The organism is Ancylobacter sp. WKF20 (assembly GCF_029760895.1).
Lineage (GTDB): Bacteria > Pseudomonadota > Alphaproteobacteria > Rhizobiales > Xanthobacteraceae > Ancylobacter.
Genome location: NZ_CP121679.1, coordinates 2,625,393 through 2,672,500 on the forward strand (window position 1 = coordinate 2,625,393; position 47,108 = coordinate 2,672,500).

General features: G+C 67.0%; 51 protein-coding genes (2 of these 51 cut by a window edge). 28 read left to right on the forward strand and 23 right to left on the reverse strand.

Annotation, left to right across the window (positions count from 1 at the left end; genetic code table 11):
- The 17 genes from AncyloWKF20_RS12155 to AncyloWKF20_RS12235 form a co-directional block, all read right to left on the reverse strand.
- Positions 1 to 926, reverse strand: the 5' portion of a protein-coding gene (locus AncyloWKF20_RS12155) for a methyl-accepting chemotaxis protein (protein WP_279314321.1). Its footprint begins 748 nt before the window's first position; the window shows 926 of its 1,674 coding nt (coding positions 1-926); its start codon is at positions 924 to 926; its stop codon lies beyond the left edge, outside the window.
- A gap of 22 nt (positions 927 to 948) precedes the next feature.
- Positions 949 to 1,467, reverse strand: a complete 519-nt coding sequence (locus tag AncyloWKF20_RS12160) for a hypothetical protein (protein WP_279317956.1) — start codon at positions 1,465 to 1,467, stop codon at positions 949 to 951.
- On the reverse strand, positions 1,467 to 1,850 hold the full coding sequence (locus AncyloWKF20_RS12165; RefSeq protein WP_279314322.1) for a hypothetical protein: 384 nt from the start codon (positions 1,848 to 1,850) through the stop codon (positions 1,467 to 1,469). The genes AncyloWKF20_RS12160 and AncyloWKF20_RS12165 overlap by 1 nt, the downstream gene beginning before the upstream one ends.
- Positions 1,847 to 2,395 (reverse strand): rod-binding protein, encoded by a 549-nt coding sequence (locus tag AncyloWKF20_RS12170; protein ID WP_279314323.1) that lies wholly within the window; start codon positions 2,393 to 2,395, stop codon positions 1,847 to 1,849. Before AncyloWKF20_RS12170 ends, AncyloWKF20_RS12165 begins: the two co-directional genes overlap by 4 nt.
- A 41-nt stretch (positions 2,396 to 2,436) precedes the next feature.
- Complete coding sequence (locus AncyloWKF20_RS12175) at positions 2,437 to 2,838, reverse strand: hypothetical protein (RefSeq protein WP_279314324.1); 402 nt, start codon at positions 2,836 to 2,838, stop codon at positions 2,437 to 2,439.
- A 1-nt stretch (position 2,839) separates the two neighbouring features.
- Complete coding sequence (locus AncyloWKF20_RS12180; protein WP_279314325.1) at positions 2,840 to 3,592, reverse strand: flagellar biosynthetic protein FliR; 753 nt, start codon at positions 3,590 to 3,592, stop codon at positions 2,840 to 2,842.
- Positions 3,589 to 5,676: a flagellar biosynthesis protein FlhA gene (flhA, locus tag AncyloWKF20_RS12185; protein ID WP_279314326.1), complete on the reverse strand. Its 2,088-nt coding sequence runs from the start codon at positions 5,674 to 5,676 to the stop codon at positions 3,589 to 3,591. Before flhA ends, AncyloWKF20_RS12180 begins: the two co-directional genes overlap by 4 nt.
- 6 nt (positions 5,677 to 5,682) lie before the next feature.
- The gene (gene fliQ / locus AncyloWKF20_RS12190) at positions 5,683 to 5,949 is read right to left on the reverse strand and encodes a flagellar biosynthesis protein FliQ (protein ID WP_267585165.1); all 267 of its coding nucleotides are present in this window, start codon (positions 5,947 to 5,949) and stop codon (positions 5,683 to 5,685) included.
- A 2-nt stretch (positions 5,950 to 5,951) separates the two neighbouring features.
- A complete protein-coding gene (flgD, locus tag AncyloWKF20_RS12195; RefSeq protein ID WP_279314327.1) occupies positions 5,952 to 6,353 on the reverse strand; it encodes a flagellar hook assembly protein FlgD in 402 nt (133 codons plus the stop codon).
- Positions 6,354 to 6,363: 10 nt separating this feature from the next.
- Positions 6,364 to 6,762, reverse strand: coding sequence for a flagellar biosynthesis repressor FlbT (gene flbT / locus AncyloWKF20_RS12200; RefSeq protein ID WP_279314328.1), 399 nt, complete (start codon positions 6,760 to 6,762; stop codon positions 6,364 to 6,366).
- A gap of 10 nt (positions 6,763 to 6,772) precedes the next feature.
- The gene (gene flaF / locus AncyloWKF20_RS12205) at positions 6,773 to 7,120 is read right to left on the reverse strand and encodes a flagellar biosynthesis regulator FlaF (RefSeq protein ID WP_279314330.1); all 348 of its coding nucleotides are present in this window, start codon (positions 7,118 to 7,120) and stop codon (positions 6,773 to 6,775) included.
- Between the two features lie 16 nt (positions 7,121 to 7,136).
- Positions 7,137 to 8,174 carry a flagellar hook-associated family protein gene (locus AncyloWKF20_RS12210; protein WP_279314331.1) on the reverse strand — a complete coding sequence of 346 codons (1,038 nt, stop codon included), beginning with the start codon at positions 8,172 to 8,174 and terminating at the stop codon, positions 7,137 to 7,139.
- A complete protein-coding gene (gene flgK / locus AncyloWKF20_RS12215; RefSeq protein ID WP_279314332.1) occupies positions 8,174 to 9,628 on the reverse strand; it encodes a flagellar hook-associated protein FlgK in 1,455 nt (484 codons plus the stop codon). Before flgK ends, AncyloWKF20_RS12210 begins: the two co-directional genes overlap by 1 nt.
- A 7-nt stretch (positions 9,629 to 9,635) precedes the next feature.
- Entirely contained in the window at positions 9,636 to 10,892 is a 1,257-nt protein-coding gene (locus AncyloWKF20_RS12220) for a flagellar hook protein FlgE (RefSeq protein ID WP_279314333.1), read from the reverse strand.
- A gap of 127 nt (positions 10,893 to 11,019) precedes the next feature.
- A complete protein-coding gene (gene fliI, locus AncyloWKF20_RS12225) occupies positions 11,020 to 12,342 on the reverse strand; it encodes a flagellar protein export ATPase FliI (protein WP_279314334.1) in 1,323 nt (440 codons plus the stop codon).
- Position 12,343: 1 nt separating this feature from the next.
- A complete protein-coding gene (gene flgF, locus AncyloWKF20_RS12230) occupies positions 12,344 to 13,063 on the reverse strand; it encodes a flagellar basal-body rod protein FlgF (protein WP_279314335.1) in 720 nt (239 codons plus the stop codon).
- Between the two features lie 3 nt (positions 13,064 to 13,066).
- On the reverse strand, positions 13,067 to 13,834 hold the full coding sequence (locus AncyloWKF20_RS12235; RefSeq protein ID WP_279314336.1) for a DUF1217 domain-containing protein: 768 nt from the start codon (positions 13,832 to 13,834) through the stop codon (positions 13,067 to 13,069).
- Positions 13,835 to 14,002: 168 nt separating this feature from the next.
- Here AncyloWKF20_RS12235 and motA point away from each other — a divergent pair, with 168 nt between their 5' ends.
- The 24 genes from motA to AncyloWKF20_RS12355 all read left to right on the forward strand — a co-directional run bounded on the left by motA (position 14,003) and on the right by AncyloWKF20_RS12355 (position 35,656).
- Positions 14,003 to 14,893 (forward strand): flagellar motor stator protein MotA, encoded by an 891-nt coding sequence (motA, locus tag AncyloWKF20_RS12240; protein ID WP_279314337.1) that lies wholly within the window; start codon positions 14,003 to 14,005, stop codon positions 14,891 to 14,893.
- A gap of 3 nt (positions 14,894 to 14,896) precedes the next feature.
- Entirely contained in the window at positions 14,897 to 15,841 is a 945-nt protein-coding gene (locus tag AncyloWKF20_RS12245; protein WP_279314338.1) for a FliM/FliN family flagellar motor switch protein, read from the forward strand.
- A complete protein-coding gene (locus tag AncyloWKF20_RS12250; RefSeq protein WP_267585153.1) occupies positions 15,822 to 16,157 on the forward strand; it encodes a hypothetical protein in 336 nt (111 codons plus the stop codon). The genes AncyloWKF20_RS12245 and AncyloWKF20_RS12250 overlap by 20 nt, the downstream gene beginning before the upstream one ends.
- Positions 16,154 to 16,480, forward strand: coding sequence for a flagellar motor switch protein FliN (gene fliN / locus AncyloWKF20_RS12255; protein ID WP_279314340.1), 327 nt, complete (start codon positions 16,154 to 16,156; stop codon positions 16,478 to 16,480). Before AncyloWKF20_RS12250 ends, fliN begins: the two co-directional genes overlap by 4 nt.
- Before the next feature lie 15 nt (positions 16,481 to 16,495).
- A complete protein-coding gene (locus tag AncyloWKF20_RS12260; protein ID WP_279314341.1) occupies positions 16,496 to 17,524 on the forward strand; it encodes a flagellar motor switch protein FliG in 1,029 nt (342 codons plus the stop codon).
- Between the two features lie 8 nt (positions 17,525 to 17,532).
- Positions 17,533 to 18,609, forward strand: a complete 1,077-nt coding sequence (locus tag AncyloWKF20_RS12265) for an EscU/YscU/HrcU family type III secretion system export apparatus switch protein (protein ID WP_279314342.1) — start codon at positions 17,533 to 17,535, stop codon at positions 18,607 to 18,609.
- A complete protein-coding gene (locus AncyloWKF20_RS12270; RefSeq protein ID WP_279314343.1) occupies positions 18,596 to 19,048 on the forward strand; it encodes a hypothetical protein in 453 nt (150 codons plus the stop codon). The genes AncyloWKF20_RS12265 and AncyloWKF20_RS12270 overlap by 14 nt, the downstream gene beginning before the upstream one ends.
- A gap of 95 nt (positions 19,049 to 19,143) precedes the next feature.
- Complete coding sequence (gene flgB / locus AncyloWKF20_RS12275) at positions 19,144 to 19,527, forward strand: flagellar basal body rod protein FlgB (RefSeq protein ID WP_279314344.1); 384 nt, start codon at positions 19,144 to 19,146, stop codon at positions 19,525 to 19,527.
- A gap of 2 nt (positions 19,528 to 19,529) precedes the next feature.
- A complete protein-coding gene (flgC, locus tag AncyloWKF20_RS12280) occupies positions 19,530 to 19,949 on the forward strand; it encodes a flagellar basal body rod protein FlgC (protein ID WP_279317957.1) in 420 nt (139 codons plus the stop codon).
- Positions 19,949 to 20,272, forward strand: coding sequence for a flagellar hook-basal body complex protein FliE (locus AncyloWKF20_RS12285; protein ID WP_279317958.1), 324 nt, complete (start codon positions 19,949 to 19,951; stop codon positions 20,270 to 20,272). Before flgC ends, AncyloWKF20_RS12285 begins: the two co-directional genes overlap by 1 nt.
- A gap of 13 nt (positions 20,273 to 20,285) precedes the next feature.
- Positions 20,286 to 21,074 carry a flagellar basal-body rod protein FlgG gene (flgG, locus tag AncyloWKF20_RS12290; protein ID WP_279314345.1) on the forward strand — a complete coding sequence of 263 codons (789 nt, stop codon included), beginning with the start codon at positions 20,286 to 20,288 and terminating at the stop codon, positions 21,072 to 21,074.
- Between the two features lie 118 nt (positions 21,075 to 21,192).
- Entirely contained in the window at positions 21,193 to 21,801 is a 609-nt protein-coding gene (flgA, locus tag AncyloWKF20_RS12295; protein ID WP_279314346.1) for a flagellar basal body P-ring formation chaperone FlgA, read from the forward strand.
- A complete protein-coding gene (gene flgI / locus AncyloWKF20_RS12300) occupies positions 21,798 to 22,925 on the forward strand; it encodes a flagellar basal body P-ring protein FlgI (RefSeq protein ID WP_279314347.1) in 1,128 nt (375 codons plus the stop codon). Before flgA ends, flgI begins: the two co-directional genes overlap by 4 nt.
- Before the next feature lie 88 nt (positions 22,926 to 23,013).
- Entirely contained in the window at positions 23,014 to 23,787 is a 774-nt protein-coding gene (locus AncyloWKF20_RS12305) for a MotE family protein (protein ID WP_279314348.1), read from the forward strand.
- Positions 23,784 to 24,500 (forward strand): flagellar basal body L-ring protein FlgH, encoded by a 717-nt coding sequence (locus AncyloWKF20_RS12310; RefSeq protein WP_279314349.1) that lies wholly within the window; start codon positions 23,784 to 23,786, stop codon positions 24,498 to 24,500. Before AncyloWKF20_RS12305 ends, AncyloWKF20_RS12310 begins: the two co-directional genes overlap by 4 nt.
- Before the next feature lie 26 nt (positions 24,501 to 24,526).
- The gene (locus tag AncyloWKF20_RS12315) at positions 24,527 to 25,030 is read left to right on the forward strand and encodes a flagellar basal body-associated FliL family protein (protein ID WP_279314350.1); all 504 of its coding nucleotides are present in this window, start codon (positions 24,527 to 24,529) and stop codon (positions 25,028 to 25,030) included.
- A 53-nt stretch (positions 25,031 to 25,083) separates the two neighbouring features.
- Complete coding sequence (fliP, locus tag AncyloWKF20_RS12320; protein ID WP_279317959.1) at positions 25,084 to 25,788, forward strand: flagellar type III secretion system pore protein FliP; 705 nt, start codon at positions 25,084 to 25,086, stop codon at positions 25,786 to 25,788.
- Positions 25,789 to 26,086: 298 nt separating this feature from the next.
- Positions 26,087 to 27,340, forward strand: coding sequence for a flagellin (locus AncyloWKF20_RS12325; RefSeq protein WP_279314351.1), 1,254 nt, complete (start codon positions 26,087 to 26,089; stop codon positions 27,338 to 27,340).
- 363 nt (positions 27,341 to 27,703) lie between these two features.
- Positions 27,704 to 29,353 (forward strand): flagellar basal-body MS-ring/collar protein FliF, encoded by a 1,650-nt coding sequence (fliF, locus tag AncyloWKF20_RS12330; RefSeq protein WP_279314352.1) that lies wholly within the window; start codon positions 27,704 to 27,706, stop codon positions 29,351 to 29,353.
- A complete protein-coding gene (locus AncyloWKF20_RS12335; protein WP_279314353.1) occupies positions 29,353 to 30,021 on the forward strand; it encodes a hypothetical protein in 669 nt (222 codons plus the stop codon). Before fliF ends, AncyloWKF20_RS12335 begins: the two co-directional genes overlap by 1 nt.
- A gap of 2 nt (positions 30,022 to 30,023) precedes the next feature.
- Positions 30,024 to 31,343, forward strand: a complete 1,320-nt coding sequence (locus AncyloWKF20_RS12340; protein WP_279314354.1) for a MotB family protein — start codon at positions 30,024 to 30,026, stop codon at positions 31,341 to 31,343.
- Complete coding sequence (locus AncyloWKF20_RS12345) at positions 31,340 to 33,367, forward strand: hypothetical protein (RefSeq protein WP_279314355.1); 2,028 nt, start codon at positions 31,340 to 31,342, stop codon at positions 33,365 to 33,367. The genes AncyloWKF20_RS12340 and AncyloWKF20_RS12345 overlap by 4 nt, the downstream gene beginning before the upstream one ends.
- A complete protein-coding gene (locus AncyloWKF20_RS12350) occupies positions 33,364 to 35,136 on the forward strand; it encodes a flagellar hook-length control protein FliK (RefSeq protein ID WP_279314356.1) in 1,773 nt (590 codons plus the stop codon). Before AncyloWKF20_RS12345 ends, AncyloWKF20_RS12350 begins: the two co-directional genes overlap by 4 nt.
- On the forward strand, positions 35,126 to 35,656 hold the full coding sequence (locus AncyloWKF20_RS12355) for a lytic transglycosylase domain-containing protein (protein ID WP_279317960.1): 531 nt from the start codon (positions 35,126 to 35,128) through the stop codon (positions 35,654 to 35,656). Before AncyloWKF20_RS12350 ends, AncyloWKF20_RS12355 begins: the two co-directional genes overlap by 11 nt.
- 144 nt (positions 35,657 to 35,800) lie before the next feature.
- On the opposite strand, the gene AncyloWKF20_RS12360 is transcribed toward AncyloWKF20_RS12355, so the two are convergent.
- Positions 35,801 to 36,550, reverse strand: coding sequence for a protein phosphatase CheZ (locus tag AncyloWKF20_RS12360; RefSeq protein WP_279314357.1), 750 nt, complete (start codon positions 36,548 to 36,550; stop codon positions 35,801 to 35,803).
- A 185-nt stretch (positions 36,551 to 36,735) separates the two neighbouring features.
- Here AncyloWKF20_RS12360 and AncyloWKF20_RS12365 point away from each other — a divergent pair, with 185 nt between their 5' ends.
- Positions 36,736 to 37,119 carry a response regulator gene (locus tag AncyloWKF20_RS12365; protein WP_267585134.1) on the forward strand — a complete coding sequence of 128 codons (384 nt, stop codon included), beginning with the start codon at positions 36,736 to 36,738 and terminating at the stop codon, positions 37,117 to 37,119.
- Positions 37,120 to 37,386: 267 nt separating this feature from the next.
- Entirely contained in the window at positions 37,387 to 38,061 is a 675-nt protein-coding gene (locus AncyloWKF20_RS12370; RefSeq protein WP_279314358.1) for a response regulator transcription factor, read from the forward strand.
- A 39-nt stretch (positions 38,062 to 38,100) separates the two neighbouring features.
- Here AncyloWKF20_RS12370 and AncyloWKF20_RS12375 read toward each other — a convergent pair whose 3' ends face one another.
- The 5 genes from AncyloWKF20_RS12375 to AncyloWKF20_RS12395 are packed head-to-tail and all read right to left on the reverse strand — an operon-like array spanning position 38,101 to position 42,731.
- The gene (locus tag AncyloWKF20_RS12375) at positions 38,101 to 38,913 is read right to left on the reverse strand and encodes a response regulator (RefSeq protein ID WP_279314359.1); all 813 of its coding nucleotides are present in this window, start codon (positions 38,911 to 38,913) and stop codon (positions 38,101 to 38,103) included.
- Positions 38,913 to 40,130: an EAL domain-containing response regulator gene (locus AncyloWKF20_RS12380; protein WP_279314360.1), complete on the reverse strand. Its 1,218-nt coding sequence runs from the start codon at positions 40,128 to 40,130 to the stop codon at positions 38,913 to 38,915. The genes AncyloWKF20_RS12375 and AncyloWKF20_RS12380 overlap by 1 nt, the downstream gene beginning before the upstream one ends.
- Before the next feature lie 2 nt (positions 40,131 to 40,132).
- Positions 40,133 to 40,531, reverse strand: a complete 399-nt coding sequence (locus tag AncyloWKF20_RS12385) for a response regulator (protein ID WP_279314361.1) — start codon at positions 40,529 to 40,531, stop codon at positions 40,133 to 40,135.
- Positions 40,532 to 40,540: 9 nt separating this feature from the next.
- Positions 40,541 to 42,229 (reverse strand): ATP-binding protein, encoded by a 1,689-nt coding sequence (locus AncyloWKF20_RS12390; protein ID WP_279314362.1) that lies wholly within the window; start codon positions 42,227 to 42,229, stop codon positions 40,541 to 40,543.
- Between the two features lie 28 nt (positions 42,230 to 42,257).
- The gene (locus AncyloWKF20_RS12395) at positions 42,258 to 42,731 is read right to left on the reverse strand and encodes a hypothetical protein (protein WP_279314363.1); all 474 of its coding nucleotides are present in this window, start codon (positions 42,729 to 42,731) and stop codon (positions 42,258 to 42,260) included.
- Positions 42,732 to 43,136: 405 nt separating this feature from the next.
- On the opposite strand from AncyloWKF20_RS12395, the gene AncyloWKF20_RS12400 reads away from it, so the two are divergent.
- Both AncyloWKF20_RS12400 and AncyloWKF20_RS12405 read left to right on the forward strand, forming a co-directional pair.
- Entirely contained in the window at positions 43,137 to 45,266 is a 2,130-nt protein-coding gene (locus AncyloWKF20_RS12400) for an ATP-binding protein (RefSeq protein WP_279314364.1), read from the forward strand.
- A gap of 99 nt (positions 45,267 to 45,365) precedes the next feature.
- Positions 45,366 to 47,108, forward strand: the 5' portion of a protein-coding gene (locus AncyloWKF20_RS12405) for a chloride channel protein (protein ID WP_279314365.1). Its footprint extends 18 nt past the window's final position; only the first 1,743 of its 1,761 coding nucleotides appear in the window; it begins with the start codon at positions 45,366 to 45,368; the stop codon falls past the right edge of the window.

Here is a 47,108-nt window from a genome sequence, read left to right on the forward strand (position 1 = left end):
GCGGAGTGCTCGAGCTGGCTGACGGCGGCGGCCACCGAGCGCACGACGCCCGAAACCTCGCTGTCGAACTGCTCGGCAAGCTGGCGCATGGCGACGCGCTTCTCGACCTCGAGACGCTCGGCCTGCGCGGTCTGCTCGGCCCGCATGGCCTCGGCCTCGCGGATGGTGCCGAGAAGATCAGCCGTGGACCGCCAGAGATCGCCCACTTCGTCGGTGCCCGGATTGGTCTCGACCTCGACATTGAGCTTGCCGCTGGCGACCGCCTTCAGCGTCTCACTGACGCGGCGGATCGGGCGGCTCAGCGTGTAGACGCCGATGAAGAGAGCAGCGCCGATGCCGATCAGCAGGCCGAGGACGGTGGTGGTGATGATCATCTGCCGGGCCCACTGGCCGGTCTCGACGGCCTCCTGGCGCAGCGGCTCGAGGCGGGCGCGGACCTGCTCGACATGGGTGGCGAGCGAGGTCTGCAGCGCCTTGCGGTTGGCGCGGTTCGCCTCGTTGTTACCCTGCTCGTTGGCGGCCTTCGGACCTTCCTCGACGGCGAGGCGCGCGGTCTCCTTGCGGAAGGTGACGAACTTCGCGAGATCGGAGGCGACCTCCGAAAGGCCGAGATCGTCAGTGCCCTCGGTCACCGCCTTTGCATGGGTCAGCGTGGCATTGAGCTGATCGAGGGTCTTCAGCATGCCCGCGGAGAACGGCTTCGCCTTCTCCACCGTGTCGGCCATGTAGGTGCCGCGCGCGTCCATCACCACAGTGCTGATGAGGCCGTTCATCCGCTCGGCGAGGAAAGCCCGCTGCGAGTAACGGTCAAGCTCGTTGGCGAGCTTGGCTTCCGTGTTCAGCGCGTAGAGGGCGAGCCCACCGACAGCGAGGGTGGACAGGCCGAGCACCGCGACGATCGCATAGATTTTGCCGGTGATCTTCATTTGGGATATTCCAATTGATACGTCAGTGGGTCGCGGGTTCAGCTTTGCCGCGAGGTGGCGGATTTGGTTTGGCAGCGGATTTGTCGACGAGCGCACGTATTTCGCTCTTGTCGATGTAATTGACCGAGTCGACGAGCACTTCCTGAACGACATCGCCGTTCAGCTGCTTGTTGGCTCGCTTCTTGATACTGTCGAGAATTTCAGCAAGATTGTACTTTGACATCTTGCCGAACTCGACACGACCATTCATGTAGATCTCGTCGAAGGCGGCGTTGGTGACGAAGACCTGCGGATCGATCGAGATCTTGCGCAGCGTGCCGGCGTCAGCCGTGTAGACCAGCTTGGCGACGACATAGCCGCGCACGACGCCATCGATGATCATGGGCACGTTGATCGCGTCGAGCCGGCGATATTCGAGGCCGGCGAGGAAGGGTTCCTCTTCCGCCTTCACGGCATGGCCGGACGCCCAGTAGACCCCGCCATAGCTCGACAGCAGCGTCACCACGCAGACCCAGAGGCCGATGAGCAGCACCTTGACCATCACGCGCCATACCGTGTCGCGAGGGAGATCGAGTAAGTGCCGTCGGACTCCGCGTCACGCAGCGCGGTGCCGAGAATGGAGGCGACCTCCTGGGCGGCTGCCAGATGCAGCGCGAGCAGCTCCTGATTGCGCAGCAGCTTGCCGCGAAGATTGGCGAGGCGCTCCAGCGCGCTGCCGTCGAGCGCCGCCGGCAGCGCGCGCGCGGCGCGGCTGAGCTCCAGCAGGCTGCGGCTCTTGCGCCGGTTCATCTCGTCGAAATCGAGCGGCAGGCGATGGCGCAACGCCTCGCTCTCCTGCTCGATGGCGTCCTCGAGACGATCGAGCAGACCGAGCAGCAGCGTGGCCGGGGTCGGCGCCGGGGTGTTGAAGGACATCGCGGTCATGAGCGCACTCCGGTGGTCTCGCCGGCGAGCCCGGCGGACTGCGCGGCCGCATTGGCGGCGCCGCGGGTGGCCGAGCTAGCGATGCGCTCGGCCAGGCCGACGCCGCCATGCTTGGCCACCTCGTCGGCGATGCGCTCGGCCAGCATGGAACGCCACACCTGGCCGGCGGTGCCGGAGCCGAACAGCGAGGCCTTGGCCTCGGGCAGGATCGAGTCGACGAAACCGCTCAGCACCATCGACTCGAAGCGGCGATAGGCTGGGGGCGTCGCACCGGTCGGCTTGTCGGAGAGGGCGGTGGCGTTGCGCAGCGCCAGCGAGGAGGTGCCCGCCAGCGGGCTCAAGCCCTCCATCGGCAGGGCACGCGCCGGGGCGGGCGCCGCCGAGCTATTGGCCAGCGCCGCATCGAAGCTCATCGCGTCGGCCGGCAGCGTCGCCGGGTTCGCCGCGGAGGCCTGCCGCAGACGCGTGGCCATGGCCTGCGACTTCTGCGGATCGGCCGCCTTGACGACGTCGAGAATGAGGTCCGAAGGGAGTGAAATGCTCATGTGCCGCACCGTGTGGAATTCGACGGTTGCAGGCTCGCAAATCAGGCTGGTGGGAAGCTTGCGCCCGCCCGGAGAACGCTGGCTTCGAGCGCCTCGTCCAGCGCCAGGCGATCCTCATGCGCGCGCACATCCTCGCGCGCCGCGCCGGTCGAGCGCTCGGCGCGCTTCAGCCGCATCGCCTCGCGCAGGGCGATGGCCTTCTGCGCCTCGATGGCGGCGTTGAGCTGGTCGATCTCGCCGTCGATCACCTTCAGCCGGCGCGACACGAAGCTGACCACGATCGGCGCCAGCCATTCGTCATTCAGCACCGCCATGACCTCGCGCCGATTCGCCTCGGCCTCGGCAAGGCCGCGCTGGAGACGGATCAGCTCATGGTCCGCCCGCTGCTGCAGGCGGGTCTGCAACGCCTCGATGCGCTTCAGCTTGGCCAGCCGGTCCTTCATGTCAGCCGCCCTTCATCCACACGCCGAAGGCGTCGATGAACATGGCCAGCATGTCGTCGGCGATGGCGTAGAGCAGCAGCAGGCCACCCAGCGTCACGAAGGGCATGGCGATGAAATAGACGGGGATCTGCGGCGTCAGCTTGTTGGTGATGCCGACGGCGAGGTTCACGATGACCGAATAGATCAGGAAGGGGCTCGCGAGCCGCAGCGCCAGCACGAAGGTGGCGGACAGCTGATCCACCGCCTGGGTGAGCACGCCGCCGGCGTTCAGCGCCTGGGCCGGGGGGATGCGGCCATAGGAATCCACCAGCGCCCGGATGATCTCCCAGTGCTGGCCGGTGACGAAGATCAGCACCACGGCACCGACGCTGAGCAGAATGGTGATTTCCGGCATCTGCTCGTCTTCGATGGTCATGCCCGCGGGCATGGCGACGCCGATCGACTGGGCGGCCGCCGTGGTGAGCGTCTGGAAGGACAGCACGAAGATGCGCGCCAGCAGGCCGATGATGCCCCCGGTCGCCAGTTCGCTGGCGATGGCGAGCAGAAAGTCCGAAAGCCGCGCGCCCGACAGCGCGACGACGACGCGCTGTTCCAGCAGCGGCAGCAGGGCGAGCGAGACGCCGAGCGCGAGGAACAGCCGCACCTTCATCGGCAGGCGGGCACTGGCGAAGCCGGGCATCAGCATGAAGCAGGCGCCAATGCGGCAGAAGATCAGGAAGCCGGGGACGATCAGCGCGTCCGCCTGCGACATCATGAGATGGCTCCGAGCGAGCGTATCTCGGCGCCGCGGGCGATCTCGACATGGGAGAGCACCGGCAGCGAGGGGAACATGCGCTCGATGATCATGCGCACATAGGGCCGCGCATCCGGGGCGGTAACCAGGGCGAAGCTGCCCGCCGTCTTCATCCGCTCGCGGATCGCCGTGGAGGCTTCCGCGCCGAACTGCTCGACGAGGCGCGGGTCGATGTCGAACTCGGCGACCTCGCCCTTGGAATCGCGCTTCAGGCTCTCATGGAAGGTGAGATCCCATTTGCCGCCAAGGCGCAGCACATTGAGGTGACCGCCCTCGGAGAGATCGCCGCAGATCTGCTGCGCCATGCGCATGCGCACATGCTCGACCACCTGCTCCGAGCGCCGGGCATGCGGCACGATCTCGGCCACCGCTTCGAGGATGAGGTGCAGGTTGCGCACCGAGACGCGCTCGGCCAACAGCAGCTTCAGCACGGCCTGAAGGCCGGAATAGGAGATCTGCGCCGGGCAGATGTCCTCGATCAGCCGCTTGTATTCGGGGTCGAGCCGGTCGAGCAGCGCGCGCATGTCCTTGTAGGACAGAAGCTGCGCCAGATTGTTGGACACGACCTCGCTGGCATGGGTCAGCATGATCGACAGCGCGTCGATGGCGGCGAAGCCCTCGCGCTTCACCTCGGCCGTGTAGGCCTCGGAGACCCAGAGCGCCTTCATGCCGAAAGCCGGCTCGCGCACATCGTCGCCCGGCACGTCCGGGCGCGGGCCCTCGCCGACCACCACCAGCAATTCGCCGATGCGCATCTCGAAAGAGGAGACGACGGTGCCGTGCATGCGGATCTGGTAGGACTTGCCGGGAACGTTGAGCGCCTCGGTCACCTTGATGTCCGGCACCACGAAGCCATAGCGCTCGGCGAATTTGCGCCGCATCTTGCCGATGCGGTGGGCGAGCTCGCCGGGATTGCGCATGACGACGGTGGCGAGCTGCTTGCCGACGGCGATCTCGATCTCGGCCGTGCGCAGCGTCTCCTTGACCGAATCCTTGATATCGGCGGCGAGGGCCTTCTGCGCCTCAGCTTCCTGGGCGCGTGCCATCTCCTTCTGCCGGGCGAGGTGCAGCGGCACCTGGTAGCCGACAAAGGCCATCACGCCGCCCAGCGCCGCGAAGGGCAGGAAGGGCAGGCCCGGCACCAGCGCCAGGCCGAACATAAGGCTGGCGGCGACGTAGAGCGCGCGCGGATAGGCGCCGAGCTGGCCGAGCACCGCCTTGTCGGTCGAACCGCGCGTGCCGCCCTTCGACACCAGAAGGCCGGCGGCGAGCGAGACGATCAGGGCGGGGATCTGCGAGACGAGGCCGTCACCGACTGAAAGGCGGGTGAAGATGTCCGCCGCCTCGCCCAGCGGCAGGCCGTGGCGCGTCACGCCGATGATGATGCCGCCGAAGATGTTGACGGCGATGATGATGAGGCCGGCGACCGCCTCGCCGCGCACGAATTTCGAGGCGCCGTCCATCGAGCCGAAGAAGGAGCTTTCCTCTTCCAGCTCGGAGCGGCGCAGCTGCGCCTGCTTGTCGTCGATAAGGCCAGCATTGAGATCGGCGTCGATCGCCATCTGCTTGCCGGGGATGGCGTCGAGGGTGAAGCGCGCGCCCACTTCCGCGATACGCGTCGCGCCCTTGGTTATGACGAGGAAGTTGACCGTGATCAGGATCACGAACACCACGATGCCGATGACGAAGTCGCCGCCCATCACCAGCTGCGAGAAGCCGGAAATGATGTGACCGGCCGAATGCACCCCGTCCGCGCCATGGGCGAGGATGAGGCGCGTCGTGGCGATGCCGAGCGCGAGGCGCAGAAGCGTCGCGATCAGCAGTACGGTCGGGAAGGCGGAGAACTCAAGCGGCTTCTGGATCCACAGCGACACCATGAGGATCAGCACCGACACGGCGATCGACAGAGCGAGGCCGAAGTCGATCAGCGCCGGCGGGATCGGCAGGAACAGCACCGCGAGGATGGCGACGACGCCGACGGCGAAGCCGATATCGCGGCGTGACTTATGCTCAGTCCCGGCGGTGGTGGCGGTGAGATCGGTCATGACGCATCAGAATCCGGTGCCGATGCGGCCATAGACCTCCTCAGTGAAGGCGAGGATCTGCTGGCCGATGAAGGTGGCGGTGAGGGCGGAAACAACGAGAACGGCGATGATCTTCGGAATGAAGGTCAGCGTGACCTCCTGGATCTGCGTCAGCGCCTGGAACAGGGCGATGGCAACGCCCACCAGCATGGCGGCGGCCACCGCGGGCCCCGAGGCGACGATGATCGTCCAGATCGCCGACTGGACGACATCGAGCGCATCGACCTCGTTCATCCTCAGGACATCCGCACGCCGGAGGTGAGCGCGACTTCGCGCCCGTCGGCGAGCATGGCCATCGGCGCATCGGCCGCGATGCGCACCGAGGTGACCGTGCCGGAGACTGTACCGTCGGCGCTGGTCACCGTTCGGCCGATGGCGGCGTCGGCGATCTGCAGCGAGGAGGAGGTCAGCAGCGAGTCGAGCTTGGCGTTGGCCGACATGCTCTGCTCGACCTGCGAGAACGAGGCGAGCTGGCCCATATACTGCGCCGTGTCCATCGGCTCGGTCGGATCCTGGTACTTCATCTGGGCGATGAGGAGCTGGAGGAACGCCGTGTAGTCGAGCGTCTGCGGCTTGGCGGCGGACGCGGCCGAGGTCGAGGCCGCGCCTGTGGAGGCGAGCGGGTTAACCGATGTCATGGAGCTCTCCTCACGCCGCCTTGGGCGCGCCGGTGTCGAGAATGGCCGCCTCGATCATGAACAGGCGGCGGATCACCCGCAGCGCCTCGAAAAGTCGGCCGGATTCAACGAGTTCGCCGACCTGCGCGAGCGCGGTCACCATCGAGTCGTTGTTGAAGCTGGTCATCAGACCGGCGAGCTGCTGAGTGAACACGGCCTGCGCCGCCTCCATCTTGCGCGGCTCGATCAGCATGGTCTGCACCACGAAATAGAGCTGGCGCAGCGGGGTAGTGGTGTCCTCGACCTGCAGGACGTGGCTTTCCATCAGGAAAGCGACGTCGTTGAGCAGCTCGATCGTGACCTTGCGGTCGACGCGGATCACCGCTCCGTTGAGGAAAATGCGTTCACCGGGTTTCAGCGAAATCAGCATGGGCAGCGCCTCACATCAGGCCGTCACGGATGGAACGATTGACCTCGATGAGGCCGGAGAAGTTGGTGGAGCGTTCCTGCATGATCTGATCCGCCTCCTTGATGACCCAGAGCCCGATGGAGATCAGGTTGCCGCGCAGCGTCTCGGCCAGCTCATTATGCGGGTCGGAGAGGTCGCGGATGAGGAAACCCCAGAGCTTCTGGAGATAGAGCACCGCCTGGGTGGCTTCGGGCGAGGAAGGGCCGTTTTCCTGGGCCTTGGTCAGCAGGGCCAGCGCATGGTCGAGCGCAAGCCGCTCTTCCTCGCGCCCCTCGACACCGGAGTCTCCCAGGATCTCGGCATAGGTGAAGCGATACATGTTGCGACCCTTCCGATCAGACGTAGTTCATGATGGACATTTTCAGTATTCGCGCCGTCAGCGAGTAGGACATCTCGATCTGGGTAGATATCAGGTCCAGCTTCGTCTTGGCTTCCGCGGGGTCCACGGATTCCAGCTTGTCGATGCGCTTGCCGATGGTGTCGAGCCCGCGCTGCATCAGCGAATTCGCCGCCTCAATACGGTTCTGCGAGGTGCCGAGCCGCGTGCTGATCGAGATCAGCTCGCTCGTCCCCGTGCCGGTGAGCGAGCGCGCCTTGTCCATGACCATCGCAAGCGCGGAGCCCCTGAGATGTTCGGTCCCCAGCGCCGCCACCATCGTGTATGCCATCGCAAGCTTGCGCATGGCTGGTTCATTGGCGTTGGCGGAAGTCTCGATGCGCTCGAGCGGCGAGATGCTGCTGCGCAGATTGGTGCTCGACGCGTCCGACCAGGTGGCGCTCCAGCCCGGTTCCTCGAACATCGCGGCGAACTCGTTGTCGATGAAGTTCTCGAGGTCGGCCGCGGGAATGGTGCCGGTGGCCGGATCGGACGGGTCAAAGCCGAAGCGCGTGTTGAACGCGGTCACGATCGCCGCGCCGGGGCCCTCGTCCAGATTATTGATCGGCTTCTGCCCGCTATTGATACCGCCGAACAGATAGCGCCGGCCATCGGTCAGGTTCAGCGTCGAGGTCAGGGCATCGAGAAAGCCCCCCGCCTGCTGCTGCAAGACAGACGCGGCGCCGTCGGCATCGGAGATGCTCGACAGCATCTGCTGGAACTTGTCGGCCTGGGTGCGCATGTCGTCGAGCGTCGCCTGGGTGCGCTCAAGCTGCGCGGCCATGGCCGAGTTGCCGTCGAAATAGCGGCGAACCGAAGCGTCCTCGGCCCGCAGCCGCACGCTTTCCGCCGTGCCGACGCCGAGCGACAGGCCGAGATCGGCGCGCCGGCCGGTGGTCAGCTCCTTGCTCGCATCGGCGAGTTCGGATTGCAGGCGCGGCAGCGCGTTGCGCGGCGAATTCATCACGGTAAGGGTGGAGATGAAGGTCGTTCGCATCAGCGCACCGCCTGCAGCAAGGTGTCGTAGAGATCGTTGATGATCGCGATCAGCTTGGACGACGCCTGATAGCTGCGCTCCAGCTCGAGCTGGCGGGCATATTCGTCGTCCATGTTGATGCCGGTGGCGTTGGACAGCGCGTCGGAGGCGTGCGCCAGCAGCGCCTTCTCGCTCTCCGCCTTGGTGGAGGCCGCCTGGCGGGCGCCTTCCAGCCAGCCGACGGAGGCCTGGCCAAAATCGGCGAGGCTCGCCGAGCTGCCGATCTCGGCGGCCGGATCGAAGCTGCGCACCGCCGAGACGCTGGTGTGCAGCCGGCGGATTTCATCGGCGAAGCTGGCGGCACCGGTCGCGTTCGCCTCATAGGCCGCGCCGTTGATGCCGCCGTCGCGCAGCAGGGTCAGCGTGCCACCCTGCGCGCTGTCGACGGCCGGGTTGACCGCGATGCGGCTCGCCGCACCGGTGGAAGTGGCCGGCAGCGTGCCCGAACCGTCGGTGAACAGGCCCGGCATGTCGGGCGCGCCGCCGCCGGTGTGGTCGATCTCGGCGAAGGCGCTCATCAGCCCCTGCGCCATCTGGTCAAGCTGGTTCTCGAACACCACGCTCGTGCGGTCGCGCAGTTCGGCGAGGCCGACCAGCCGGCCCGAGCGCAGCGGCATGGTGGCGTCGTCGCCGGTGACGCTGACGCCATCGACCATCACCGCCCGGCCGGTCATGCCGGCGGTGAGGACGGGCGTGGTGGTGAAGCTCACCGTGCGCGGGCGTGTCTCGAAGAGGGTCGCGCCGCCATCGGTGTAGATCAGCATGTCGTTATTGCCGCGGCTGATCGCGGTGACGCCCATCTCCTCGGCGAGCGAGGCGAGCAGCGTGTCGCGCCGGTCCATCGCGTCGGTCACGTCCGCGCCGATCGCCGTGCCGCGCACGACGGTGGTGTTCTCCACCTCGAACTGCTTCAGCAGGTCGTTGACGCGGCTGACCGAGCGCGCCATCGCGGTGTCCGCATCGGTGCGCACCTTGTGCACGGCATCGGCCGCCGTGTTCAGCGAGGTCGCCAGATACTGTGCCTTGACCACCACCTCGCCGGCGATGGAAGGGTCGTCCGGCATATTGGCATATTGCGCCAGCGCATCGGACAAGGCGCCGAGGCGCGCCGCCGGGGAGGCGTCGGATTCGGGATCGCCCACGGTCGTCTGCAGCCGCTCCAGCCCATTGAGCAACGCCTGCTTGTCGGCAGTGTGCGAGGTGGCGGTGAGCATGCGCGTGAAGAGCGCGTTGTCGCTCGCGCGCGACACGCTGATCACGGTCGCCCCGCCATCGCCCATGGTGGTGGTGATGGCAAGCTTGCGCGATGTGCCAGCCTGACCGGCCCCCGAAATGTTCCGCGCCGTCGTCTCGATCTGCGAGGACGTGCTGAACAGCGAGGACCGGGCGGCGTTGAAGGCGACCGAGAGGCTCATTTACGCCTCACCGCTTGAGGTTCATCAAGACGTCGAGCAGTTCCGAACCGGTCTGGAACACCTTGGAATTGGCGGTGTAGTCGCGCTGGGCGGCGATCATCTCGGTGAGCTCGTTCGCCATGTCGACATTGGAGCGTTCGGTGGCGCCGGAGATCATCGAACCGAGGCCGCCATCATTGGCGAAGCCGACCTGGATGGCACCGGATTCGTTGGTGGTCTCGAACACATTGCCGGCCTTCGGGTTCAGCTTGTCCGGGCTGGTGACGAATGCGAGCGGGATCTTGTAGAGCGGCGACTTGCGCCCGTTCAGGTCGATGGCCGAAACCACGCCGTCCTTGGCGATTTCAACGCCCGACACCGAGCTCGGCGCGTTGCCGTCCACCGTCGCCGAAAGCGGGGTGTAGCCGTCGGCGAGCTGGGTCATCCCGGTGAGATCGAGCGTCAGCGTCTGGCCGTTCGGCACGTTGAGCGCGAAGCTCGGCGTCGAGGTCAGGTTGCCGAGATTGTCGAAGGTCAGCGCCTGCGAGGCGAGCGGGGCCGCCGTATAGGGGAAGTCGCCGGTCGCCGGCGCGTCAGCGCGGTCGAACACCGTCATTTCCCATTCGATGGGCGCGTTGCTGGTCTTGCTCAGGAAGAAGTCGAGCGTCACCTCGTTGCCGAGATTGTCGAAGGTGACGAGCGAGGACTTCTGCGAATAGGTCGAGGTCGCCGAATTGTCGGCCGGGGTGTCGCCAGCGATGGCGGTATCGGCCGAGGGCAGGTTGGCCGCGAAGGTGCCGACACGGCTCGGATTGGCCGCGAGGCGCACATCGGCGACCTTGACCGCCTGCAGGGCGCCGGCGCCATTGAGAACGACGTCCGGGTCGCCGGCGGTGATGTCGTAGCCCATCAGCGTGAAGCCGGCGGTGTTCACCAGATTGCCGGTCGAGGCATCCACGGCGAAGGAGCCGGCGCGCGAGAGATAGGACGTGCCGTCGGGATCGGCGACCAGGAAGAAGCCGTTGCCCTGAATGGCGAGATCGGTCGCGGAGGTCGTGTAGTTGAGCGCCCCCTGCTGGCTGACCGAATAGCGCACGGAGGTGTTCACCGCGCCGGAATTATACTCACCCGTGCCGCTCTGCAGCAGCAGGGTGGAGAATTCGGTGGTGGAGCGCTTGTAGCCCGCGGTGTTCGAGTTGGCGATGTTGTCGGCAATGGTGCCGAGCTTGTTCGACTGCGCCGACATACCGGATACGCCGGTGCGCATCATGCCGTAGAGGCTCATCTATTCACTCCTGACTGGGCGTGCTCGCATATGAGCCGCTGTGGCTTGCGCGAAACTGGCGCTCGCTCTCGGAACCGGAAGCTCCGCCGGAAATGGCTGAGCTGCGAAGGACTTAGTCGCGAATGGTCTAGCCGCGAATGGCTTGGGCGAGTTCGGCGAAGGGATCCCCGCTCGGCGGGGAGTCGGCGTATTGGCGCAGCGCGTCATAGATGCGCGGCACCACGGTCACGGCCTGGTCGAGCTCGGCATCGGTGCCGGGCGTGTAGCCGCCCATGAGCCGGAGATCCTTGGTGTCCTCGAAGCGGGCGATCAGCCCCTTCAGCCGGCGCACCAGCTCGCGCTGCTCGGGCGACCAGACGAGATCGGCGAGGCGCGAGACCGAGCGCAGCACGTTCACCGCCGGGAAGCGGCCCTGATCGGCAATGGCGCGGTCGAGCACGATGTGCCCGTCCAGCGTGCCGCGAATGGCGTCGGCGACCGGGTCGTTATGGTCGTCGCCATCCACCAGCACGGAGAACACGGCGGAGATCGAGCCGGTGCCCTCGCGCCCCGGTCCCGCCCTCTCCAGGAGGCGCGGTAGGGTGCTGAACACGCTCGGCGCATAGCCGCGCGCCACGGCGGGCTCACCGGCCGCCAGCGCCACGTCGCGCGCGGCATGGGCGTAGCGGGTCACACTGTCGACGATCAGCAGCACGCTGTCGCCGGCATCGCGGAAATACTCGGCCACGGCGAAGCCGGCGCGCGGCGCGAGGCGGCGCATCATCGGACTTTCATCGCTCGTGGCGACGACGACGACCGCGCGGTGCCGGTTCGGCGCCAGCGGACCTTCGAGGAATTCGCGCACCTCGCGCCCGCGCTCGCCGACAAGGGCGACGACCACCGTGTCGAAGCCCTGGCAGCGCGCCAGCATGGAGAGCAGCGTCGACTTGCCGACGCCCGAGCCGGCGAAGATGCCGATGCGCTGGCCCTCGCAGAGCGGGGTGAACAGGTCGATCACCCGCACGCCGGTGTGCAGCGGCTTGTCGATGCGCGAGCGGCTCATCGCCTCCGGCGGGTCGGCGTCGAGCGGCATGGCGACATCGCCGACGAGCAGCGGGCCCTGCCCGTCCAGCGGCTGTCCGAGCGCATTGATCACCCGGCCCTTCCAGGAAGGATCAGGGCGGAAGGAAAGCGGCCCGCTCTTATAGGCGCTGGCGCCCATGCCGAGCGCCACGCGCTCGTCGAACGGCTTCACCGTCGCGCCGTCGCCATCGAGGCGGACCACCTCGCCGATGATGCGGCGGCCCTCCGCCTCCACCGAGACGCACTCGCCGAGGCGCAGATGGGCCGACAGGCCGGCGACGCGGAAATGGGTCGGCGCGACCTCGCGCACCGTGCCGCTCGCGCGCACCAGCGGGATCTCCACCAGGCTCGACTGAACCGCCGCCTCAAGACGCCTGAGCGCGTTCATCTCAGGACGGCCCCAGCGTGCGGATGGCTTCCGACGTCGAATCCTCGCCCTGCTGCACCGCCTGCGCCGCCATCTCGAAGCTGCGCTGCACCGCGATCATCCGCGTCATTTCCATGATCGGATCGACGTTCGAGCCCTCCACATAGCCCTGGCGGATTCCGAAACGGGAATAGTCCTGAACCGGGCTCGCCGGGCGGTCCGGGGAGACGGTGGAGGAGCCGTGCCGCGTCAGCGTCGCCCCGGCGGGCATGGTGAACAGGCCGACCGTGCCGACCCGATTGCCGGCCTGGGTGATCGCGCCATCGGCGCTGATGTTCACCGGCCCGGCGGAGGCGTCGATGGTGATCTGCGTGCCGCTCGAATCGAGCACCGGCATGTTGTCCACCGTGCGCAGGCCGCCATTCGGCCCGAGCTGGAAACGTCCGTCGCGTGTATAGAGCGGGCCCGAGGGGCCGCGCACCGCGAACCAGGCATCGCCCTGCGGGGCAAGGTCGAGCGGGTTGCCGGTATAGGACACATTGCCCGGTTTCAGCGAGGTGTAGCTGTCGCCTTCCGAGACGAAGGCCACGTCACCGCTCCCGGCCTGCGAGAGCATGGTCTCGAACTTCACTTCCTCGGCGCGGTAGCCGGGCGTGTTCACATTGGCGATGTTGCCGGCGATGGTGGCCAGGCGGCGCTCCGCCGCCATCTGCATCGACAGGCCGACATAGATGCTTGTCACGCATCAACCTCCATATTTCAGGGAAAGCAGCGACATGGCGACGCCCGAACCGACGGAGTAACCGCGGTTGAACAAAGCGAGGGTCGGCGAGGTGGCGGCCTGGTCCATGTCCCAGCGCGCGGTGAAGCGCTGGATCAGCCGGTCGAGCTTCACCGGATCCTTGAGCGAGGCGATGTCGAGGCGCTTCTTCACCGCCGCCGCCTGCTTGTCGATGTCGGCATTGCCCATTTCGGCGGGGAAGCCATAGACCGTCTTCACCACCTTCCAGAGCGCGGCGTCGGCCATCAGCCCATAGGCAGAGGAAACGTTCGGCGCCTCGCGCTTGAAGTACAGCGCCAGCCGCACGCCCTCATTCTCCGCGCCGGCGTCTACTTCCAGCGTCTGCCGGACATATTTGTCGACGACGTCCTGCTTGGCGGCGGTGCGCGAGGTGGTGAGCGCGCCATAGCTGTCGAAGTCGAACGCCTTGGCGAAGGCGGTGAAGCGCTCGTCGTTCAGCCTGTTGGCGAAGGATTTGGAGTCGGTGATGCCCTCGGTCAGCACCTTGCGCATATAGGCCTTGGCGTAGGCCATTTCCTCGAGCCCGAACGCCTTCATCGCGTAGTTGAACACGCGGGTGTTCTTGATGAAGTCGTCGATCGACTTAATCTTCGGGATGGTCTCGAGATAATGCTTGGTCTCAAGCGCCACCGTCGGCTCGGACGCCTTCAGTTTGAGGGTCCGGTCGAGATTGCGCGTGAGAAGACGATAGGAATCGTAGGTCGTGACCATGGCGCACCGTGCGTGTGTCCGGTGTTGACCCTCGCCCAGTAACCTTGCGCCGGGCTGGCCTGCCGGCCGCGCCCTGGAAACAGCGTCGCGCCCCCTCGCCGGCCACCCCCGCCAGCCTCACGCAACCTTGCCCGCCTAGACCCTCAGACCACAACGGAGGGGTCGGCATTGTTCATTGTTATTGGCATCGTCCTAGGGTTCGCCTCGATCGGCGGCGGCTTCGTCGCCATGGGCGGCCATCTTGAGGTGATCTGGCAACCCTTTGAGTATGTGATTATTTTCGGCATTGCCTTCGCCACCTTCCTCATCGCCAACCCGATGTCGACGGTCAAGGACACCGGCAAGGCGGTGGGCCAGGCGTTGTCGGGCAAGGCCCCCAAGCGCAAGGATTTCCTGCACCTCCTCGGCCTGCTCTACGCGCTGATGCGCGAGCTGCGCACCAAGCCGCGCAACGAGGTCGAAGGGCACATCGACGACCCCGCCAATTCGGCCCTGTTCCAGCACTTCCCGGACATTCTGAAGGACAAGGAACTCACCGGTTTCATCTGCGACTATGCGCGGCTGATCGTCATTGGCAATGCCCGCTCGCACGAGATCGAGGGGCTGATGGAACAGGAAATCTCGACCATCAAGAAGTACAAGACCAAGCCGGCGGGCGCGCTCAGCACGGTGGCGGAAGGCATGCCGGCCATCGGCATCTGCGCCGCGGTGCTCGGCATCGTCAAGGCGATGGGCGCCATCGACCAGTCGCCGGAAATCCTTGGCCACTACATCGCGTCGGCGCTCGTCGGCACCCTCATCGGCATCTACACCTCCTACGCGATCCTCGGGCCGATGGCGCATTACATCAAGATCATGCGCGAGAAGCAGGTCCAGCCCTACATCATCGTGAAGCAGTCGCTGATCGCCTACATGAACGGCGCGCTGCCGCAGATCGCGCTGGAGCATGGCCGCAAGACCATCTCCGCGGGCGAGCGCCCGAGCATCGACGAAGTCGAAGCCGAAGCGATCTCCAACGTTCCGAACCTCTCCTCCATGGCCCAGGCACAGGCGGCCTAAGCAATGAACATGCACACGGGTTCCATGAGCGGCTCCACCACCGACATCCGCAATCTGCTCCTCGACGCCGCCGGCCTGTCGCTCGACAAGCTGCCGATGCTGAACGTCATCTTCGACCGCATGGCGACGCAGTGCGCGGAAAGCCTGCGCCAGCTCGTCGCCTCGCAGGCTTATTACTCGCTGAGCGACGTCGAGAGCGGGCGCATCGGCGACATCCTCGACGCCTATGAAGGCATGGCCGTCGTCGGCGTGTTCCACTCGCCGGAATGGGACAGCCACGTCATCGTCGGCTTCGACCGCGACTTCATCTTCACCATGGTCGAGGTGCTGTTCGGCGCCGACGGCTCCGAGCCGCCGATCGACGACGAGCGTTCCTTCTCCAACATCGAGATGCGAATCGCCCAGGCGCTGTTCGAGCAGATGGCCAAGGCTCTGCAGAGCGCCTTTGCGCTGGTCAGCAAGGCGACCTTCAAGTTCCAGCGGCACGAGACGCGCATGGACTTCGCCGTCATCGGCCGGCGCAACAACCAGGCCATCTGCGCCAAGTTCCTGCTGCAGGCGATCAACCGCGGCGGCGAGATGTTCATCCTCGTCCCGCAGGGCGCGCTGACCCCGATGCGCCAGCAGCTCGCCAGCACCACGGCGGGCGAATCAGCCCCGCGCGATCCGGTGTGGAGCAAGCACATTCGCGGCGAGGTGCAGCGCACCGAGGTGCGCCTGCGCGCCGTGCTGGAACAGCGCGAGATCACGCTGGGCGAGGCCGCCGACTTCAAGGTTGGCCAGGTTCTCTCGCTGCAGGCCACCCCGCGCAGCCGCGTCAAGCTGGAGAGCGCCGAGGAGGGGCTCTTCTGGTGCAGCCTCGGGCAAGCCGAGGGTGCGTATGTGCTGCGTATCGAAGATGCCGTCGATCAGGCTCAGGAGTTCCTCGATGATATTCTCCCCCGGTGAGGCCGTGCTTTTCGTCGCCCTCGTGGTGACCAGTACCTGCGTCGTGCTGATGTACCGCAAGCTCGGCAATCTCTCCGCCTATCAGCGCGACTACCGTGTCGCGCTCGACGACAGCGCCAACGCCCTGCACCACGCGCGCAACGCGATGGCGCTGCTCAACGATGACAGCCGCGAGCTGCTCACCCTCCTGTCGCACAAGATCCAGGACGCCGAGACGCTGCTCTGGCAGCTCAACCAGGCCCAGACCGCCGCCGGCACCAAGCCCGGCAACGGCCCGGCCGGCGGTTCCACTCCCTCGCCCAAGGTGAAGCCATGACCGAAACCTTCGCGCCTGAAACCATCACCGGCGGCTCCGTCGAGGAGACCTTCGGCGGCCGTGGCCTCGAATCCCTGCTGCGCGTGCCGGTCACGATGCAGGTCGTGCTCGGCTCGGCCAACATGCCGGTGGCCCAGCTCATGAAGCTCGGCCGCGGCGCCATCGTCCCGCTCGACCGCCGCGTCGGCGAGCCGGTGGAAGTGGTGGTGAACGGCCGCATCCTGGCCCGCGGCGAAGTCGTCGTGGTGGATGAGGACAATTCGCGCTTCGGCGTCTCCCTGACGGAGATCGTCGGGGCGACGGGCAGTGACTCCAACCGCTGATCGCCGGAGCCGTAAATGGCCGCAGCCGCCACGCGGAGCGTAAGCAACCGCCCCCTGCACGGCATCGATCGTGTCGCCGCGCTGCTCATGACCATGGGCAAGCCCGCCGCGGCACGCCTGATGAAGCATTTCGAGCCGGACGAGATCCGCCTCATCACCCGCACCATCGCCGAGATGCGCCCCGTGACCACCTCGCAGGTGGAAATGGCCATCGAGGAATTCGCCACCCAGTTCGTCGCCGGCGCCAATGTCGGCGGCTCGGCGAGTGATGTCGAACGTCTGCTCGCCGGCGTGCTGCCGCCCGACCAGATCAGCGAGATCATGAACGATGTGCTGGGCGCGGCGAACCATTCGATCTGGGACCGCATCTCCGGGGTCTCGGAAGGCACCATCGCGACCTACATCATGAAGGAGCACCCGCAGATCGCTGCGCTGGTGCTTTCCAAGGTGAAGCCGGCCTGCGCCGCCAAGGTGCTGAGCCACCTGCCCGAAGACATGCGCAACGGCGTCATGCGCCGGATGCTCGCCTTCAAGCCGATCGTCGACGAGACGATGCGCATCATCGAGAGCACGATCCATGAGGACTTCATGGTCAACCTCGCGCGCAACGCCGGCGCCGACACCCATGCCCGTATCGCCGACATCATCAACAAGATGGAGCGCAACGACATGGAGAACGTGCTGAACAACCTGACGGCGACGCGGCCGAAATCGGCCGAGATCCTCAAGGGTCTGCTCTTCACCTTCGACGACATCATCAACCTGCCGCCCCGCGCGCGCACCTCGCTGTTCGACCAGGTGCCGAACGACAAGACGGTGCTGGCGCTCAAGGGCACGGATGCGGAGTTCCGCGAGATCATCCTGCAATCGCTCGGTTCGCGCGTGCGCCGCATGGTCGAGCAGGAACTGTCGTCCAGCGAGCCGGCCTCGGCCCGCGACGTGGCGGAAGCGCGCCGCGCCATTACCGACCTCGCGCTCGAAATGGCCGGGCGCGGCGAAATCGAACTCAACTCCGGCGGTGAGGAAGACGCCTATGTGCGCTAGGACCCGCCATGTCAGGGGATGACGACAAGGAAAGCAAAACCGAGGAAGCCAGCGAGAAGAAAATCGCCGACGCCTTGGAGAAGGGCAATATCCCCTTCTCCAAGGAGGCGACCCTCTTTGCCTCCCTCATCGGCATTCTCATCAGCCTGAGCTTCTTCGCCGGCCCGCAGAGCGGACCGTTGATGCAGGGGCTCTCGCGGTTCATCGACGACCCCGGAAGCCTGCGCCTCAACACCAGCGAGGACGTCACGCATATTCTCTGGGTCGCCTTCGATCTCGGCGCCCGTTTCCTTCTGCCCATTGTCATCGTGCTGTCCGTCTGCGGCCTCGTCGCCGCGCTGGTGCAGAACACGCCCACCATGGTGGGCGAGCGTATCCGCCCGCAATGGTCGCGCATCTCGCCCGCCTCCGGCTGGAAGCGCCTGTTCGGCCGTGACGGCCAGGTCGAGTTCCTGAAATCGCTGTTCAAGTTCGGCGCGATCGCTGGCGTGTGCGGGCTGCTGCTGTTCTCCGGCAAGGACAGCATCACCGCCGCCATGTCGAGCGACCCGGTGCTGGTGCCCTCCATGCTGCTCGGCCTCGCCGTCCGGCTGGTCTCTGCCGTCTGCGTCGCGACCATCGCCCTGGTCGGCGTCGATCTTGTCTGGTCGCGCCTGCACTGGAAGGCCGAGCTGCGCATGACCAAGCAGGAGGTGAAGGAGGAGTTCAAGCAGGCCGAGGGCGACCCGATGGTGAAGGCGCGCATGCGCTCCCTCGCCCAGGAACGCGCCCGCCACCGCATGATGAACGCCGTCCCGCGCGCCTCCATCGTGCTGGCCAACCCGACCCACTACGCCATCGCGCTCTATTACGACCGGCAGAAGGGCGGCGCGCCGCTTGTGCTCGCCAAGGGCGCCGATCTTATCGCCCTGAAGATCCGCTCCATCGCCGAGAGCCACAACATCCCCGTCGTCGAGGACAAGGCCCTGGTCCGCGCCATGTATGACGCGGTGGAAGTGGACCAGTGGATTCCGGCCGAATTCTACCGGCCGATCGCCAAGATACTCTACTTCATCTATGCAAGAGGCAAGAATGCCCGGACGTAATGGCGCCTTTAGCCTCGACAAGGATGCGCCATTGGCGCTGCTGCCCTATGAGAAGATGCTGGCGGATACGCTGCGCGGCTTTCTCAGCGAGCTGTGCTTCACCAGCGCCGGCGTGGTCATCGCCTATATCAGCCGGCGGCAGGACGAGAACATCCAGGATCTCATCAACTCCTCAGCCGAGCTGTTCCTGAAGCCGGGCCTGCTGCATTACGGGCGCAACGCGGCGGTCGAAAGCGATTGGGGCTCCCCGCCCAATGTCAGCATCAGCATGGTGCTGCGCGAAGCCACCCTCACCGCCGCCTTCCGCGTCGTCTTCGACGACACGACGATCGGCGTGCATATCGACCGTATCGACTTCGCCGGCGGCCCGGCCTCGCCGGAGGACAATCTCCAGCGCTTCGCCGACGCCCTCGCCGCAGCGCGGATCGCCGCGAACTAGGCCCCACGGGCACCCGGCGCCGCCGCCCGCCGGCGAGTCCAGCCTCGTGCAAGGTTCTGTCCCTAGGGTGCTCTCATCGGAATGCGGAGCCTCTCGTGGACAAGGTCTATCTCTTCGATCTCGCCGCCCGCCACTCTGCATGGGCCTCGGTGCGGCAGGCGACCATCGCCGGCAACATCGCCAACGCCGACACGCCCGGCTACCGGGCAGCCGAGGTGGAACCCTTCTCGGCGGTGCTGGACAAGACCCATCTGGCGGAAGCGCGGACCAACCCGGCTCATCTTTCCATGTCCGCCCCCGGGGCGGCGACGGTGAAGATGGACGACGCCGAGAGCTGGAGCATCTCCGACAACGGCAACACCGTCAGTCTCGACCAGCAGATGATCAAGGCAAACGAAGTCAGCGGTGCCTTTACCCTCAACACGAGTATCGTCCGCTCGTTTCACCGGATGGTGTTAGCCAGCGTGAGGAATGTGTGATGATCGATCCCCTCAAGTCGATATCCTCCATCGCCGGCTCCGGCATGGAAGCCCAGTCGCTGCGCATGCGCATCGCCTCGGAGAACATCGCCAACGCCCGTTCCACGGCGACGACGCCCGGCGGCTCGCCCTATATGCGCAAGACCGTGCATTTCGCGGCGCAGCCGATGCGCGGCCTCGGCGCCTCGCAGGTGTCGGTGAGCCAGCTCGGCACCGACCAGAACACCCCCTTCGCCGTCGAGCATGATCCCGGCAACCCGGCCGCGGATGCCAACGGCAATGTGAAGATGCCCAATGTGAACCCGCTGGTGGAAATGGCGGACCTGCGTGAAGCCGGTCGCTCCTACTCCGCCAACCTCCAGATGATGAAACAGGCCCGTTCGATGATCTCCCAGACCATCGACCTGCTGAGGGCTGGATGATGCTTGACGCAATTGGTTCTTTCACCCCGATCCGCACCACCGGCACCGCCGCGTCGCACGCGACCGGCCCGGCCGCGGCGGCTGCCCCCAGCCGGTCCGTCTCCGGCACGGATTTCGGCGACATCCTCGCCGATGTCTCCGGCCAGGCGGTCAACTCGCTGAAGGCGGCGGAAGCCACCGCCATCAGCGGCATTCAGGGCAAGGCGTCCGTCGCTCATGTCGTGCAGACGATCATGACCGCCGAGCAGACGCTGCAGACCGCGCTCGCGGTCCGCGACAAGGTTGTCGCGGCCTATCAGGAAATCTCGCGGATGGCGATCTGAGGAACATAGCGACATGAGAGCACTGGCCATCGCCGCCACCGGCATGAGCGCGCAGCAGACCAATGTGGAAGTGATCGCGAACAACATCGCGAACATCAACACGACGGGCTTCAAGCGCGCGCGCGCCGAATTCGCCGACCTGCTCTACCAGGCCGAACGCGCCCAGGGCGTGCCCAATGTGGATGGCGGCCTGCCGATCCCGGACGGCGCGCTGGTCGGCCTCGGCGTGCGCACGGTTGGCGTGCGCAACCTGCACATGCAGGGCCCGCTCACCCAGACCGGCAACCCGCTCGACCTCGCCATTAACGGGCGCGGCTGGTTCCAGATCACCAGCCCGACCGGCGAGACCGTCTATACGCGCGCCGGCTCCTTCAACAAGGGCCCGGCCGGTGAGCTGGTCACCAATGACGGCTATGTGGTCGAGCCGGCCATCACCTTCCCCGCCAACACGGTGGAGATCGCCGTCAACGAGACCGGGCAGATCTACGCCAAGGTTGCCGGCCAGGCGGCGCCGCAGCTTCTCGGCCAGCTCTCCCTCGCCAACTTCCCCAATGATGGCGGGCTGGAGCCTATCGGCAACAATCTCTACCGCGAGACCGACGCCTCCGGCACGGCGGTGACCGGCGTCGCCGGCGACGCCGGCTTCGGCAAGGTCCATCAGGCTTATCTGGAGTCCTCGAATGTGGACCCGGTTAAGGAGATCACCGAGCTGATCTCCGCCCAGCGCGCCTATGAAATGAACTCCAAGGTGATCCAGGCCGCCGACGAGATGGCCGCCACGGTCTCCAAGGGCATCCGCTAGCGCTTTTCCGGTGAACTCCGGTTCACCGGAAAAGCCCCAGCTTATTGTTCTGACGCATTTTCTTCACGCGAACCGGAATCGACTTCGCTCGAAAATGCTCCAACAAAGGAACCGCGCCATGCGTCGGCATTTCGGGGGCGCCGCCCGTGCGCGTGCCCTCTCCCCTGCGCTCGCCCGTGTCGGCGTGCTTGCCCTCGGCGTGCTCGCTTTCGCCGGTGGCGCGCTTGCCGCCTCGATCGCCGATAGTCGGGTCGACAGCGCGGCCATCGCCGACTGGGCGCCCCCGACGGGCGCCGCCCCGGCCGCGCCGCCGCTCGGCGCCGCGCCGCTGCCGCAGCAGGTCATGCTCCCCGTCGCCGCGACCACCGTGGCGCCCGGCGAGACGATCACCGACTCCATGCTGGTGGACAAGTCCTTCCCCGCCCATGTGACCAGCGAATACCCGATCGCCGTCAATCGCGGCCAGCTCGTCGGCAAGGTCGCCCGGCGTGTGCTGCTGGCCGGCAATGCCGTGCCGGTCGCGGCCGTCGGCGATGCCAAGGTCGTGACGCGCGGCGTCGCCACCGAGCTGCGCTTCGAGCAGGACGGGCTGACGATCACCGCCATGGGCGTGCCGCTCGATTCCGCCACCGTCGGCACGATGGTGCGGCTGAAGAACGTCGACAGCGGCAAGATCGTCACCGGCATCGTGCAGGCGGACGGCTCGGTCAAGGTCGGCGGCAAATGAAGCGCCTCCTCGCCGCCACCCTGCTGGTGCTCGCCGGCCTCGCCAGCGCCAGCGCCGCGACGCGCATCAAGGACGTGTCCTCGGTGCAGGGCGTGCGCGAGAACCAGCTCATCGGCTATGGCCTCGTCATCGGCCTGCAGGGCACGGGCGACACGCTGCGCAACTCGCCCTTCACCGAGCAGGCCATGCAGTCCATGCTCGACCGGCTCGGCATCAGCACGCGCGGCATTCCGCTGCGCGCGCGCAACGTCGCCGCCGTCGCCGTCACCGCCGACCTGCCGGCCTTCGCCGGCGTCGGCTCGCGCATCGACATCAACGTCGCCTCGATGGGCGATGCCACCTCGCTGCGCGGCGGCACGCTGCTGCTCACCCCGCTCACCGCCGCCGACGGGCAGACCTATGCGGTGGCGCAGGGCCAGCTCGCCGTCACCGGCTTCACCGCCGAGGGCCAGGCCGAGAGCATCACCCAGGGCATTCCCACCGCCGCCCGCATTCCCAATGGCGCGCTGGTGGAAAAGCCCGCGCCCGGCGTGCTGAACGAGCTGACCAGCTTCGTGCTCGAGCTGAACAACCCGGATTTCGCCACCGCCGCCCGCGTCGCCGACGTCATCAATGCCCGCTTCGGCAAGATGAAGTTCGACTATGGCAAGCTTGGCGGCCCCAACAAGCCGCTCGCCCAGGAGCGCGACCTGCGCAGCGTCGTGGTCCAGCGCCCGCCGCAGATGAACCCCGCCCGCTTCCTCGCCATGATCGGCGACCTGCCGATCGAGCCGGACACCCCCGCCCGCGTGGTGGTGGACCAGCGCTCCGGCACGGTGGTGATCGGGCGCAATGTGAAGATCTCCACCGTCGCCGTTACCCAGGGCAACCTCACGGTGCGCGTCACCGAGACGCCCGAAGTCTCCCAGCCCGCCCCCTTCTCCGACGGCGAGACCGTCGTGGTGCCGCGTACCGATATCGGCATCGAGCAGGATGGCGGCTATCTCGCCGTCGTGCGGGGCCCCGATTTGGAGACCCTCGTGCAAGGTCTGAACCGTATGGGAATGAGGCCGACGGACATTATCGCTGTCCTTCAGGCGATCAAGACCTCCGGCGCGCTGCAAGCGGACCTGGTGGTCCAGTAATCCGCGGCCGGCCCCCGGGCCGACCGCTCAGCCATCGCCCAGCCTGCCGACTGGTCTGTCGCCGCCACACAATCGAGGAGCCACGCCCATGAGCATCGTGACCGTTCTGTCGCACCTGTTCATCTTCATCCTCGGCGGAGCCTTCGGCCTCGTCTCGGCGGCGCTGTGTTTCGCCAACCGCCATTCGGTCGGGGACGAGGAAGGCTGGGGCGGGCAGGAGCCGGTCCCGGTCCCCGTGCGCTCCCGCCGGCCGGTCCACCTGCCGACGCGCGGCTTCAGCGGCCGGGGCAGCTCTTTTCTGATCCTCATCGGCCTGACTGTCCCCCTCACTGCACTGACACTCCACGAGGGCCGGACCGAAGCCGCCGCCAAACCCGCCGCGCCGGTACAGGCGCTGCCGGCCCAGGCGCCGGTTCCGTCGGTGCCGATGCCGTCCAATCTGAGCAACACCGAGCAGTACTGCGCCAGCCTCATCGACACCGCCCGCGACGCCCGCTTCGCCCGCCAGAAGGCGTCGATCGAGGCGATGGAGAAGGATCTCGATGAGCGCATCGCGCAGCTCGAGGCCAAGCGCGCCGAATATGAGAAGTGGTTGACGCGCCGCGAGGAATTCCTGCGCAAGGCAGATGAATCGGTGATCGCCGTGATCTCCCAGATGCGCCCGGACGCCGCCGCCGCCCAGCTCACCGTGATGGGCGACGACCCGGCCGCGGCGATCCTGGCCAAGCTCAACCCGCGCGTCGCCAGCGCCATCATGAACGAGATGGACTCCACCCGCGCCGCCCGCCTCACCGGCGTCATGGTCGGCATCGCCAAGCGGGCCAATGAGGCGAAGGCCGCGAGCCAGGGCAAATCGTCATGAGACTGCTCCTCCTGCCGCTCGCCGCCCTCGGGCTAAGCGCTTGCCAGACCAACAAATATGACAGTCTGGCCAACGGCCCGTCGCTCACGCCGGTCGGCTATGGCATCCAGGCGCAGGCGGATCCGATCCCGATGGCCTACCCGCCACCGCCCTCGCGCAGCTTCGCCTCGACCTGGGACCAGGGCAGCCAGAGCCTCTACCGCAGCATCCGCGCCACCAAGGTCGGCGACACGCTGAAGGTCGACATCTCGCTCGACGACAAGGCCGAATTCGACAACGAGACCGGCCGCTCGCGCAAATCCGCGCAGGATGCGGGGCTCGATATCGGTGCCGGCGCCGAGGGTTACGGCTGGGCCGGCGGCTATGGCTCGGCCACCGGCTCGCTGACCATGAAGTCGGACACCGAAGCCAAGGGCAAGGGCTCCATCGACCGCTCCGAGAAGCTGCGCCTCTCGGTCGCCGTGGTGGTCACCGAGGTGCTGCCGAACGGCAACCTGATGATTCGGGGCTCGCAGGAGATCCTGGTGAACTACGAAGTCCGCGTGCTGACGATCGCCGGCATGGTGAACCCGCTGGATATCACCGGCGGCAACCAGATCGCCTATGACCGGATCGCCGAAGCCCGCATTTCCTACGCCGGCCGCGGCCGGCTCAACGACGTCCAGCAGCCGGCCTGGGGCCAGCGCATCTACGACGCCGTCGTTCCTTTCTGACGAACCATCAACCGGCGGGGGCCACCATGGCACAGGCAGTCAAGGCAGAAGGCAAAGGCGGGGGCGGCAAGCTCGGTGTGATCCTGGCGCTCAGCGTCCTGACACTCCTAGCCGCCGCCGGTGGTGGTGGTCTCGGCATCCAACTCGCCTCCACGGTCGAGAAGGCCGTGACGGAGAAGGCGAAGGAGCAGGAAGCGGCCGAGCCCGAAAAGCCGCCGCTGCGCTACTCCAACCCCGAAATGATGATGGAAAGCCTCAAGCCCATCGTCTCCAACCTCGCCGCGCCGAGCAGCACCTTCGTGCGCATCGAGGCCTCGATCATCTACAAGAACGGCTCGCTGCCCAACCCACAGATCGCCGCCGCGCAGATCCGCGAGGATGTGATGGCGTATCTGCGCACCATCCCGCTGAGCCAGCTCGAAGGCCCGAGCGGCCTTATTCACCTGCGCGAAGACCTCAATGAGCGCGCCCGCATGCGCTCGGAAGGTCACGTCGAGGAACTGGTGATCGAAACGCTGGTGGTGCAATGACACCGCGCAAACTTGTCGGCGGGCTGGCGCTCCTTGCCGGCCTCGTCTTCGCCATGCCTGCGCTCGCCCAGCAGACGCCGAGCCTGTCGGAGCTTCTGAACGAAGCCGGCGGCGGGGCCGCCTCGGGCCGCATGGTGCAGATGATCGCCCTGCTCACCGTGCTGTCGCTGGCGCCGGGCCTGCTCATCATGGTGACGAGCTTCACCCGCATCGTCATCGCCCTGTCTTTCCTGCGCTCGGGTCTCGGCCTGCAATCGACACCGGCGAACCTGGTGCTGATCTCGCTGTCGCTGTTCATGACCTTCTACGTCATGGGCCCGACCTTCGACCGCGCCTGGAAGGACGGCATCCAGCCGCTGACCGCCAACGAGATTTCCGAGCAGGAGGCGCTGACGCGCGTCGCCGCCCCGTTCCGCGAGTTCATGCTCTCGCAGGTCCGGCCGAAGGATCTCCAGACCTTCGCCGATCTTGCCGCCGCCAATGGACAGGCCGCCACAAGCACCGCGCCCGAAGATGTCGAGCTGCGCATCCTGATCCCGGCCTTCATGATCTCCGAGCTGCGCCGCGGCTTCGAAATCGGCTTCCTGATCATGCTGCCTTTTCTCATCATCGACATGATCGTGGCGACGCTGGTCATGTCCATGGGCATGATGATGATGCCGCCGGCGGTGATCGCGCTGCCGTTCAAGATCCTCTTCTTCATCCTGATTGATGGCTGGAACCTGCTGGTCGGCGGGCTGGTGCGTTCCTTCTATTAGCGAGTAGTCGGCAAGGGCCCGAGGGCGCCTTCCGGGGGGCGGTTCGCGCAGGCGGACCGCCCTTTTTCTTTGGCCGCGCGCCGGGAATTTCCATGGCGTCCGCACTGCAAGCTTCGCGCAAGCCCGCCATGCGAGGGTCACGCCATGGCAGATTGACTGCTGGCCCCCAGGTGGGCCCGCAGGTGAGGCCGCCCCGAGTGGGGCCTCCGCCAAAGGCATGATGCCGCTTCTGCCATGCCGGTTTCAGCCCGGTATGTCCCCTTGAAACCTCTATCTCCACACAAAGGGACATTTCGTCATGACCAGCCTGATGACCAACACCTCCTCGATGGTTGCCCTGCAGACCCTGCGGACGATCAACTCGAGCCTCGACCAGACCAACAACCGCGTCTCCACCGGTCTCCGCGTCAATTCGGCGTCCGACAACGCGGCTTATTGGTCGATCGCCACGACGACCCGCTCCGACAACGGTGCGCTCGGCGCGGTGAAGGACTCCCTCGGCCTCGCCAAGTCTTCGGTTGATACCGTCAACACCGGTCTCGATACCGTTCGCACGGCGCTGCAGAAGGTGAAGGAAAAGCTCATCACGGCCGCGTCCCCGGACGCCGACCGCGCCAAGCTGCAGACCGAAATCGGCAGCCTGCTGAACGAGCTGAAGAACAACGCGCAGAGCACGGTCATCTCCGGCAGCAACTGGCTGGCGGTCGACTCGAGCGCGGCGAACTACAATGCCACCAAGGCGGTGGTCGCGTCGTTCTCCCGCACCGGCGATTCGGTGCAGGTCGACACGATCGACATCGACACCAGCGCGTTCAAGCTGCTCGATGACAACTCCACCGTTCACACCGCGGTTGACGCCGCCGTGACCACCGCGTCGGCGACCTACACCACCGCGGCCACCACGGCGACGACCACCTACACCACGGCCAAGACCACGGCGACCACCGCCTACGACACGGCGATTGGTACCGCGGATACGACCTTCGCTGGTAGCGCCATGGACGCCGCGGCTGTTGCCGCCCGTGATGCCGCCTACGCGACGGCCAAGAACACCCGCGACGCCGCCTTTGCCACCGCGGAAACCGCGAAGAAGACGGCTCTCGACGGCGCGGTTCTCGCGCTGAAGAACTCGCTGGGCGCCTCGGGTACCGATAGCCTCGGCATCCTCGACAAGTCCCGCGTGGCCGCCACCGACAGCGGTACCGCCACCGTCAGCTCGATCATGGACATTGATGTCTCGTCCCTGACCTCGAGCCAGGCCGACCTCGACAAGATCGCGAACTACACCTCGATCGTCGACGCCGCCCTGAGCGACCTGACCGACGCGTCGACGAGCCTCGGCTCGACGGCCAGCCGCATCGAGTCGCAGACGAACTTCGTGCAGGCTCTTCAGGACGCCAACAACCGCGCCATCGGCGCTCTTGTTGACGCGAACATGGAAGAGGAGTCGACCCGTCTGAAGGCGCTGCAGACCCAGCAGCAGCTCGCCGTTCAGTCGCTCGGTATCGCCAATTCCAGCTCGCAGAGCGTGCTCAGCCTCTTCCGCGGCTGATGACGGGGCTTCGGCCCTCCTAAGTGTGTCTCCCGCCGTTCGCGGCGCAACTGGCCACGCTCCCGCCCCCGGAGCGTGGCCTTTCTTTTTTACGGCCCGCCGCCGCCTCGCCTCCCGACGGCCGCGCCACGCAATCTCCAGGCAAGCTCGCCGGCGCATGGTGTCCTCGGGCAGTCGGTGTACCCCAGCCCGGCACTGCCCTTGCGCGGCACCCCGCGCCGACCCGCGTTGAACCCACGCCCCCCGGGAACGACGCGACCGTCGAAGCTGACGCCCCGGGCCCCCGCCCCGGGGCGTCACGCCGCGAGACCAAGGAACTGCCGCCATGATGGCGGGAGATAGCGGGGATGGAGCGGATAGCCGATGATCGGTGGCCAGCAGATCGAGATGCTCTTGAGCAACCTGCGCCAGCTTGGTGCGCGGCGCCTCATCGCGCTCGGCCTCATCGGCCTGACCGTCCTCGCCGCCATCTCCCTTGGGGCCTATTTCCTCAGCCGCCCGGCCACCGAGACGCTTTACGCCAACCTCAACCGCGAGGATGTCACCCGCATCGGCGGGGCCCTCAAGGATGCCGGCGTCACCTTCGATGTGAACTCCGACGGCACCGCCGTGCTGGTGGCGCCCGCCGATACGGCCCGCGCCCGCATGCTGCTGGCCGAGAAGGGCCTGCCGCAGAGCTCCAGCTCCGGCTATGAGCTGTTCAACGACATGAACTCGCTCGGCCTGACCTCCTTCATGCAGGAGATCACCAAGGTCCGCGCGCTCGAGGGCGAGCTCGCCCGCACCATCCAGACGATGAAGGGCGTCAAGGCCGCCCGCGTGCACATCGTGCTGCCCGATCGCGGCTCCTTCCGCCGCGAGCAGCAGCAGGCCTCCGCCTCCGTCGTCATCCGCACCGAGGCCGCCGCCGACGCCTCCAGCGCCGACGCCATCCGCCATCTCGTCGCCGCGGCCCTGCCCGGCATGAAGATGGACTCGGTCACCGTCCTCAACACCGAAGGCGCCGTGCTCGCGGCGGGCGACGATCCGTCCAACGCCGCCGGCGGCAAGAAGGCGCTGCTTCAGGACCAGGTGAACCGCGACACCGAGGCCAAGATCCGCCGCGCCCTCACGCCCTATCTCGGCATCGACAATTTCCAGATCAGCGTCTCCTCGCGGCTCGACACCGACCGCGTGACGATGAACGAGACGACCTTCGATCCCGCCTCCAAGACCGAGCGCTCGGTGCGTGTCATCAAGGAGACCGGCACCTCGCAGAACCGCTCGCAGCAGCAGGCCACCTCCGTCCAGCAGAACATCCCGCAGCAGCAGGCGGGCGGCGCAGGCGGTGCGGGCAACAATTCCAATGAAGAGAACAACCGCCGCGAGGAACTGACCAATTTCGAAATCTCCTCGCGCAGCACCGAGACGGTGCGCGAGGGCTTCACGGTCGAGAACCTGTCCATCGCCATCCTGGTCAATCGTGAGCGGCTGGTCGCGGCGGGCGACGCCAAGGAAGCGGTGCCGCTGGAGACGCAAATCTACGAGATCGAGCAGCTCGCGGGCGCCGCCGCCGGCTTCGACAAGGCGCGCGGCGACAAGCTCAAGGTCTCCGCCGTCGCCTTCGCCGCCGGCAATGGCGAGCTGGAGCCGGTTCCCCCGCTGAGCTGGACCGACGTGATGATGCGCCAGGCCGGCACGCTGGTGAACGCCGCCACCATCCTCATCGTCGCCGCTCTGCTCATCTGGTTCGGCCTGAAGCCGGCGGTGCGCGCCATCGTCGCCCGTCCGGAAGAAGCCGAAGCCATCGAGGCCGCCATGCTGGCCGGCCCCGGCAGCCTTGCCGCCGGCGAGCTTCCCGCACCGGAAGGCAGCGGCACCCCTGGCGTGATCGAGCCGGTGAACCTCATCGAGGATCTCACCAGCAAGATGAACCGCTCGCCGCAGAAGCGGCTGGAACAGATCGTCGAGTTCGATGAGGAGCAGGCCGCCGCCATCCTCCGGCAGTGGCTGCAGCAGGAGGTTCGTGCCTGATGCATATGCTGATCGGTCATCTTCCCGACTTCTCGCACAGCATGCCCCGCCGTCCGGGCACCGAGGCGGCCAAGGACGTTCCTCCCACGCCGCTCATCAAGCCCGCCGCGGCTCCGGCGATCGCCCCGCCCAAACCGGCCGTCAGCTCCGGACCCGATCTCGCGGCCATCGCCGCCCAGGCTGCGGCCGAGGGCCGTCGCGCTGGGGCGGCCGATGCCCGCGTCGAATTCGAGCGCCTGCGCACCGAGGATATGGCCCGCGCCGAGCAGCGCGTCGCCGAGGAGCGGCGGAACTGGATCGACTCGGAGAGCAACCGGCTCGCCGGTGCCATCGATTCCGGCCTGGAGGCGCTGCGCCAGGAACTCGCGCAGAGCCTCGCCCGCCTCATCAGCCCGTTCCTGCAGACCGCCGTGCGCGAGCGCGCCCTCATCGAGATGGCCGCCGTGATCAATGACACGCTGACCGGCAGCGACAACCCGGTGATGCGCGTGACCGGCTCGCCCGACCTGATCGACGAGCTGCGCACGCGGATCGACCCGCGCGCGCCCGTCAGCTTCGAGCCGGGCAGCCAGAGCGAAGTGATCGTCACGGTCGGGGCGACAACCCTTGAGACCCAGATGCAGGCATGGACGGCGCGGCTCGGTGCCGCCACCGCCGGAGACGAATAAGAATGGCCGAGGGCGGGCACGAGCTCATCATCATCAAGCGGCACGACGACGAGGAGCACGAGCATCACTCGAGCGCCTGGAAGGTCGCGCATGCCGACTTCATGACGGCCATGATGGCGTTCTTCCTCATCATGTGGCTGATCAACGTCACCGATAAGGATGTGCGCAAGGCCATCGCCAACTACTTCAATCCGGTGAACCTTTCGGAGGCGATCAGCGAGCGCAAGGGCCTCAACGACCCCGAGGACATCAAGGATCTCGGCACCTCGGCCGATGGCGAGGCCGCGTCCACCCTGAAGAACACCACCGGCGAGGGCACCGGCGCGGGCGACGACGTGCAGCAGGGCAAGGCCGAGCGCACGCTGTTCCAGGACCCCTATGCCGTCCTCGCCCAGATCGCCGCCGAAGCACCGCCGAACACCCCGACCTCCCCGGACGCCGCCATTGGCGACATCTCGCCGGACGGCGCGGGCAGCGGCGAGCAGCACCGCGATCCGTTCGATCCGGTCTACTGGCAGATGAACTCCTCGCCCAAGTCGCGCAAGCTCGCCGATGCCAAGGGCATGTCCGAGCAGAAGGGCACGAAGCCCGACGCCAGCGCTCCGCGTACCGGCGAAGAGACCGACACCACTGCCGAGATGCAGATGGGCCCGGATGACTCCGTCGATGTCGCCGGGGTCACTACGCTCACGCCGACCGGCTCTCCGTCCACCGGCAGTGCCGCCGCCGCGAACGCCCCCAAGCCCGAGGCGGCGGGCGCGCAGCAGGCCGGCGCGGGCAAGGCGGATACGTCCGGCAAGGCGGATGCGTCGGGCAAAACCGATGCGTCTGGCAAGGCCGACGCGTCCGGCAAGACGGATACCGTCGGCAAGCTGGAGACCGAGATCAAGGCCGACATCGCCGAGGCCATGGGCACCGCGGTCGGTCCGCGCGTGGACGTCCGTCGCACCAAGGACGGCATCGTCATCAGCCTCACCGACGATATCGACTTCACCATGTTCCCGATCGGCTCCGCCGTGCCAGACGGCAGGCTGGTGAACGCCATGGCCAAGATCGCCAAGACGCTGGCATCCCGGCCGGGCGAGGTCGTCGTGCGCGGTCACACCGACGGGCGCCCATTCCGCTCGGCCAATTACGACAACTGGCAGCTCTCCGCCGCCCGCGCCAACATCGCTCACTACATGCTGGTGCGCGGCGGACTGGACGACAAGCGCGTCGGCAAGATCGAAGGCTTCGCCGACCGCAACCTGAAGAACAAGGCCGATCCCAACGCGCCGGAAAACCGCCGTATCGAAATCGTTCTGCGGGAACCCACGTCATGACCCATGCGAAGAGGGGCGCGCTCCGTCGCGCCGGGAACCAGCTTGCCGGAACCGCCTCGCTGCTCGTGCTGATGGCGGTGTCCTCCACCGCCTTCGCCCAGCAGGATCCCTGGGCGGATGTGCGCGCGATCGACGCCGCCGCCGCGCTGCAGGCCGCAGCCGGCCCCGGCGCGGGGCTGCCGATCCCGCTCGCGCCGGGCGTGCGCGCAGCTCAGCCGAAGCCCGCAGCGGTTCGCCAGCGCCTCGCCCTGCCCGCCACCGCGCCGCTGCCGCCGGCCCGTCCCCTTCCCTATGAGGATGTCGCCCCCACTGTCGCGTCGGCGAGCCCGGCCGATACCTCCCCTGCCGAGATGCAGCAGGCCCCGACGGCGCTTGGCGAAGTCGCGCCTACTGAAGCCGCTTCTGGCGACGCGAATTCTGGCGGCACGACTCCGGCCGAGCCCGCGCAGGCGGTCGCATCCCTTGCCGGCCCTGCCATCGCAAACGCCGCGCCCGATGCCCCGGCGAATGCCGATGCCGCCTCGGCCCCTCTTGTTCCGCCGGCCGAGCCGGCCCTGCCCGCCCCGGTGACGGTCGCGGCGGCACGCCCGGCCGCGCCCGCTCCCGCGGCGACGACGCTGTCCTGGGAAATTCTCGGTGCGCCGCTGAATTCGCTCTTCCCGCCAGCCTTCGCCGCGCCGGCCATGCCGGAGCCGGAGCGTTCGCCGATCGGCGCGGCCTCCGGGCCTGCCCCGCAGCAGGTCGCGATGGGCACCCTCACCGGCATCTTCACCGGCTCGGAGGAGCCCGCCGGCGAGGCCGCCCATGGCGACGCGAAAGCGGACGGCGACGCAAAGGGCGAGGGCGAGGCGGCGGCTAAGGCCGAAGCGCCCCCGCCGCCCCCGCCGCCGATCTTCCGCGATCTGCGCCAGCTTCAGCGCCTGCAGGACCGTATGGCGCTGGGCGAACCCAACGCGCTCGACGAACAGAACGCGCTCCTCATGGCCCTCGACCTGCAGTTCCGCAGCGTCGATGTCAGCGCCTGGAAGGAGCCGAGCAATGCCCGGGCGCTGGTGCTCTATCTGCTGAGCGGCGGCAGCCCGAAGACGGTGCGCACCGTGCTGGCCAATGGTGCTGACCCGGCCGTCGACCCGCGCCTGGTGCGCGGCGCCCTCGCCTATGTGGAAGGGCGCGAGGCCGACGCGGTCAAGGATCTCGGCGAAATCGACGCGCGGAGCCTGCCCGCCAGCCTCGGCGGCCAGGTCGCGTTGGCGCAGGCCGCGCTCTGGGTGCGCAAGGATCAGGCGCGCGCCGCCCTCCTGCTCGATCAGGCGCGCGTGCTCGCGCCGGGCACGCTGGTGGAAGAAGGCGCGCTGCGCCGCGCCATCCTCATCGCCGCGCAGGCCAACGATCTCGACACCTTCGAGCGGCTGACCGCGACCTATCTCGGCCGGTTCCGCCATTCGGTCTATGCCGGCAATTTCCGCCAGCGCTTCGCCGCCGCGCTCACCCGCATGAGCTTCATCGACAATGCGGACGAATTCCACCGCCTCGACGGGGTGCTGCGCCCCATCGAGCCGGAAGGCCGGCGCGACATCCTGCTCATCATCGCGCAGGGCGCGGTGGTGCAGGGCAAGACGGCGGCGGCCATCATGGCGGCCGACCGCGTGCTCAAGGCCGCGCCAGTCGGCAGCCTGGATTCCCAGCGCGCCACGCTCTATCGCGGCGCGGCCATGGCCGCCTCCGCGACCGAGTATGAAGCCGCCGGGCGCCAGCTGCGCGCGGTGAGCCGCGACCGGCTGGCCAATGCGGACCTCGCTTTGCTCAACACCGCCCTCTCCGTGGTCAACTCGATCGAGCAGGCAGGGCTGGTGACGCTCGCGGCGACGGACGCCGCCGCGCCGGCCGCCCCTGCCGGCGGAACTGAATCCGCCGCGAGCACAGGCAGCGAAGCGGCTGCGGCCGCCGACGACAGCGCCATGGTCGGCAAGGCGCGCAATCTTCTGGGCAGCACCGAGAAACTCCTCGCGGAGGCGCCGCTATGATCCCGGTCCTGTTGCATCAGGCCGCAACCGGCCATGCCTCCGAGGACGCGCGCCCGCGCGCCGACAAGGCAACTGACGGCGGCGATTTCGGCGAGCTGCTCAACGCCCTCTCGGACGTTACGGGAAAGCCAGCACCCCAGCCGGACCGGCAGGGCGAGACCTCGCAGCGGGCGATACCGGCCGATGCCGAACCGGCCGCCGACGCCAAACCGGCGGCACCGAAGGCGGAGAGCGACGCGCCGACGCTGATGGACCGCCTGAACGCCTTGCTGCACCGCGCCGGACCTGACGCGCGTCCCGAGCCGGCACGGGCGGCGAACCCCGTTGCCGCCAATGATACCGGCAAGCCCACCGCCATGCCCGCCATGGTGCCGGCGGAACCGTCCGCCGAGACGCCGGCCAAGATGTCCGCCAACACGTCAGCCAACACGCCCGCGCAGCCGCGCGCGGCAACGCCGCCGGATGTGTCGGCAAAGCAGGGCCTGGCACTTGAGCCTGCCCTGCCGGAGACGAAGGAAGTCGCTCCCCAACGTCCGACGCCGCATGCTGAGAATGCCGAAGCCGGCCATCATGCCCGGGCCGCCCTGAGCGGGAACCCTGCCCCAAAACTGCCGGAGAGCGAGGAAGCGCTTCCGACGGCATCGCGGACGCCGGCCGAAACGTCACCGCGCGAGCGAAATGGCGTGCTGCTGGACGACGTGTCGGAGGTGGTGGAGATGGTCTCGACCGCCGGCGCCGAGATGGCCAACGCGGCGACGGCCCGCCTGCCCATGCGAGAGGCGACGCCCGAAACGCTGCTCGGTCGGTTGATCGACCCGCCGATGCGCGGCGCGGTAGAGATGCAACCAGCGCCGGAGGCGGCCGAACCGGCCAACCCGCTGCCGCTGCGCATCCTGCTGCGTGAGACGCATTTCGCTCCGGTGACAACGGTGGAGGCCGCGAAGGTCGCGCTCGCCGGCACCCCGCCCGCCTTCGAGATCCCCGACAGCCCCAGCACCGGAGCGGCGCCCGCCCTCGCCCCGGCAATGGCCCCCGTCCTGCCGGAAACGGCGGCTGCTGCCATGCCGGAACCGCGCCTGCCGCGCGCCGAGCCGACGCGCCCGGCCACCGCCAGCGAGACGCCTGACCCTGATACGGCGCGGGATGAGACGGTCATGCCGGAGACGGCGCCCCGCGCGGTGCGCCGTGAGGACGCCCGCGCGGCACTGGCGGTCGAGGCGCCCGCACTCGGCGCCGCGTCCGCCCCCGCCACGACCCCCACAATGGCCGCAGCACCGACCTCTCTTGCCCCCGTGCTCGGCACACCGTCCGAGCAGGTCGGCGCGGCGATCCAGCGGGCGGGCGCCCTGCCCTTCGGTGGTGGCAGCGCTTTCGAGACCGCCGCGCGCGGCCCGGTGCGCATTCTCGAAATCCAGCTTCACCCGGTCGAACTGGGCGTCGTGACGGTGCGCCTGCGCAATGGCCGCGACGGCCTCGAGATCCGCGTGCAGGCGGCCCGCGCCGAGACGGCACAGCTGCTCGCGCAGGATCGCGGTGCGCTGCTCGCCAGCCTGTCCGAGCACGGCCATGCGCCAGCGGACCTCACCATCACTTCGATCAGCGCCAGCGCTGGCCTCACCGGCCATGATGTGCGCGTGGCCCCCACCACCCCCTGGCGCGCTCCCGATGAGGATGCCGGCGAACGCCAGTCGCATTCCGGAGCACGCCGTGACGAACGCCAGCAACAAAACCCGGCTGACCGCGATACTGACGACGGCGCTGCTGAGTAGCCTTGCTGTCACGGTGACGCCGGCCCGCGCGCTCGGGCCCTGCGAGGCGGCGATGCAGCACGCCTCGGTGCGCCATGGCGTGCCGCTGGCGATCCTCTACGCGGTCGGCATGACGGAAACCGGGGGCGCCGGCTATCTCAAGCCCTACGCCATGAATGCGGCCGGCAAGAGCTACATCGCGTCGAGCGCCGCCGAAGGTCTGCGCAAGCTGGACGAGTATCGCGCCCGCGGCGTCACGCTGGTCGATCTCGGCTGCATGCAGATCAATTACCGCTGGCACGGCGAGAAATTCGCCAGCCCGGCGCAGATGTTTGATCCCGAGCGGAACGTCGATTACGCCGCCCGCTTCCTCGCCGAGCTGAAACAGCGCCATGGCAACTGGACCATGGCGGCCGCCCGCTACAATGCCGGGCCGGACAATAACCCCGCGCAGAAGCGCTATGTCTGCGCGGTGATCCGCAACCTGGTGCGCTCGGGCTTCGGAAGCTGGACGCCCCAGTCGCAGGCCTTCTGCGCCTGATCCCATTCCCCTGATTTAAGGCCTCTGTCAGCGCCTCCGGCGGCCGCCGGCGGCGGCGCGACGCATGATTGGCTCGCTCGCGTACAAACGACAAAACCCGGCCGCGAGGGCGCGCGGCCGGGTTCGATCGGGTGGAGTGTCAGATCAGGCGAAGAGCGAGTCGATGTCGTTCTGCGAGACGACGTTGACCTCGTCGGCCAGCGCCGGGCCATTGAGCAGCGCGGCGTCGCCCTCGCGGTTGTCGCCGATCTCCTCGGCGATGCGGGCGATCTCCTGCTCGGCGCCCCAGATCTCCGCCATGCGCGCCATTTTCTCTTCGATGAAGATCATGAGCTGCACGACCTTGCGGATGCGCTGGCCGCTAATGTCCTGGAAGTTGCACGCCTCGAAGATGCGGGTGGCATAGGTCTGGATGGCGCGGGCGGTCGCCTTCTTGGAGCCTTCGAGCTCCTCGATCAGGCTCGCCGCGGCGCCGTCGATGTTCTCGGCCATCTGAAGGATGTCCTCGGTCGCCGCCTCGGTGTCGGCGATGACGGCATCCAGCTCGTCGGTGGCGCGGTTGAACTGGGCACCCTTCACATTGGTCGTCTGGATCGAGGCGAGCTCGTGCTTGGTGCTGTCGATCGCCTCGCGGATCGCCTCGATGTCCAGCCACATGGATTTGGCCGGGCCGTTCTGGGCGACCTCGGAACTGCGGTTGCGGTTGAAGCGGGCGAGCGTGTCGCGAAGCGCCTGCAGCTCATCGAAAATGCGCTCCACCTGGGTGGCGATCGGCCCCGCCGTAGAGGACGGCGCGGGGGCCGGCGCCGCGACGGGAATGGAAGCCGCAAGCTCCGACCCGCTGGGTTGTACAGGGTTCATTTCGATGCGAAAGGGTCGGCGAGTGGAAGACATACTAATCTCCGAGAATGCCAGTATTCGTGTGAATTATTCTATAAAGCGAACTTGGCACACCGTGAAGCACCCCCCATTTCACCTTGCAAGCCTCACGCAAGCAACCGGTTTCAAAAGGTAAAGCAACGACGGGGGCTGTTCCCCGTAATTGGGCAACACGCATCAGCTTAAGAACGGAGCGAAGAATGGCCGTGGATTTGTCGATGCCGGTTCTTGTGGTCGACGATTACAAGACCATGGTCCGGATCATCCGGAACCTGCTGAAGCAGATAGGCTTCGAGGACGTGGACGAGGCCGCCGATGGCGCCGAGGCCCTGGCGAAGCTTAAGGAGCGCCAGTACGGACTCGTGATTTCCGACTGGAACATGGAGCCCATGACGGGCTACGAGCTGCTGAAACAGGTACGTGATGACTCGGTCCTGAATGCTCTGCCGTTCATCATGGTGACGGCTGAGGCCAAGTCGGAAAACGTGATCGCCGCCAAGAAGGCCGGCGTGAACAACTACATCGTCAAGCCCTTCAACGCGCAGACGCTGAAGAGCAAGATCGAGACCGTCTTCGAGGGCTGATATCCGCCGGCCTTCAGGACCTCAGGTCACGACGCCCTCCCGCCCGCCAGCGGGGGGGCGTTTTCATTTTGCAACATTCGCCCCATTCGTTTTGCGACATTTCACTCCATTTTAGCACCCAATCTGGCGCGGAACGTACTCCACATCCGAAGCAACTACGATTGAGTGGATGTATTTACCGACCTATTCACTTCATCAACGGCGGGGCTGCAGAGCTCGGAAAGAAAAAACTCTGCAAGCCAAGGTCAGTCGATGGGGAGTGCAAAGATGTACATTATCGTTGATGATCGTTCCACGGTCACCGAAAGCTACGTTTCCAGTTTTTCTCGCGAAGGCTTCTCCAGTTTCGGCCTGGGTGAGGATGAGTTCAAGGATTGGATCGAGACCGCATCGGACCAGGATCTGGCGGCGGTGGAAGGCTTCCTCCTCGGCGACTTCGAGCGCCGCCCGGCCTATCCCGATGTCATCCGCACCCACAGCCGCGCGCCCATCCTGGCGCTGAGCGACCAGAAGTGCCTGACGCAGACGCTGGAACTGTTCACCGCCGGCATTGACGACGTGGTCCGCAAGCCCGTCCATGTCCGCGAGATCGTCGCCCGCACGGACGCCATCTGGCGCCGGGTCAATTCCCTCACCGAGGTGCAGACGCCCGCCACCGGCCGCCTGAAGGTGTTCTTCGACGGCCGTGACGCCGAGATCGACGGCGAGCCGCTGCCGCTGCCGCGCCGCGAGCGCCACATCCTCGAATATCTCGTGAAGAATGCCCGCAAGCGGGTCACCAAGACCCAGATCTTCAACACCATCTACGGCATCTTCAACGATGACGTGGACGAGAGTGTCGTCGAGGGCCACATGAGCAAGCTGCGCAAGAAGCTGCGCATGAAGCTCGGCTACGACGTCATCGACGCCAAGCGTTACCTCGGCTACCAGTTCGTGGGCTGATGAAGGGTGCCGCCAGCCCGCGGGCCGGCGGCAATCGGATCAATCCAGAGGCAGACCGAGACGTTCGGCCTGTCGCTTGACGAAGGCCTCCATGCGGGAGCGGCCGAGATCGGTCAGTTCCACGATGATGCGCCGGCGATCCATGGGATCGGGCCGGCGGTCCAGCAGGCCCGCTTCCTTCAGCTCATCAATCCGGCGTAGTGCCGTCGTCGTCGGGGCGCCCGACGCGATGCACAGACTCGTCACCGAAATGGGACGTCCGCTCGCTTCCGCCACGGCGAGGTCGAGCAGCATGTCCCAGGCCGGGTCCGAGAACAGGCCGGACTGGAAGATGGCGTCGCGGTCGGCACGCGCGGCCACCAGTGCCTTCAGGTAATTGGGCCGGTTGACCGGCTTGGCCGGCACCGCATCGCCACCACCATTGCCATTGGCAACGGCCGCTGCCGCCTTCTGGCTGTCCTCGACCAACGCCAGCGCCCGGCGAATGGAATGAGCGACCTCCTCCGGCAGAACGGGTTTCTGCAGGAAGTCCACCGCGTTCAACCGCAGCGCGCCAACCGCTCGGTCGAGCGAGGCGTGGCCGGTGATGATGATGGTGGCAAGCGGCCGCTTCTGGCGCAGCATGGTCAGCTTTTGCAAAAGCTCGATCCCGTCGATGCGCGGCATCTGGAGATCGGTCACCACCACCTGGAGCTGTTCGTTGCGCTGGACAAGGTCGATCGCCGCGACCGGCGTCTCGGCCGTCAACACCGGCAACCCGAGCGATGCCAGCCCCTCGCTCAATTCGATGAGCACATCGGGATCGTCATCCACCAGGAGAACACGGGGCTTCTCCGTCTGATCGTCATTCATCACGCGGCCGTCATACCCCCGTTAACTGACAGGCACCCATCGTCGGCTCGGTTGAGCAACGCCATGATACCGTCAGCCGGCAGCTTATGGGAAACAAGAAATCCCTGTAGATAATCAACCCCTACTTTACGGACGCGCTCAAGATCTTCCCGCGTCTCCACGCCCTCGGCGACCACTTTCAGGCCGAGCTGGTGGCCGAGCGCCGAGAGCGAGGCGATGATGCGCCGGGGCTTTGCCCAGTCGCGTGCCTGCCGCAGCAGTTCCAGATCGATCTTGATCGCGGTCACCGGCAGCTTGGCGAGCTGCATCAGCCCGCTCTGACGCTGCCCGACATCGTCGAGCGCCAGGCCGAAGCCGGCAAGACGCAGGCGCGCCAGCGTGGTGAGGGCGCTGGCGGAGCTGTCATAGACTGCGTCTTCCGGCAGTTCGAGCACCACGCGCTGCGGCGGGACGCCATGACGGGCGACGATCGCGCCGATACGCACCACCGCATCCGGGGTGAGCAGCACCTGGAGCGGCATGTTCACGCTGACCAACCCATTATGACCGGCCGCCGTCCAGCGGGCGCAGAGCGCGGCGGCGGCATCGAGCACCTGGTAGCTGAGATCGATCAGCATCTGCGGCGCCTCTTCCAGCGCGGCAATGATCTGCGGTGGCCTGACCGAGCCGAAACCGTCGAGCTGATTGCCGAGCAGCGCCTCGGCGCCGACAAAACCGAGATCGGAGGCGCGTACCAGCGGCTGGAACATGACCGGCAGCGCCTGCCGGGCCAGCGCGGCCGCCACCGCCTCGCGGATCTGCTCGGCATTCTGCGCCATCAGCGCCGAGTCGCCGGCGGGCAGCGTGGTCGGGCGTCGGGCAAGGCTGAGCAACTCTTCCACCTCGATGGGTTTTTCCAGCGCGCCGAGCACCGTAAGGCCGGTCAGCCGGCCGAGATCACCCGCCGCGCGCAGCAATTCCTCGCCATTGCCGCTGATGAAGATGACGCGCGGCGGCTGGGGAAGCCCCGCCAGCGGCGCGAGAATGCCGAAGCCGTCAATGGACGGGAGCGCGAGATCGAGTACCAGCACGTCAGCCCGCGCGAAGGCGGCGAGCGGTACCGCCATGGGATTGCCCGCACCCTCGACCACGCAGCCGGAGGCGGCGAGAGCTTCCATCAGCGCCTCGCGAAACTCGACATCGTCATCAAGGACGAAGAATGACGGGCCCGCCGTCACGCTCAGCTCCCCGTGTCGGGCGCGAGGTGCGTGGCCAGGAACTCGTCAATGGTGAGCAGAAGCGCGTCAGGATCGACCGGCTTCACATAAAGATAATCGCACATGAAATCCCCCGCGCGCGCCGTATCCATGACATGGCCCGTGATGATGATGGTCATCAGGGGACGTTCGCTGTCCGGCAGTTCCCGCGCGACGGCGACGACCTGCGCCCCGTCGAAATCGGAGATCCGCAGATCGGTGATCAGAACGAGCGGGGCCAGCCCGCTTCGGAGCTTCTCGACCGCCGCCATGCCGGTCACGCAGACATCGACCTTCCAACCATTGCCTTCAAAGAATTCGCCAAGTTCATTGGCGAGTTCCTCTTCGTCGTCGCAGATGAGAATGGTCCGAGGCTGACTCATTGCGGCGGCTCAGGCCGCGTCGCGGGAAACGGAGGCGAGCGCGGTGGGCAGGGTGATGACGAAGCGCGCCCCGTTCTCGGCATTCTCGCCGATGATCGAGCCGCTCATGTCCCGCACCACGCTGCGCGCCAGCGACAGGCCGAGCCCCGTGCCCTTCTCGGCCGGCTTGGTGGTGGCGAAGGGCTCGAACAGGCGGGCCAGCATCTCGGGGGAAATGCCGCCGGCATTGTCCTCCACCTCGACGAAAGCCTGCTCGCCCTCCCGGCGCACGGTGACACGCACCGCGCGGAGGCGGTTGGTCGACGAGGTCTCGAACGCGTCATGCGCGTTCACCAGCAGGTTGACGATGACCTGCTCGAACATGGTCTGCTCGCCGAACACGGACACCTCCGCCGGCACATCGGCCTGGATCGACAGGCGGATATCGGCGGCGCGGAACTGTTCGGTGACGAAGCTCATCGCCATTTCCACCGCCGTGCGCAGCGAGAAGAGCTGGTGCTGCTCGGTCGGCATCCGGCCATAGCGGCGCACCTGATCGGTAATGCGCTTGGCGCGGTCGACCTGCGCGGAGATGCGGTCGAGCTTGACCGCGACCGGCTCGCCGCCCTCGATCGGCTCCAGAAGGCGCTTGGCATTGGCCACCGCCATCTTGATGACGGCGAGCGGCTGGTTGAGCTCATGGGCGATGGCGGTCGCCATCTCGCCGAGCGTGGCGAGCTTCGCCGCCTGCATCACCTGGAGCTCCGCGTTGCGCACCCGTGTGGTGTCGACCAGCACCAGCAATTGCTGGGGCCGCTCCTGCCACAGCACCTCGCAGAAGGAGCCGCGCAGGGAGACGATCTCGCCGCCCGGGCGGGTATAGGCCATCGACAGATACCCCCACTGGCGCCCGCTCATGTCGTTGGACGCATCGCGGGCGCCGCGCACCAGCCGACGCCAGCCGGGATCGTCCGGCGAGGTCGAGATCAGCGCGGCAGCGGAGGAGTTGAAGAAGCTCACCGTGTCGTCAGCCGGATCGATCACCACCATGCAGGCGGGAACGGACTGAATGACCGCCCGCAGATTCTCCTCCATGGCCTTCAGCGTCGACTGCGCCTTTACGATCTGGTCGAGCCGCAGGCGGTCATTGCGGGCCTGGAAGAACAGCAGCAACGCCAGCGCGGCGCCGGAGATGAACAGCAGCACCAGCGGCACGATGCCGGTCGCCTGGGCGAGCTCCTTCTCGCGGCGGAAGATCTCCTGATTATAGGCGACCGACTGCATCAGCGTGCTGTGCAGCAGGCGTCCGAGCGGTTCCAGCGTGGCGCCGAGTTCTTTCAGCCGGTTCCCGCTGTCGCCATCCTCCGCGTCGAGCGTTTCCACCTCTTCGAGGATGCGGTCGACCTTGATCTCGTAGTCACGCACCTGCGGCTCGATGTCGAGCACGCCGCGCAGCAATCGCCCCTCATCCGAATTGTAGAGCAGCGGCAGGCGCGAGCGCAGGATCTCCAGCCGCATCTGCAGCGCGCGCAGACCATCAATGGTCGGGATGATCGAGGTGGTCGCGAAGGCCGCCTCGGTCTTCACCAGCTCGATATGCGCCTGATAGGCGACCCAGCCGGAGCTACGCACGGTGGCGGTCAGCAGCGCGCCCTGCCGCGCCTGCGAGACATAGAGCATCACCGTCGCCACGAAGAGGACGACGGAGGCAATGATCAATCCACCCTTCAGCAGGAGGATGGTTTGTCTATTGCGTGACGAAATCAACGGACTTCACCTGCCAAACCATGCGCGACTGATAGAACTGGTGCGCGAGCGCTGGATCCGTGTCGATCGGGTACATGACCCAGAACGGCCCCTTGTCGCGAACCCGCATGAGCTGGCCGTTGTGGCGCGTCGAAAGTATGGCGCCAATCTTCGTCCAGTCGGTCGCCGGAATGGTAGCAGAATAGTCGTTGAGGGCGATAACCTTGGCTTCGGTCGGCGGCGCACTGGCTGGTCCCGCGAGGCTGGCCAGAACCGCCAGCGACGGTCCGGTGAAGGTCTGCGAGCCTTCGGTCCAGGGCGTGTGGGTCACGATGGTGGACTGCTTCAGCCCGTCAATCTGCGCGAGAGTCAGCGTCTTCTGATCGAGCACCTGACCGGCCGGCGTGAGCCAGCGCAAAGTGAGTTCCTGGGCGCTGGCCGGTGCCATGACGGCACACGCCAACCAGGCGACCAAGATGAGTAATCCGCGCGCCCGTGCACACATGCCAACTGACTCCGACCCAGCCGACGCCCCACCAATCGACGCGCGCATTCTCGCATGGACGCCCTCCGAACGAAGGTCGAATGGAACCGGAACGGCAGCAATCGACGACAGACTGATCCATTTTGGAACGAATTCCGTAGGCCCTCGCTACACGCGTGGAAGTTGTTGGATTAAGCTGAACCTGTTCGCCTTGGGGAAGCCGAATGTTCACGGCGGCAAGCTGGATAGTTGATCTGCCTGCCCGTGCCTGGAGCCGTCAAAGCCCTCTATCCGTGATGCCGCTGCGCCCTCAGAGGGTGCCGCCGGTCGTATTGAGCCCACTTCCGGTGGGAGCGTCGATTCCGTTCAGGTGACATGAGTACTGCGGAAACCATCGTGGCAGAGCCGACCGCCGGGGCGGAGGGCAGAATCCAGCCGAGCGACCAGCGCCAGTCGCGCCAGCGCCTTCTGATCGCCGTGCTTTTCCTGCTGTCGGTTCTGGTGCCGGCCGCGGTCGCCTATATAACGATCAAGCTGCATCAGCGGCACGAGCTGAACCTCTCCATGGCGGCCTCGCGCAAGCTGGCGCTGGTGCTGCTGGCCAATTTCGAGCGCACGACCGAGTCGATCGAATCCTTCCTCGACGGTTTCTACGATCTCTCCCAGCCGCAATCGCCCGAGGAAGTCTACGCCCGGCTGAAAGACGCCAAGCTGCCGGCGTCCATCATCCAGGTGTCCTTCGTCGACCCCAGGGGCCGAATGGTGGCGAGCAATCTGGCACCACCGGGCAACCTGCCGGATCTGAGCGACCGGGAGCATATTCGCGCTCATCTGAACACCGACACCGATGCCGATTATGGGCTATTTCTCAGCAAGCCGGTAAAGGGGCGCATTTCCGGCGCCTGGTCGATGCAGTTCACCAAGGCCATCCGAAAGGAAAACGGCGAACTCGCGGGCATCATCGCCGCCTCCTTCCAGATCTCGAACTTCATCGACTTCTACAATGAACTACGACCCGACGGTCGGGGCCTCGTGGCCCTGATCGGCTTTGACGGCGTGGTGCGCGCCAGCGTCTCCGACACCAAGCCCGACGACGCCAGAGCGCTGGAAGTGTTCGCCGATTTCGAGGCACTCAGCGGCAAGAACATGGGCGCCTATGCGGGAGATGCACCGGACGGGGTCGAGCGCATCGGCTATTTCGTGCGATCGACCCGCTTTCCCATCCTCGTGCTGGTCGCCGCCGACTATTGGGGCATTCTCGGGCAATCCGCCGACTTTCAGCTCGCCATTGCCGTCACCGCCGTCGTGCTGAGCCTCACCCTGATGGCCGTGGCATCGCTCACCCTGCGCCGCTTCCGGCTGGAGCGCGCCTATCGCGAGAAGGCGATGCAGGCCACCGCCCGGCAACGGGAGTCGCAGGTGCTGCAGGCCATCAGCCAGGTGCCCGGCGTCAGCGTGCTGCATATGGAGAGCGGCCATGTCACGCCTGTCGGCACGCCCACTGCCGGGCCGCTGGCCCGGCTGATCGAGGAGCGCGCGTCGAGCCCCGACTTCCTGCGCCGCCTGCACGCCGCCGGCACGCCGTTTTCTTCCGTCGAGCATTTCTCCCGCGATGGCGAGGAGTTCGAGGTGCAATTCGTGGTGACGGACCTGCACACCGCGCAAGCGGCCGCCGACGCGCCGGCGCAGGGTGGCAGCGACCGCCCGGCGGTGGTGTTCGCGGTGGACGAGACCGCCAAGCGCATGGAGGAGAACAAACTCTACCAGATGTCGAAGATGGCCTCGCTCGGCGAACTCGTCACCGGCCTCGCCCATGAGATCAACCAGCCGCTCGGCGTCATTCGCCTCGCCGCCAAGAACGCCCTGAACGGCGTGCGCAACGGCCTGCCCTCCACGCATATGGAAGAGAAGCTCGACCGCATCGTCCGCCAGGTCGAGCGCATGAAGGTCATCATTGATCACATGCGGATCTTCGGCCGCCGCAGTTCGCTGGCACCGGAGCCTTGCTCGGTCCGCGCCGCCATGGAGGGTCTGGTGCAGATCCTCGGCGCCGAGTTGCGCGTGGATGCTATCGACCTCACCCTGGCCGCGCCGGACGATGACCTCCAGGTGCTCTGCCGGCAGGAGCAGCTTGAACAGGTGCTGATCAATCTGGTGATCAACGCTCGCGACGCCATCCGCAGCCGGCGCGACCGCGAGCCCTATTTCCAGGGCAGCATCGCCATCTCGACGGGCCTTCGCGACGAGACCGGGAGCAGCTTTGCCTGCATCACCGTCAAGGATAATGGCGGCGGCATTCCCGAGGCGGCGATCGGCAAGATCTTCCAGCCCTTCTTCACCACCAAGCCGGCCGGCAAGGGCACGGGCCTCGGCCTCTCCGTCAGCTTCGGCATCATCCGCGACCATGGCGGCTCGCTCGCCGTCGAGAATGAGGAGGATGGCGCCGCCTTCACCATTCTCCTGCCGCTGACCGGCGCAGTGGCCGAGGGCCGCAGCACCGACCTGCCGACCGCCGCAGCGAGCTAGCGCCGGGGGCGACGGACCCGCCGACCATCGCGGCGGGTTGCACGCGGCAGCAACCTTACCTACTCAACAAAGGGACCGAAGCTGCCCCGCGAGAGCCCCGTGCCCCTGGATCCCGCCACCGGAACCGAGACGACGCTCCCCCGGCGGCTGCGCCAGCTTTTTCGCACCAGCGAACTCGCCCTCGTCGCCATTGCCGCGCTGGTCGGCGCCGGTGCCGGACTTGTGGTCATCGCCATGAATGGCGCCATGCAGGCGCTGCATGTGCTGATCTTCCGCATTCCCGACGATGCCCATCTCTCCGTCTGGACCAGCGTTCCCGCCGCGCTGCTGCTGCTCGGGCCCGTGCTCGGCGGCCTCATCTTCGGGGCCGTCTCCCGCCGCCTCACGCGCCGGGGCGCAAGCGCGCCGATCGACCCGATCGAGGCCAATGCGCTGCATGGCGGGCGCATGTCGCTGGGTGATAGTGGCGTCGTTGCCGCCCAGACCCTGGTCTCCAGCGGCGTCGGCGCCTCGGTCGGCCTCGAGGCGGGCTATACCCAGGCCGCGGCCGGACTTGCCTCGGCACTCGGCCAGAAGCTGCATCTGCGCCGCGCCGACCTGCGCCTGCTCGTCGCCTGCGGCGCGGGCGCGGCCATCGGCGCCGCCTTCGATGCGCCTCTGATGGGCGCCTTTTACGGTTTCGAGCTGATCCTCGGCACCTACGCCATTCCCGCCTTCGTGCCGATGATGACGGCGACCTTCACCGCCAGCCTCACGCGGCACCTGCTGCAACCGGTGCCCCATCCCGCCCTGCCGCTGCTCGACGTGCCACCCGTGGAGCAATTGCCGGCCGTCATCCTGCTCGGCTGCCTCGCCGCTCTCCTGGGCATTGCGGTGATGCGCGGGGTCACGCTGGTCGAGGCCGGCTTCCGCCGTTCTGGCCTTCCCGGCTGGCTGCGCCCGGCGCTCGCCGGCGCCATCATCGGCACGATGGCGCTGTGGAATCCGGCTGTGCTCTCGGCCGGCCATGGCGCGGTCTACCACTACATCGCCGCCGACGGCGCCCTGCTCACCTTCGCGCTGCTGCTCGCGGCCAAGCTCACTGCCTCCGCCGTCTCCATCGGCTCCGGCTTTCGCGGCGGCCTGTTCTTCGCTTCGCTGCTGATGGGCGTCTTCGCCGGCCGGCTCTACGCCGCCGGCCTCGACCTGCTGCTGCCGGGCATTGACGGCTCGCACGCCTTCTACGCACTGATCGGCATGGGTGCGCTCGCCGTCGCCGTGGTCGGCGGGCCGATGACCATGACGCTGCTGGCGCTGGAGATGACCGGCGATCTGCGCCTGACGCTGGCCGTTCTCGCCGCCTGCGGCGCCGCCTCGCTGGTCACGCGCCGGCTGTTCGGTTTCTCCTTCGCCACCTGGCGCTTCCATCTGCGCGGCGAGAACATTCGCGGGGCGCATGATGTCGGCTGGCTGCACGATCTCACCGTGGAAAGCCTGATGCGCCGCGACGTGCCGCAACTCGGCACGACGACAAGCCTTAGCGAGGCGCGCCACCTCTACCCGCCCGGCTCGACCGGCGACATCGTGGTCGTCGATGCGGCGGGGCGCTATGCCGGGCTAGTCGCGCCCGCGCTTCTCTATCAAAGCGACGACACGGTGCCGCTACGCAGCCTGCTACGTCACACGGGCGAAAGCCTCCGGCCGGACATGACGATCCGCGACGCGCTGACCCTGTTCGAGAGCACCGAGGCGGAGGCGCTGGCCGTTGTCGAGGCTGACGGGCAGGTCATCGGCCTGCTCAGCGAACGCGATGCCATCCGCCGCTACAGCGACGAGATGCGCCGGCGCCTGAGCGAGCTCACC

What these genes read in the sequence shown, in the direction of transcription:
- AncyloWKF20_RS12350 (WP_279314356.1), top strand. Translation starts at nt 33,364, where the DNA reads ATGATCCCGGTCCTGTTGCATCAGGCCGCAACCGGCCATGCCTCCGAG.
- flgG (WP_279314345.1), top strand. Translation starts at nt 20,286, where the DNA reads ATGAGAGCACTGGCCATCGCCGCCACCGGCATGAGCGCGCAGCAGACC.
- flgA (WP_279314346.1), top strand. Translation starts at nt 21,193, where the DNA reads ATGCGTCGGCATTTCGGGGGCGCCGCCCGTGCGCGTGCCCTCTCCCCT.
- AncyloWKF20_RS12245 (WP_279314338.1), top strand. Translation starts at nt 14,897, where the DNA reads ATGAACATGCACACGGGTTCCATGAGCGGCTCCACCACCGACATCCGC.
- AncyloWKF20_RS12170 (WP_279314323.1), bottom strand. Translation starts at nt 2,395, where the DNA reads ATGAGCATTTCACTCCCTTCGGACCTCATTCTCGACGTCGTCAAGGCG.
- AncyloWKF20_RS12370 (WP_279314358.1), top strand. Translation starts at nt 37,387, where the DNA reads ATGTACATTATCGTTGATGATCGTTCCACGGTCACCGAAAGCTACGTT.
- fliN (WP_279314340.1), top strand. Translation starts at nt 16,154, where the DNA reads ATGACCGAAACCTTCGCGCCTGAAACCATCACCGGCGGCTCCGTCGAG.
- AncyloWKF20_RS12385 (WP_279314361.1), bottom strand. Translation starts at nt 40,531, where the DNA reads ATGAGTCAGCCTCGGACCATTCTCATCTGCGACGACGAAGAGGAACTC.
- AncyloWKF20_RS12235 (WP_279314336.1), bottom strand. Translation starts at nt 13,834, where the DNA reads ATGGTCACGACCTACGATTCCTATCGTCTTCTCACGCGCAATCTCGAC.
- AncyloWKF20_RS12365 (WP_267585134.1), top strand. Translation starts at nt 36,736, where the DNA reads ATGGCCGTGGATTTGTCGATGCCGGTTCTTGTGGTCGACGATTACAAG.
- flaF (WP_279314330.1), bottom strand. Translation starts at nt 7,120, where the DNA reads ATGTATCGCTTCACCTATGCCGAGATCCTGGGAGACTCCGGTGTCGAG.
- AncyloWKF20_RS12345 (WP_279314355.1), top strand. Translation starts at nt 31,340, where the DNA reads ATGACCCATGCGAAGAGGGGCGCGCTCCGTCGCGCCGGGAACCAGCTT.
- fliQ (WP_267585165.1), bottom strand. Translation starts at nt 5,949, where the DNA reads ATGAACGAGGTCGATGCGCTCGATGTCGTCCAGTCGGCGATCTGGACG.
- flgK (WP_279314332.1), bottom strand. Translation starts at nt 9,628, where the DNA reads ATGAGCCTCTCGGTCGCCTTCAACGCCGCCCGGTCCTCGCTGTTCAGC.
- AncyloWKF20_RS12310 (WP_279314349.1), top strand. Translation starts at nt 23,784, where the DNA reads ATGAGACTGCTCCTCCTGCCGCTCGCCGCCCTCGGGCTAAGCGCTTGC.
- AncyloWKF20_RS12315 (WP_279314350.1), top strand. Translation starts at nt 24,527, where the DNA reads ATGGCACAGGCAGTCAAGGCAGAAGGCAAAGGCGGGGGCGGCAAGCTC.
- flgI (WP_279314347.1), top strand. Translation starts at nt 21,798, where the DNA reads ATGAAGCGCCTCCTCGCCGCCACCCTGCTGGTGCTCGCCGGCCTCGCC.
- flhA (WP_279314326.1), bottom strand. Translation starts at nt 5,676, where the DNA reads ATGACCGATCTCACCGCCACCACCGCCGGGACTGAGCATAAGTCACGC.
- AncyloWKF20_RS12160 (WP_279317956.1), bottom strand. Translation starts at nt 1,467, where the DNA reads ATGGTCAAGGTGCTGCTCATCGGCCTCTGGGTCTGCGTGGTGACGCTG.
- AncyloWKF20_RS12220 (WP_279314333.1), bottom strand. Translation starts at nt 10,892, where the DNA reads ATGAGCCTCTACGGCATGATGCGCACCGGCGTATCCGGTATGTCGGCG.
- fliI (WP_279314334.1), bottom strand. Translation starts at nt 12,342, where the DNA reads ATGAACGCGCTCAGGCGTCTTGAGGCGGCGGTTCAGTCGAGCCTGGTG.
- AncyloWKF20_RS12175 (WP_279314324.1), bottom strand. Translation starts at nt 2,838, where the DNA reads ATGAAGGACCGGCTGGCCAAGCTGAAGCGCATCGAGGCGTTGCAGACC.
- flbT (WP_279314328.1), bottom strand. Translation starts at nt 6,762, where the DNA reads ATGCTGATTTCGCTGAAACCCGGTGAACGCATTTTCCTCAACGGAGCG.
- AncyloWKF20_RS12165 (WP_279314322.1), bottom strand. Translation starts at nt 1,850, where the DNA reads ATGACCGCGATGTCCTTCAACACCCCGGCGCCGACCCCGGCCACGCTG.
- AncyloWKF20_RS12270 (WP_279314343.1), top strand. Translation starts at nt 18,596, where the DNA reads ATGCCCGGACGTAATGGCGCCTTTAGCCTCGACAAGGATGCGCCATTG.
- AncyloWKF20_RS12325 (WP_279314351.1), top strand. Translation starts at nt 26,087, where the DNA reads ATGACCAGCCTGATGACCAACACCTCCTCGATGGTTGCCCTGCAGACC.
- AncyloWKF20_RS12360 (WP_279314357.1), bottom strand. Translation starts at nt 36,550, where the DNA reads ATGTCTTCCACTCGCCGACCCTTTCGCATCGAAATGAACCCTGTACAA.
- flgD (WP_279314327.1), bottom strand. Translation starts at nt 6,353, where the DNA reads ATGACATCGGTTAACCCGCTCGCCTCCACAGGCGCGGCCTCGACCTCG.
- AncyloWKF20_RS12375 (WP_279314359.1), bottom strand. Translation starts at nt 38,913, where the DNA reads ATGAATGACGATCAGACGGAGAAGCCCCGTGTTCTCCTGGTGGATGAC.
- AncyloWKF20_RS12265 (WP_279314342.1), top strand. Translation starts at nt 17,533, where the DNA reads ATGTCAGGGGATGACGACAAGGAAAGCAAAACCGAGGAAGCCAGCGAG.
- AncyloWKF20_RS12335 (WP_279314353.1), top strand. Translation starts at nt 29,353, where the DNA reads ATGCATATGCTGATCGGTCATCTTCCCGACTTCTCGCACAGCATGCCC.
- AncyloWKF20_RS12180 (WP_279314325.1), bottom strand. Translation starts at nt 3,592, where the DNA reads ATGATGTCGCAGGCGGACGCGCTGATCGTCCCCGGCTTCCTGATCTTC.
- AncyloWKF20_RS12305 (WP_279314348.1), top strand. Translation starts at nt 23,014, where the DNA reads ATGAGCATCGTGACCGTTCTGTCGCACCTGTTCATCTTCATCCTCGGC.
- fliP (WP_279317959.1), top strand. Translation starts at nt 25,084, where the DNA reads ATGCCTGCGCTCGCCCAGCAGACGCCGAGCCTGTCGGAGCTTCTGAAC.
- fliF (WP_279314352.1), top strand. Translation starts at nt 27,704, where the DNA reads ATGATCGGTGGCCAGCAGATCGAGATGCTCTTGAGCAACCTGCGCCAG.
- AncyloWKF20_RS12340 (WP_279314354.1), top strand. Translation starts at nt 30,024, where the DNA reads ATGGCCGAGGGCGGGCACGAGCTCATCATCATCAAGCGGCACGACGAC.
- AncyloWKF20_RS12260 (WP_279314341.1), top strand. Translation starts at nt 16,496, where the DNA reads ATGGCCGCAGCCGCCACGCGGAGCGTAAGCAACCGCCCCCTGCACGGC.
- AncyloWKF20_RS12285 (WP_279317958.1), top strand. Translation starts at nt 19,949, where the DNA reads ATGCTTGACGCAATTGGTTCTTTCACCCCGATCCGCACCACCGGCACC.
- AncyloWKF20_RS12250 (WP_267585153.1), top strand. Translation starts at nt 15,822, where the DNA reads ATGATATTCTCCCCCGGTGAGGCCGTGCTTTTCGTCGCCCTCGTGGTG.
- AncyloWKF20_RS12210 (WP_279314331.1), bottom strand. Translation starts at nt 8,174, where the DNA reads ATGCGAACGACCTTCATCTCCACCCTTACCGTGATGAATTCGCCGCGC.